Origin of the sequence: Microcoleus sp. CAWBG27 (genome assembly GCF_020883145.1) — a bacterium.
Taxonomy (GTDB): Bacteria; Cyanobacteriota; Cyanobacteriia; order Cyanobacteriales; family Microcoleaceae; genus Microcoleus.
Map to the genome: position 1 here is coordinate 1 of NZ_JAHREU010000025.1, position 56,734 is coordinate 56,734.

General features: G+C 44.4%; 55 protein-coding genes (1 of these 55 cut by a window edge). 30 read left to right on the forward strand and 25 right to left on the reverse strand.

Annotated elements, in window-relative coordinates:
• Nucleotides 1-363 precede the first annotated feature (363 nt).
• A complete protein-coding gene (locus tag QZ938_RS15615) occupies nucleotides 364-975 on the reverse strand; it encodes a thylakoid membrane photosystem I accumulation factor (protein ID WP_293352262.1) in 612 nt (203 codons plus the stop codon).
• A 316-nt stretch (nucleotides 976-1,291) separates the two neighbouring features.
• Between QZ938_RS15615 and QZ938_RS15620 the strand changes: the two genes are divergently transcribed.
• From QZ938_RS15620 to QZ938_RS15650, 7 genes are all read left to right on the forward strand, one after another.
• Nucleotides 1,292-2,200: an undecaprenyl-diphosphate phosphatase gene (locus QZ938_RS15620; protein WP_293146111.1), complete on the forward strand. Its 909-nt coding sequence runs from the start codon at nucleotides 1,292-1,294 to the stop codon at nucleotides 2,198-2,200.
• A 73-nt stretch (nucleotides 2,201-2,273) separates the two neighbouring features.
• Nucleotides 2,274-3,041 (forward strand): methyltransferase domain-containing protein, encoded by a 768-nt coding sequence (locus QZ938_RS15625; protein WP_293146109.1) that lies wholly within the window; start codon nucleotides 2,274-2,276, stop codon nucleotides 3,039-3,041.
• A 444-nt stretch (nucleotides 3,042-3,485) separates the two neighbouring features.
• A complete protein-coding gene (locus QZ938_RS15630; protein ID WP_293352264.1) occupies nucleotides 3,486-5,051 on the forward strand; it encodes an APC family permease in 1,566 nt (521 codons plus the stop codon).
• Nucleotides 5,052-5,327: 276 nt separating this feature from the next.
• The gene (locus QZ938_RS15635; RefSeq protein ID WP_293146105.1) at nucleotides 5,328-5,726 is read left to right on the forward strand and encodes a P-II family nitrogen regulator; all 399 of its coding nucleotides are present in this window, start codon (nucleotides 5,328-5,330) and stop codon (nucleotides 5,724-5,726) included.
• Nucleotides 5,726-6,049, forward strand: coding sequence for a YnfA family protein (locus QZ938_RS15640; protein WP_293146103.1), 324 nt, complete (start codon nucleotides 5,726-5,728; stop codon nucleotides 6,047-6,049). Before QZ938_RS15635 ends, QZ938_RS15640 begins: the two co-directional genes overlap by 1 nt.
• A 206-nt stretch (nucleotides 6,050-6,255) precedes the next feature.
• Nucleotides 6,256-6,774 (forward strand): hypothetical protein, encoded by a 519-nt coding sequence (locus tag QZ938_RS15645; protein WP_293146101.1) that lies wholly within the window; start codon nucleotides 6,256-6,258, stop codon nucleotides 6,772-6,774.
• Nucleotides 6,775-6,806: 32 nt separating this feature from the next.
• A complete protein-coding gene (locus QZ938_RS15650) occupies nucleotides 6,807-7,364 on the forward strand; it encodes an adenylate kinase (protein ID WP_293146100.1) in 558 nt (185 codons plus the stop codon).
• Between the two features lie 248 nt (nucleotides 7,365-7,612).
• Here the strand turns inward: QZ938_RS15650 and QZ938_RS15655 are convergent, their stop codons facing one another.
• Both QZ938_RS15655 and QZ938_RS15660 read right to left on the reverse strand, forming a co-directional pair.
• The gene (locus tag QZ938_RS15655; RefSeq protein WP_293352266.1) at nucleotides 7,613-7,888 is read right to left on the reverse strand and encodes a helix-turn-helix domain-containing protein; all 276 of its coding nucleotides are present in this window, start codon (nucleotides 7,886-7,888) and stop codon (nucleotides 7,613-7,615) included.
• Nucleotides 7,889-7,989: 101 nt separating this feature from the next.
• Entirely contained in the window at nucleotides 7,990-8,241 is a 252-nt protein-coding gene (locus QZ938_RS15660; protein ID WP_293176704.1) for a helix-turn-helix transcriptional regulator, read from the reverse strand.
• 148 nt (nucleotides 8,242-8,389) lie between these two features.
• Between QZ938_RS15660 and QZ938_RS15665 the strand changes: the two genes are divergently transcribed.
• From QZ938_RS15665 to QZ938_RS15675, 3 genes are all read left to right on the forward strand, one after another.
• Nucleotides 8,390-8,587, forward strand: a complete 198-nt coding sequence (locus tag QZ938_RS15665; RefSeq protein WP_293352268.1) for a hypothetical protein — start codon at nucleotides 8,390-8,392, stop codon at nucleotides 8,585-8,587.
• 103 nt (nucleotides 8,588-8,690) lie between these two features.
• Nucleotides 8,691-9,023, forward strand: coding sequence for a hypothetical protein (locus tag QZ938_RS15670; RefSeq protein WP_293352270.1), 333 nt, complete (start codon nucleotides 8,691-8,693; stop codon nucleotides 9,021-9,023).
• Between the two features lie 73 nt (nucleotides 9,024-9,096).
• Entirely contained in the window at nucleotides 9,097-9,291 is a 195-nt protein-coding gene (locus tag QZ938_RS15675; protein ID WP_293352272.1) for a hypothetical protein, read from the forward strand.
• A 52-nt stretch (nucleotides 9,292-9,343) separates the two neighbouring features.
• On the opposite strand, the gene QZ938_RS15680 is transcribed toward QZ938_RS15675, so the two are convergent.
• Together QZ938_RS15680 and QZ938_RS15685 are read right to left on the reverse strand one after the other, a co-directional pair.
• Nucleotides 9,344-9,991: a Uma2 family endonuclease gene (locus QZ938_RS15680; protein ID WP_293352274.1), complete on the reverse strand. Its 648-nt coding sequence runs from the start codon at nucleotides 9,989-9,991 to the stop codon at nucleotides 9,344-9,346.
• A 61-nt stretch (nucleotides 9,992-10,052) separates the two neighbouring features.
• Nucleotides 10,053-10,628, reverse strand: a complete 576-nt coding sequence (locus QZ938_RS15685; protein ID WP_293352276.1) for a Uma2 family endonuclease — start codon at nucleotides 10,626-10,628, stop codon at nucleotides 10,053-10,055.
• Between the two features lie 187 nt (nucleotides 10,629-10,815).
• On the opposite strand from QZ938_RS15685, the gene QZ938_RS15690 reads away from it, so the two are divergent.
• Both QZ938_RS15690 and QZ938_RS15695 read left to right on the forward strand, forming a co-directional pair.
• Nucleotides 10,816-11,046: a hypothetical protein gene (locus QZ938_RS15690; protein ID WP_293352278.1), complete on the forward strand. Its 231-nt coding sequence runs from the start codon at nucleotides 10,816-10,818 to the stop codon at nucleotides 11,044-11,046.
• Nucleotides 11,039-11,425, forward strand: a complete 387-nt coding sequence (locus QZ938_RS15695; protein WP_293352280.1) for a type II toxin-antitoxin system VapC family toxin — start codon at nucleotides 11,039-11,041, stop codon at nucleotides 11,423-11,425. Before QZ938_RS15690 ends, QZ938_RS15695 begins: the two co-directional genes overlap by 8 nt.
• 63 nt (nucleotides 11,426-11,488) lie before the next feature.
• Here QZ938_RS15695 and QZ938_RS15700 read toward each other — a convergent pair whose 3' ends face one another.
• Nucleotides 11,489-11,695, reverse strand: coding sequence for a type II toxin-antitoxin system HicB family antitoxin (locus tag QZ938_RS15700; RefSeq protein ID WP_293352282.1), 207 nt, complete (start codon nucleotides 11,693-11,695; stop codon nucleotides 11,489-11,491).
• An 18-nt stretch (nucleotides 11,696-11,713) separates the two neighbouring features.
• Nucleotides 11,714-11,917: a type II toxin-antitoxin system HicB family antitoxin gene (locus QZ938_RS15705; RefSeq protein ID WP_293352284.1), complete on the reverse strand. Its 204-nt coding sequence runs from the start codon at nucleotides 11,915-11,917 to the stop codon at nucleotides 11,714-11,716.
• A 186-nt stretch (nucleotides 11,918-12,103) separates the two neighbouring features.
• Here QZ938_RS15705 and QZ938_RS15710 point away from each other — a divergent pair, with 186 nt between their 5' ends.
• Together QZ938_RS15710 and QZ938_RS15715 are read left to right on the forward strand one after the other, a co-directional pair.
• The gene (locus QZ938_RS15710) at nucleotides 12,104-12,853 is read left to right on the forward strand and encodes a hypothetical protein (RefSeq protein ID WP_293352286.1); all 750 of its coding nucleotides are present in this window, start codon (nucleotides 12,104-12,106) and stop codon (nucleotides 12,851-12,853) included.
• A gap of 7 nt (nucleotides 12,854-12,860) precedes the next feature.
• Nucleotides 12,861-13,307 carry a hypothetical protein gene (locus tag QZ938_RS15715; protein ID WP_293352288.1) on the forward strand — a complete coding sequence of 149 codons (447 nt, stop codon included), beginning with the start codon at nucleotides 12,861-12,863 and terminating at the stop codon, nucleotides 13,305-13,307.
• A gap of 2 nt (nucleotides 13,308-13,309) precedes the next feature.
• Here QZ938_RS15715 and QZ938_RS15720 read toward each other — a convergent pair whose 3' ends face one another.
• From QZ938_RS15720 to QZ938_RS15730, 3 genes are all read right to left on the reverse strand, one after another.
• Entirely contained in the window at nucleotides 13,310-14,224 is a 915-nt protein-coding gene (locus QZ938_RS15720; protein ID WP_293352290.1) for a methyltransferase domain-containing protein, read from the reverse strand.
• On the reverse strand, nucleotides 14,214-14,489 hold the full coding sequence (locus QZ938_RS15725; protein WP_293342217.1) for a type II toxin-antitoxin system HicA family toxin: 276 nt from the start codon (nucleotides 14,487-14,489) through the stop codon (nucleotides 14,214-14,216). Before QZ938_RS15725 ends, QZ938_RS15720 begins: the two co-directional genes overlap by 11 nt.
• Nucleotides 14,490-14,700: 211 nt before the next feature.
• Nucleotides 14,701-18,696 carry a magnesium chelatase subunit H gene (locus QZ938_RS15730; protein WP_293352292.1) on the reverse strand — a complete coding sequence of 1,332 codons (3,996 nt, stop codon included), beginning with the start codon at nucleotides 18,694-18,696 and terminating at the stop codon, nucleotides 14,701-14,703.
• A 536-nt stretch (nucleotides 18,697-19,232) separates the two neighbouring features.
• Here QZ938_RS15730 and QZ938_RS15735 point away from each other — a divergent pair.
• The 4 genes from QZ938_RS15735 to QZ938_RS15750 all read left to right on the forward strand — a co-directional run bounded on the left by QZ938_RS15735 (nucleotide 19,233) and on the right by QZ938_RS15750 (nucleotide 23,972).
• Nucleotides 19,233-20,222, forward strand: coding sequence for a calcium-binding protein (locus tag QZ938_RS15735; RefSeq protein WP_293146074.1), 990 nt, complete (start codon nucleotides 19,233-19,235; stop codon nucleotides 20,220-20,222).
• 169 nt (nucleotides 20,223-20,391) lie between these two features.
• Nucleotides 20,392-21,441 carry a calcium-binding protein gene (locus tag QZ938_RS15740; protein ID WP_293146071.1) on the forward strand — a complete coding sequence of 350 codons (1,050 nt, stop codon included), beginning with the start codon at nucleotides 20,392-20,394 and terminating at the stop codon, nucleotides 21,439-21,441.
• 121 nt (nucleotides 21,442-21,562) lie between these two features.
• On the forward strand, nucleotides 21,563-22,618 hold the full coding sequence (locus QZ938_RS15745) for a calcium-binding protein (RefSeq protein WP_293146068.1): 1,056 nt from the start codon (nucleotides 21,563-21,565) through the stop codon (nucleotides 22,616-22,618).
• Nucleotides 22,619-22,823: 205 nt separating this feature from the next.
• Entirely contained in the window at nucleotides 22,824-23,972 is a 1,149-nt protein-coding gene (locus QZ938_RS15750; RefSeq protein ID WP_293352294.1) for a calcium-binding protein, read from the forward strand.
• Nucleotides 23,973-24,318: 346 nt separating this feature from the next.
• On the opposite strand, the gene QZ938_RS15755 is transcribed toward QZ938_RS15750, so the two are convergent.
• Nucleotides 24,319-24,795, reverse strand: a complete 477-nt coding sequence (locus QZ938_RS15755) for an ankyrin repeat domain-containing protein (protein WP_293146062.1) — start codon at nucleotides 24,793-24,795, stop codon at nucleotides 24,319-24,321.
• A gap of 37 nt (nucleotides 24,796-24,832) precedes the next feature.
• Here QZ938_RS15755 and QZ938_RS15760 point away from each other — a divergent pair, with 37 nt between their 5' ends.
• Nucleotides 24,833-26,098, forward strand: coding sequence for a lipid-A-disaccharide synthase (locus QZ938_RS15760; protein WP_293352296.1), 1,266 nt, complete (start codon nucleotides 24,833-24,835; stop codon nucleotides 26,096-26,098).
• 124 nt (nucleotides 26,099-26,222) lie between these two features.
• On the opposite strand, the gene QZ938_RS15765 is transcribed toward QZ938_RS15760, so the two are convergent.
• Nucleotides 26,223-26,519, reverse strand: coding sequence for a hypothetical protein (locus QZ938_RS15765; RefSeq protein WP_293338590.1), 297 nt, complete (start codon nucleotides 26,517-26,519; stop codon nucleotides 26,223-26,225).
• A 503-nt stretch (nucleotides 26,520-27,022) separates the two neighbouring features.
• Here QZ938_RS15765 and QZ938_RS15770 point away from each other — a divergent pair.
• The 3 genes from QZ938_RS15770 to QZ938_RS15780 are packed head-to-tail and all read left to right on the forward strand — an operon-like array spanning nucleotide 27,023 to nucleotide 31,720.
• Complete coding sequence (locus QZ938_RS15770; protein ID WP_293352298.1) at nucleotides 27,023-28,396, forward strand: AAA family ATPase; 1,374 nt, start codon at nucleotides 27,023-27,025, stop codon at nucleotides 28,394-28,396.
• Between the two features lies 1 nt (nucleotide 28,397).
• The gene (locus QZ938_RS15775; RefSeq protein ID WP_293352300.1) at nucleotides 28,398-30,617 is read left to right on the forward strand and encodes a WD40 repeat domain-containing protein; all 2,220 of its coding nucleotides are present in this window, start codon (nucleotides 28,398-28,400) and stop codon (nucleotides 30,615-30,617) included.
• Complete coding sequence (locus tag QZ938_RS15780; protein ID WP_293352302.1) at nucleotides 30,614-31,720, forward strand: ATP-binding protein; 1,107 nt, start codon at nucleotides 30,614-30,616, stop codon at nucleotides 31,718-31,720. The genes QZ938_RS15775 and QZ938_RS15780 overlap by 4 nt, the downstream gene beginning before the upstream one ends.
• A 379-nt stretch (nucleotides 31,721-32,099) precedes the next feature.
• Here the strand turns inward: QZ938_RS15780 and QZ938_RS15785 are convergent, their stop codons facing one another.
• Together QZ938_RS15785 and QZ938_RS15790 are read right to left on the reverse strand one after the other, a co-directional pair.
• Nucleotides 32,100-32,270 (reverse strand): YqaE/Pmp3 family membrane protein, encoded by a 171-nt coding sequence (locus QZ938_RS15785; protein WP_293146041.1) that lies wholly within the window; start codon nucleotides 32,268-32,270, stop codon nucleotides 32,100-32,102.
• A 39-nt stretch (nucleotides 32,271-32,309) separates the two neighbouring features.
• The gene (locus tag QZ938_RS15790; RefSeq protein ID WP_293338582.1) at nucleotides 32,310-33,254 is read right to left on the reverse strand and encodes a fused MFS/spermidine synthase; all 945 of its coding nucleotides are present in this window, start codon (nucleotides 33,252-33,254) and stop codon (nucleotides 32,310-32,312) included.
• 708 nt (nucleotides 33,255-33,962) lie between these two features.
• Here QZ938_RS15790 and QZ938_RS15795 point away from each other — a divergent pair.
• The 6 genes from QZ938_RS15795 to QZ938_RS15820 all read left to right on the forward strand — a co-directional run bounded on the left by QZ938_RS15795 (nucleotide 33,963) and on the right by QZ938_RS15820 (nucleotide 42,437).
• Entirely contained in the window at nucleotides 33,963-34,985 is a 1,023-nt protein-coding gene (locus QZ938_RS15795) for an ABC transporter substrate-binding protein (RefSeq protein ID WP_293352304.1), read from the forward strand.
• Between the two features lie 120 nt (nucleotides 34,986-35,105).
• On the forward strand, nucleotides 35,106-37,211 hold the full coding sequence (locus QZ938_RS15800; protein WP_293352306.1) for an ATP-binding protein: 2,106 nt from the start codon (nucleotides 35,106-35,108) through the stop codon (nucleotides 37,209-37,211).
• Nucleotides 37,212-37,772: 561 nt separating this feature from the next.
• Nucleotides 37,773-38,912 carry a transposase gene (locus tag QZ938_RS15805; RefSeq protein WP_293338576.1) on the forward strand — a complete coding sequence of 380 codons (1,140 nt, stop codon included), beginning with the start codon at nucleotides 37,773-37,775 and terminating at the stop codon, nucleotides 38,910-38,912.
• A 152-nt stretch (nucleotides 38,913-39,064) separates the two neighbouring features.
• A complete protein-coding gene (priA, locus tag QZ938_RS15810) occupies nucleotides 39,065-41,626 on the forward strand; it encodes a primosomal protein N' (protein ID WP_293352308.1) in 2,562 nt (853 codons plus the stop codon).
• Nucleotides 41,627-41,746: 120 nt separating this feature from the next.
• Nucleotides 41,747-42,055 carry a type II toxin-antitoxin system HigB family toxin gene (locus tag QZ938_RS15815; RefSeq protein ID WP_293352310.1) on the forward strand — a complete coding sequence of 103 codons (309 nt, stop codon included), beginning with the start codon at nucleotides 41,747-41,749 and terminating at the stop codon, nucleotides 42,053-42,055.
• The gene (locus QZ938_RS15820) at nucleotides 42,030-42,437 is read left to right on the forward strand and encodes a transcriptional regulator (RefSeq protein ID WP_293352312.1); all 408 of its coding nucleotides are present in this window, start codon (nucleotides 42,030-42,032) and stop codon (nucleotides 42,435-42,437) included. The genes QZ938_RS15815 and QZ938_RS15820 overlap by 26 nt, the downstream gene beginning before the upstream one ends.
• A 2-nt stretch (nucleotides 42,438-42,439) precedes the next feature.
• Here the strand turns inward: QZ938_RS15820 and QZ938_RS15825 are convergent, their stop codons facing one another.
• From QZ938_RS15825 to gltD, 3 genes are all read right to left on the reverse strand, one after another.
• Nucleotides 42,440-44,218, reverse strand: coding sequence for a tetratricopeptide repeat protein (locus QZ938_RS15825; protein ID WP_293352314.1), 1,779 nt, complete (start codon nucleotides 44,216-44,218; stop codon nucleotides 42,440-42,442).
• Complete coding sequence (locus QZ938_RS15830) at nucleotides 44,202-45,560, reverse strand: P-loop NTPase fold protein (protein WP_293352316.1); 1,359 nt, start codon at nucleotides 45,558-45,560, stop codon at nucleotides 44,202-44,204. Before QZ938_RS15830 ends, QZ938_RS15825 begins: the two co-directional genes overlap by 17 nt.
• Nucleotides 45,561-45,837: 277 nt before the next feature.
• Entirely contained in the window at nucleotides 45,838-47,322 is a 1,485-nt protein-coding gene (gene gltD, locus QZ938_RS15835) for a glutamate synthase small subunit (protein WP_293352318.1), read from the reverse strand.
• A gap of 74 nt (nucleotides 47,323-47,396) precedes the next feature.
• On the opposite strand from gltD, the gene QZ938_RS15840 reads away from it, so the two are divergent.
• On the forward strand, nucleotides 47,397-47,627 hold the full coding sequence (locus tag QZ938_RS15840) for a hypothetical protein (RefSeq protein WP_293146011.1): 231 nt from the start codon (nucleotides 47,397-47,399) through the stop codon (nucleotides 47,625-47,627).
• A 259-nt stretch (nucleotides 47,628-47,886) separates the two neighbouring features.
• On the opposite strand, the gene QZ938_RS15845 is transcribed toward QZ938_RS15840, so the two are convergent.
• From QZ938_RS15845 to QZ938_RS15855, 3 genes are all read right to left on the reverse strand, one after another.
• Nucleotides 47,887-48,348, reverse strand: a complete 462-nt coding sequence (locus QZ938_RS15845; protein WP_293146008.1) for a DUF202 domain-containing protein — start codon at nucleotides 48,346-48,348, stop codon at nucleotides 47,887-47,889.
• 119 nt (nucleotides 48,349-48,467) lie between these two features.
• Nucleotides 48,468-48,890, reverse strand: coding sequence for a DUF202 domain-containing protein (locus QZ938_RS15850; protein WP_293352320.1), 423 nt, complete (start codon nucleotides 48,888-48,890; stop codon nucleotides 48,468-48,470).
• Between the two features lie 488 nt (nucleotides 48,891-49,378).
• Complete coding sequence (locus tag QZ938_RS15855) at nucleotides 49,379-50,584, reverse strand: EAL domain-containing response regulator (RefSeq protein ID WP_293352322.1); 1,206 nt, start codon at nucleotides 50,582-50,584, stop codon at nucleotides 49,379-49,381.
• 424 nt (nucleotides 50,585-51,008) lie between these two features.
• Between QZ938_RS15855 and QZ938_RS15860 the strand changes: the two genes are divergently transcribed.
• Nucleotides 51,009-51,530: a heme-binding protein gene (locus QZ938_RS15860; protein ID WP_293145999.1), complete on the forward strand. Its 522-nt coding sequence runs from the start codon at nucleotides 51,009-51,011 to the stop codon at nucleotides 51,528-51,530.
• A gap of 111 nt (nucleotides 51,531-51,641) precedes the next feature.
• On the opposite strand, the gene QZ938_RS15865 is transcribed toward QZ938_RS15860, so the two are convergent.
• The 5 genes from QZ938_RS15865 to QZ938_RS15885 all read right to left on the reverse strand — a co-directional run.
• A complete protein-coding gene (locus tag QZ938_RS15865) occupies nucleotides 51,642-52,058 on the reverse strand; it encodes a secondary thiamine-phosphate synthase enzyme YjbQ (RefSeq protein ID WP_293352324.1) in 417 nt (138 codons plus the stop codon).
• A 262-nt stretch (nucleotides 52,059-52,320) separates the two neighbouring features.
• Nucleotides 52,321-53,430, reverse strand: coding sequence for a glycosyl transferase (locus QZ938_RS15870; RefSeq protein ID WP_293146121.1), 1,110 nt, complete (start codon nucleotides 53,428-53,430; stop codon nucleotides 52,321-52,323).
• Nucleotides 53,431-53,610: 180 nt separating this feature from the next.
• Nucleotides 53,611-54,708, reverse strand: coding sequence for a chemotaxis response regulator protein-glutamate methylesterase (locus QZ938_RS15875; protein ID WP_293352326.1), 1,098 nt, complete (start codon nucleotides 54,706-54,708; stop codon nucleotides 53,611-53,613).
• 6 nt (nucleotides 54,709-54,714) lie between these two features.
• On the reverse strand, nucleotides 54,715-55,728 hold the full coding sequence (locus tag QZ938_RS15880) for a hypothetical protein (protein ID WP_293352328.1): 1,014 nt from the start codon (nucleotides 55,726-55,728) through the stop codon (nucleotides 54,715-54,717).
• Nucleotides 55,729-55,885: 157 nt separating this feature from the next.
• Nucleotides 55,886-56,734, reverse strand: the 3' end of a protein-coding gene (locus tag QZ938_RS15885) for a HAMP domain-containing protein (RefSeq protein WP_293352330.1). The gene runs 1,449 nt beyond the window's last position; the window shows 849 of its 2,298 coding nt (coding positions 1,450-2,298); its start codon lies beyond the right edge, outside the window; the stop codon is at nucleotides 55,886-55,888.

Sequence of the window (56,734 nt, forward strand, 5' to 3'; positions counted from 1 at the left end):
TGCTTCAATTAAATTCATGGTTAATTCATTTCAGAAGGGATAGTCTACCCGGACAGGGCAGACTTGATTACCTGTTCTATCATACATTCCCCCCTGACAATTAATCCACCCTGCCTAACCCCCCTTCCCAAGGGGGGGACAGGAATCTTCTCACAGTGGGTCTTCTTAAGTAAGGGGGGATTTAGGCTGGCGATTAATCAATGTATTTAAAATCGTATTGAGGGGACAGGAATCTTCTCAAAGTCCCCCTTCTTAAGGGGGATTTAGGGGGATCTAGGCTCCGCTAGAAACGAGAGATACAAAGATTTTGAATCTTAACTTGACATTCCTTGGACTCTGGAATTGTCCTTTTATGGCAACATTTTACTTCGACAATTCGATGTTGAGTTCGTTGACAACGCGCCGTTTCAAGGGAAGAGATTTTTCTCTAGGCAGCAAGTCGAATACTTTCCGAAAGGCATCATCTACCTTCTCAAAAGGTATTTGTCCTTTTTCGTTAAAAACTACTTTTCCCGATTGGTCGAGGATGACAGTTTGAGGTACGAAACCTTCGTAATAATGACCGGGTTCGGTTATTTTTGGTGAAGGTTCCGAAGGTAAAGAGTCAATGCTGACGGGGATAAAATCGGCTTCGCGACCGTAAAATTCCTGGAGGTTTGAGACAACGATCGCGTATTGCTTCGAGTCGCTGCTGTCGTCAGTGTAAAAAACTAACAAAGCGGGTTTTTTGCGGTTGAAAGAATCAGTCAGTTTGACTTTAGGAGGAACTAGGGAACCGTTACCTGCGTACAGGGCAAAGATAGTGCCGTCGAAGCGATCGTCCGTGAGAGTTGCGTAGGCTGGCGGCTGACCGATGAGCAGTATCAAGCTAAGTGCGATCGCCACAGTAAAAATACTGACCGACAAGATTCGCCGCAGCGAGCTGATGCCAGAAGCAGCAGTAACAATTAATTTTTTGGATTCGGAAAATATCATAGGTTGTTGGCACTTTCTGTAAGCTGGCTTCACTAGATGCAAAAACTTTTCTAATTGTATCAGCAACTGTATGCAAATGTTGCTGATTAGGTTAAGGTGGTTTTTGATTGAGGAGCTTAATTCTCTTTTAGTTGCAATCTACAGTAGGATGCAACTGACAGAATGCACCTGTCCCAATCAGCCTCTCAGCGACAACAACCTGTACCCGATCCACCAGAAAATTTATGTGCTGTGGAATTGTAACAGGAACTCGTTCCTGAAAATGGTGGAAGATCTTAGATTAAACAAAGAACTGACAACAGAGAACTGACAACTTATGATAGCTTTACTTGACGTACTCCTGGCCCAGACGCCCGCCGTTCCTAGCAACGTGCAGCATCAGATTAATATCTTGCAGGCGATCGTTTTAGGTATGGTGCAAGGATTAACAGAATTTTTGCCCATCAGCAGCAGCGCTCATTTGAAGGTAGTCCCAGTAGCCCTGGGATGGGGCGATCCTGGTGTTGCTTATGTTGGTGTAATTCAGTTGGGCAGCATTGTGGCAGTGCTGTGGTATTTTTGGAAAGACTTGACAAATATAGCTTTTGGTGCGTTTAAAGCTATTACCAGCTCAGACTACGAATCGCAAGAGTTTCGGATGGCCCTGGGAATTGGTTTGGGAACTATACCGATTATCTTTTTTGGACTGCTGATCAAGATATTTGTTAAAGATTTTGATAAATCACCGCTGCGGAGTTTGGGGGCGATCGCAATTGCGTCTATTGTCATGTCACTATTGTTAGCGATCGCCGAAAAAACTGGCAAGCGCGAACGGGATTACGAAAAATTAGATATCAAAGATGGTATTTTAATGGGATTAGCTCAAGCAATGGCAATAATTCCTGGTGTTTCGCGATCGGGTTCCACCCTAACAGCAGGATTGTTCCTCGGATTGCAAAGAGCCGCCGCAGCCCGGTTTTCTTTCCTGTTAGGAATTCCGGCAATTACTCTGGTTGGTTTAGTGGAATTGAAAAGTGCTTTGGGTGAAGGTGCCGGCGATGCTGGAGTTGTAGCTTTGATAGTCGGAACAATTTCAGCTTTTATTTTTTCCTATATTTCGATCGCCTGGCTGATGAAGTTCCTGCAAACTCAGAATACGTGGGTGTTTGTCTGGTACAGGCTGGCCTTTGGCGTAGCGATTTTAACTGCTCTGGCAGGTGGCGTATTGCAAAATCCACAAGGATAAAATAAATTTTGTAGGAGTGGCAAAAGTCGCTCCTACTCTACCTGCTAGCCGCCAAAAATCACACCATTTAATTATGACTGCATATCACGAATCCATCATCGATCAGTTCACCCGTCAAGCTGTGCCATTTTCTAACTTGTACGGCCACACAAATCAAGAATCTCTCGATTTATTGATGAAGATGGCAAGCGTATCTGAGAATGATACAGTTCTAGATGTGGCTTGCGGCCCCGGTATTGTGGCGTGTGCTTTTGCGGCAGTTTCCCATCGCGTTACTGGCATCGATTTAACACCGGCAATGCTAGAACAAGCCCAGATTTTGGCCGATCAAAAAAACTTGACTAATCTCTCGTGGGTGCAAGGCGATATCGAAACGCTACCGTTTCCCGATGAGAGTTTTTCGATTGTGCTGAGTCGTTACGCTTTCCATCACTTCTTGCAGCCGGATGTTGTGCTGTCGGAGATGGTTCGGGTGTGTCGCGCGGGCGATCGCATTTTGATTGCTGATGTGGCAATGCCGCCGGAAAAAGTCGATGCTTACAACTATATTGAGAAGCTGCGCGATCCATCTCATACTCGCGCCTTGACTCTGGAAGAATTGCCCAAATTAGTCGCGGATGCGAATCTGCAAAATGTCAAATTAGCATTTTATAAAGTAGAATTGGAACTAGAACAGCAGTTAGCTGCTTCTTTCCCCAACCCCGGCGATGACGATAAGCTGCGACAACTTTTTAGAGAAGATATTGGTGTTGACAGTCTGGGGATTGGCGTACATTTGAGAGGCGATGCAATTCATTATGCGGTTCCCATCGCTGCGATCGTTGGCGAGAAAGCAAAGTAATATAGCAATCCTAAATGATTCAAATAAATTTGTAGGGGTAGTGCCAGGAGTGCCTACCCCATTGATTTTCTAGATACAAGGTGCGTCGCCAGTAATAACTCTCGCTGCTTTCTTTTGATTTTCTCTTCCACGTACCCTACAACTAAATTATCAGCTAGTAGCTAATCTAGTAGCTAATTGCGATCGCCCCCAACTCCCAAAACCGCTGTAAGTGCGATCGCATCTGAAAAACTCATATTTCGTCTAATCCATACATCACAAAGCTTATAGACGAACTAACGCAAGTTAGAGCTAGCTTTTGTATTCTCTGATACAGACTTATCAAGTATTAATCATTACACAAGAGACTGTATGTAAATTATGACCAAAAGCAATTTGGTCACCAGCCGCTGGGTGCATCTACACCAATCGGTTTAAAGTCTAAAATCTAAAATCTAAAATTCGATGACCAACTCTAATGGACAACTCAAGCCTACTCTAGGATTGGTAGGCATCACCATTAACGCGATGGCGCTGATCGCACCGGGCGCTTTTCTGTGGACGACATACCAACTGCAAGCCCCGCCGGATTCCGCTAAAAATATGTGGGCGGCGATCGCCCTTGCTACCTGTATTGCCCTACTAACGGCCAGTTGTTATGCAACGCTTTCTAAAGCTTATCCCGAAGCAGGTGCGGGCAGTTCTTACTACTACGCCGAAGCAGCAATCTTAGCCAAAGAAGAACACAAACACTTTCGTTTGGCGCGTTTAGCCAAGTTTGTCACCGGGTGGGCCGCACATTTGTACTACTGGGTTTACCCCGGAATTATGATTAGCTTTATGGGAACGCTTGTCGTTTACATCGGGCAGTTATTTAACCCTGATTTTGCAACGGATTGGTTCACCAAAGCCTTAATTTGTTTTATCTTTACTGGGCTGGTGGGCGGCATTGCTCTCATGGGCGTTACTGGTTCTACACTGATTAATATCATCATCAACATTGTGCAAATTAGCTCTCTCACCTTCCTGGGATTGTTGATGATTGTTTACCGATTGGGTCATCCGAATGTCAATTACGAACACGCAAATGCCTTGAGCGTTGTGATGCCGCACGATTTATCCGGATTGATTTATCAGGCGACGATCGCAATCCTTTTACTTGTTGGATTTGAATCAGCAACAGCGATGGCGGGTGAGGCAATTAATCCTCAGCGCGATATTCCTCGCGGTGTAATTCTATCTTTATTTATCCAGGCTTGTATCTGCTATTTCTTTGAGTATTTCGCGGCTAATTTTTTCATCGGCGACCAATACACTGCAACCGTTGATGGTAAAACTGTAACGGGTTTTGCCGCAGCATTATCGTCGGGTGCGCCGATCGGCGATATCGCCAAAATTTTAGGAGATTCACTGCTGTTTGGCAACGGATTTTTGCTGCAAATTACGATCGCCAGCACAGTCGTCATGGCATTGATCGGGACAGCGCTATCGTCGCTATCAACGGGTGTTCGGATCAGTTACGCCATGGGGAGCGATCGCGAATTGCCGGCCGTATTCGGCTTTTTACACGGGCGCTACAACACGCCTCACATCGGTATTTACTTTCTAACTGGGCTCTCGGCTTTGATTGGTTCCTATGCAGTCCAGAGTGTCGATAACGTGACGATTGTCACCTTAGTTTCCAACATCGGCACGTTTATGCTGTACGGAATTACCTGCGGAGTGACGCTGATTGCAACTCTCGACCATTTGCTAGATGAAGAAACAAATCCAATCAAAACAATTGTGATTCCCTTATTGGGTTTGGTTGCCAATTTACTGATGGTTTGTGGCATTTTCTACTACGGTTTGACTGGATCTGGTAGCGCTCAAACAAATTCTTTGACTGCGATCGGTATTTCTTTGGCCTTCTTTGTCGGAGGATTTGCTTACCTAATTGGAGACAGCTTAATTAAAGGTAAACCACTGTTTTTGCCATCGGATATCAATCATCCACTGCGCGATAACGTCCCTTCCTCTAAATCTCGATAGGCAACTAAATCCTCCTCAGAAACTCGATAGGGAGAAGGGGAGAGGGGGAGAAAGAATTTCTTTTATTCATAATAGTTTTCTACCTGAAGCGCTGCGCTGAGAGGAGTCGAAGCATCGAAGGGCTTTCTTCGTTCTTCCTTATTGCTTCTTCCCTCTTCCCTCTTCGTTCTTCCTTATTGCTTCTTCCTTGTTCCCTCTTCCTTTTTCCCTCTTCCCTCTTCCCTCTTCCCTCTTCCTTCTTCCTTCTTCCTTCTTCCCTCTACTTACTTAAAATCTATGCAATTAGTTCTTGCGATTATCCAGCCTGCTAAATTGGATGCCGTCAAAGAAGCCTTAGTCAAACTCGGCATTCAGGGAATGACTGTCACCGGTGCGAAAGGATTTGGGCGACAAAAAGGAAGACCCCTAGCTTTTTTGGGGTTGCTAGATATGGAAGGCAAACCTTTTACAGTTGACTTTCTGCCCAAAGTCAGAATTGAAATTGTTGTAAATGACGATCAAGTCGATGCAGTTGTTGATACGATTGTGGCAGCAGCAAAAACAGGAACAGTTGGAGATGGTAAATTGTTTGTCATTCCGGTAACTCGAACAGTTCGCATTCGTACTGGCGAAGAAAACGAAGATGCTTTGACAATCGAAGAACCTGCAACCTTGAGCGATTCCCGTAAAAAATAATGATTCAATCTTTGTTGCTGTTTGTAGTAGCTGGAATTTGTGAAATTGGCGGCGGCTATTTATTTTGGCTGTGGTTGCGCGAAGGTAAAAGCCCTTGGTTAGCCGTAATTGGGATGGTTATTTTGGGCGTTTACGGGGTGGTACCAACGCTGCAACCGGCTACTTTTGGACGGGCGTATGCGGCTTATGGCGGTGTTTTCATTGTGTTGTCGATTCTGTGGGGCTGGATTGTCGATCGCATTGCTCCTGATAAGTACGATTTACTGGGAGGGTGGATTGCTTTGCTGGGCGTTTTGGTAATCATGTACGCACCTCGGCGTTAGGAAATTATTCGGCGGTTGAAACCGCTTATTGTCATACAAAGTCTGGCTCCGCAGACTAAAGAAGAGTCCGCTGGTAACTTCAACCTGCGGACGCTTTTTTGTCAATTTTTGCTGACAATCAGACTTTTTGATGCTTGCTTTTTGAAATAAATAGGTAAAATAGTAGTGAAAAATACAGAAAATAATTAAGTTATCAAAACTAAGTGATGTTTAATACAATATTGACCCAACAGCGACAAGTCCTCGGAACCTTTTCTAGCCGTGAAGACGCAGGAAAAGCCCTCGATTATCTGGTGTTTTCAGGCTTTCCACTAGCCCAGATGTTCTTGCTGGGGCAAGGCTTCCAAGAAGGGCAAAATTCTTTAAATCTTCCCTGTGAGTCGTTAGGGGCGATCGCAGGCACTGCAACAGGGCTAAAAAAAGGAATGTTCTTGGGCAATTTGCTGGGAGGTGCCACCGGGCTGGTATTGGGAATGGGAATCCTGGCGCTTCCCGGTGTCGGTCAAATATTGGTGTCTGGGGCGATCGGCTTTACGCTGTTGAGTGGTGGAATTTGCACGGCTGCGGGCGGATTGGCGGGGGCTTTGATTGGATTGGGATTGACTTCAGAGCAAGCGAAAGCTTATCAGCGGCAGATTTCTCAGGGCAGTGTGTTACTAATTGTAGAAGGCAGCGGGCATGAGGTCGATCGCGCTAAATACTTGTTCGCAAAGTCGATCGGCTAAACTTAAAGTTGAATTCTGGCGAACGAGCAGCTATGCAAAAAGTAGCAGTATTTGGCAACGCGGGAGGCGGTAAATCCACTCTCAGCAAGAGATTATCGGACATCACTGGATTGCCGCTTCACATCTTAGACAAGATTCAATATCGATCGGGCGGCGCTGAGGTTCCAAAGGAAGATTTTAAGCGCGCCCATCAAGAAATTTTGCAGACTGACAGATGGGTTATTGACGGTTTTGGTTGCATGGAAACCCTCTGGCTGCGACTTGATGAGGCGGATACCCTGGTTTTTATCGATCTACCGCTATACGTGCATTTCTGGTGGGTAACTAAACGACTGATGTCGGGTTACTTTAAACCGCCCGCAGGCTGGCCAGAAAACACCCCAATATTAAAGAGTTCGCTTACCAGTTACCGCGTGCTTTGGTTGTGTGACAAATTTTTGAACCCAAAATATCGCGAATATATCGATCGGGCGCGAAGTACCAAAAGTGTTTATCACATCACATCGACTGAGCAGATTTCCCAATTTTATACATCAATTGAAAATGAGTTTAACTTTGAAGATGGTGCAGCAGCCTCACAAGCGGATTAAAATTATATCATCGTCGATCGAACCTTGGGAATTATTCGCGAACTTCCTCGATAGTTTGTGCTTTGAAAGTCACTAATACCAATTTTATAGGTCGTTGCTTCCGAATCTGATTTCCCCCAACCCTCCTTAACAAGCAGGGCAGTTTGATTGTCGTCAGACAAATTAGGTACGTAGTTGCGCTTCAGCGCTCTTAGCGTATCTACTTAGAGGAGAGCATAAAGGGCGATCGCCCAGAAAGCAATGGTTTTCTAATCTTCATTTTCCTTCACAGCGATCGGTCCAAAATCATCGGGAATTTCCAGGGCTGATTCAATTTGTAGCAATCGCATGATAGTTTTCCACTGCCGAGGCGTTGGTTTTGCTTCTGTTTCGCCGGAAATCCACCGCTGGTAAGTTCGCAAGGGGATACCGCACTGCACCGCAAATTCCGCCTGAGAAAGCTGCGTCCGCTCAATTCTCAGCGTCTCTATTGGTGAATCACTATCTTGAGGCCTTCTGTCTTTTTTGAGAAATTGGCGCGTCATATTGACATATTATAAATCAATCATCGATATAGCACGATCGAAGGCATGACTATCCTTCTCATGCCTTCGATCGCGCGGCAAATCGAGGGGAAATTGAATACTCACTCAGGCGGGCCAAAGCGATCGGGCAAGTCATCAAGAGTTAACCCGCGCGATCGCAAAAAATTTGCCAAAGCTTTCATCTGGGCAATTGTGAATGTCGGCACGTTATCTCCGGCTTCCCAGCGACTCACAGTCCGTACCGATGTCCCAATTTGCCGAGCAAATTCTTCTTGGGACATTCCTAACTCATCTCTCAGTTTTTTAAGCAGTGATTCGCCAGCTTCTTCTTGAGGTTGTCTTCGCTTAATCATTACAAAATGTGACATCGTGTCTAGACTGCTTGACAAGACAATCTTGTCCAGACACTATGTCTATATAGACAGCAAAAGGGCAGAGTACGGGAAATCAGCCCTGCCTTTCTAGTGTCTCATTTTGCTCGCAATCTATGACAGAACAACGATGAACTACAAACAACAACTTTACCCGTGGGTGATTTACCGTCACCTGCCCAACCTGCAACGCCTGACTGTGGCGCGTTTTCGCCGCCGAAACGACGCCGAGGAACACTTGCGGATTATTAAAAGATTGCTACCGCAAGTGGAGTTTGCGATCGCCTTTGAGGTGAATTCGCAGCAGCTAACAAATTGTGCAAGATAGTAATAAGAGCGATCGCACTTTGGGAAGATAAGGGCGATCGCTTTTCCAGAATTGTAAATTGAGATATAATAGACAACAAGCAAAAACTCTTACAACCAAGTCTATGTTTACTTATAGCAAGGTACTGAATCAAGTTAAAAGCCTCACGCTTGCAGACCAACTGCGGTTATTAGAAGACTTGAAAAAAATGATTCAGTTACGGGAAGAAGTTGCAGAAGATGATGAAGTAATTTCAGCAGAAGAAATAGCAGAGAGTGAAGCTGCTTGGCAAGATTACCAGGCCGGTCGCGATCGGGGGATATCCTCCAAAGAACTCAAATTAAAGCTATTTGGAGAAAAAATTGCAGCAAGTAATGTCTTTGCGGATATTAGCGATCCGGTGGAATGGCAGCGAGAGTTGCGTCAAGATCGTCCACTTCCTGGTAGGGATGAATAATAGGGAGGAAAATCCAATATAATAAGTAACAAGCAAAAAAAACAACAAAACTCAGTGTAAGTTAAGATAGCCTATGTTGACTGTTGAACAGATAGAAAATGCGATTCTCCAACTTCCGCCCAACAAGATTGGAGAGTTGTTAGAGTGGTTTCTAAATTTGGATTTCCAACGATGGGATGTTCAATTAGAGAAAGATATTGCCGAGGGTAAACTGGATGCTTTAGCAGCAGAGGCGAGATTGGATTTTGAGAGTGGTAATTATCGGTAAATTAGAGAATAAATTCGAGCTGATTTCATAAAAGCGGGTAAAAAACCCGGAATTAATTTAAGTGCGATCGCACCCATTCCCGAAACTCTCTAATTCTCGCATTCTCTCCCTTTTCCGAGTCTAGGTGCATAAACTGTGCGATTTCTTTGACAGGAAAGGAGGCAAATGCCAAACTGGTTTCCGACTCGACATAACCCGTATCATTTAAAATGTTAATTATTAGTTTTCCCTTCTTCCAAATCCAAACCTCCGGCACTTTAAGTTCCGCATAAACCGCCATTTTATTGATAGATGAGCTAGTCAAATCCATTTCCACAGCTAAGTCTGGTGGAGGATCTGTTTTGAGATCGATTGTTAATTTACCCCGCATTAATGCTTCATTTTGGATATAAAAACATTCATCAGCTTCTTTTCCAGCTTTTTTGGGTTTTGAACGCCAAGTAGATGATTTTAATCCGATAATTTCAATCCCAATTTCCTCAGAAAGTGCTACAATTAGTCGGCCGAGAGTCCAGCTATACCTCTCATGTTCTGGTAAAGGTACCATGAGTTCTAAAGTTCCCTGATAGTAAGTCATGCGTGGCGTTGAACGTTCCGCAAATATTTCTAACAACTGTTCGTAGATTTCCCAACTGATATCCTGTAAAACCAGGTGAGAACCTGCAAGCTCTTCTTTACTGTAGGTCAGGGTTTGAACCATTGTAAATACTCCACGAGAACTTTAACTCTATTTTACTGTATCGGATAAGTTCGATCGCACTTTACCAAATCGATTCCAGATTCAAAACAAATCCTGGGAGAATATCTTCACCAGATACAGTGAGTGGAGATTCTAACACTTCAACTTCTTGATTCGGACGGTAAATTTCTACTTGCCGAGATTTGCGATTGATTAACCAACCTAAAACAGTACCATTATCTCGATACTCTTTCATTTTATCCTGAGTTTCCTTCAAACTATCGCTGGGAGACATTAACTCGACGACAAAATCAGGACAAATTGGCGGAAATTTCTTTTGTTGTTCGGGAGTTAGTGCATCCCAGCATTCTAATTTTACCCAAGAAGCGTCAGGCGCTCTATTTGCATTATTAGGAAGTTTGAATCCTGTTGAGGAATCAAAAACTTTACCCAGTTTATTCTGCTGATTCCAAATCCAAATCTGTGCTGTTAATCCTGCATTGCTGCTTCCAGTTTCTCCTCCTGCTGGTGACATGATGATTAATTCTCCTTTCGCCGTGCGTTCCAATCTAATATTTTCATTCTCCTGACAGAGTTGAAAAAACTGATCGTCTGTGAGGTTAATAATGGGATTGAGGTTAAGGGTGAGGGCAGTCATAGTGGTATTTTCTCATGGCTAAACGACCTTTATTAAGGATTGTAGCAGATTGAGTAGTTGTTAAGGGCGATCGCATTTACCAGAATTGTAAATTGAGATATAATAGAGAGCAAGAAAAAACTCTTACAACCAAGTCTCTAATTGCTATATAATAGTAACACGAGTCAAAAATCTGAACATAAAGCCTATGTCTACTTACAGCACTGTACTGACTGAGGTTCTCAGACTTGAACCAAATGAGCAACAGCAACTTTTAGAAGTATTGTCCGCATTGATGCGCGATCGCATAACAACCCAGACTCAGGGTAGCAATCCAAAATTGCCTCTAAAAAACTTAAAGCGATGGCGCGGTTTTTTACCTAAGCGCGTGGATGCTTTGGAATTCCAGTTGCAACTTAGAGCAGAATGGGATGATTAATAAATATCTTCTCGATACCAACATTCTGATTTACTACTTCTATGACGAGCCGGAAGTTCAGGTTATATTTGATGAAATTGAAGCTGGAGATGCAGAGGCATTTTACTCTCCGATTAGTTGGGTGGAGTTACTTTGTTACCCGGCATTGACAGAAGAACAAGCGAATGAGATGCGAGAATTTTTGAGGCTTCTTAAGTGCGTATTATTAACAGAATCAGTGTTAGATAGTGCCGCCAAAATTCGCCGAGATTATCGCTTAAAACTAGGTGATGGTGTAATTGCAGCCTGTGCTTTAGTTGAGGGATGTGTTTTGGTGACTCGTAATGCTAAGGATTTTAAGCGCGTGGATGGGTTAACTATATTGAATCCATTTGATTAGGTAAAAGAAAGGGCGATCGTACTTTAGGGAAGATAAGGGCGATCGCCTGTGATGCTATTTCAACTACGCAAACATCGATCGACCTTTCGGTTCTGGAATAGCGCGACCCAGTGCGTTAGCCGTTTCTATCCACTCCTGCATAATAATCTCTAAATTTTGCAGTGCTTCTCGATAATTTTCGCCATCCGCAGCACATCCCGGCAATTCAGGGACTTCGGCAATAAATGCCTGGTCTTCCTCACTCCAGTGAATAATTACTTCGTACTTCATTAAGGAATTTTAACTCACTTAAAAAGGTCGATCGGGTTCCTGTCCTAATTCTTTGCAAAACTCTAGATAATCATCGATCGACTTTTGGAATTCTTCGCTAGCTTCTTCAATAGTTTGTGCTTTAAAAGTCACTACGTCATTAATATCAAGCACTCGCCCGAAAAGAATTTCCGCTTCTGAATCTACTTCAATGTTAGCACTGTAACCCTTGTAAGTCATCATGGTTGTAAAAATATATTTTTATGTAAATAATTGTGTGAAGTTGGATTTTGTGTTGAGGTATGATATCAAAAAATGATATAGTTGTCAACTGCAAGAGATATCTTAATTTACCTAGTGTGAGGTCATCTCTCTAAGAACGCTATAAGATATAATGGAATTGCTGAAACTAAAATTTAAAGAGCCTTTGTGAGAAAATACCTCAAATCAGTAGCTATTGTTGGTGCAATCATCAGCACATGGAGCTTGGGCATTATTGGTAATACTTTAGCTCAGGAAAATACCTTCGATTTAGTCTTGAGAATTTTAAAAGGGGAAAACTGCCAAGGTTCTACGGAGATTAAATATCGCTCACAAAGTCTAATTTCACCCGACGGCAAAACTTCTGTTTATTATGACGTAGTTCTCAGAAGGTTAGGGCAGCCAGACAGTCGCTTAAGAGGTCCTGCAAGAACTAGACAATGTATGCCATTTAAAGGCAAAACTGCATCTGCAAGAATGATTATTCAGAAGGATTCTGGTCAAATTATTAAAGATTTGCCAATAGTCCCAGAACACCTTGTTTTGCTCACTCCAGTCTCTTTCTCTACTGAATCAAGATATTTGATTGAAGAATCACAAGTTTCTAATGGCTTTTCTTCCTATACCAGCTATAGGATTATTGATTCTAAAAACAACTTTAAACCGTTATCCTTGTCCCCTTGTCAGAAATCACAATTTGGTGGCGAGTATAAAGGCTTTATTTCAACCAATGAGATTGTTTTTGAATGTAATCATGATCAAAGAGGAGAAAGAATTTATGAAATTTTAAATTTGCAACAAAGATTTATTCGTTTAGAGTCAATACAATTTGAAAATCCAAATAGCCCGCCTACTTCAACTTATGGTTCTATCTCACGCCCATTTAGTGTTGTGAAAGTACAGCAATTTCCCAAGTAATTACTCAATGAAAACAATCTTTACTACACCTATTTTATTGGCTTCTTTATTACTAGGTTTCGCTACTACAGCAATTGCTAGTGAAGGAGACTCTTGTTACTCAGAGTTAGCTGGATTAGCTGGACACATCAGTGATGATATTTGTGTCCCTCCTTATATTTTTGCAGGGAGTGCTTGGGGGAGAGTCAAGGGAATGAGGTATATATGGAACTACCTGCAAATTGCAGTTAATGCTGGTCGTCGTGGAGACTATGACACTGCATTGCTAAACTTTGAAAGAGCTATGCAAGCCTTAAGAAGTAATCCAGTAGATCCCAGAGAAGCTAAGTCCATCAAAAGAGAACTAGATAGGGGATATAAAGCAGCGTGGAATGCAAAAGAAGCCATGAAAAGGGGAGATATTAACGCTGCTTATCGGACGTGGGTGACTATTAGTGGATGGAAGAAGAAGTAAAATTAGTTGTTATTGGATAACTGAGAAGATTTTATAGCAACTATTCTGATATGTTGGTGGTTCACAAACCATCTGCTACCATCAAATAGTTGAGAACGAACTTGATTTTCAACCGCTTTAAAAATTTTTTGCCGGTTCTCATCATCCATATCACGAAAGCGTTTAATGTTCAGTACCAGATTTCCTGTCCAGCTACGGATATCTACTACGTATAACTTTTTTGGAAAAATCCTATTAACAATTACTGTAAATCCTTGACTTGTCAGCAAATTGCAATATTCTTCTTGAGTCGGTAAGTACCAAGGAAAATCCTTATTAATATCAAAAGAAGAATTTTGAGGACTCATAACTTCTTGAAGAGCTAATATAATTTCTTTAGCAGTACCGTGTCCATAAAATTCTGCAACAAACCGTCCGCCAGGTTTAAGTGCATTCCAAACAGAAGATATCACTTGTTCTGGAGGTTTTATAAGATGAATTACATGATGTGAGAACACAGCATCGAATTCTTCATTAAAACCTAAATCGGTGGCGTTTCTTATTTCAAATTGGAAATTATTACAAGAATCTTTACGAGAATCACAGATATCAATACCAACTACTCTAGCAACTCTTTTATCAGCAATCTCTTTCGTTAATTCCCCCTCTCCACAGCCCAGATCAAGAATATGTTCATTCTTTTGGGGATTCAAAAGTTCCACTAAACTCATATCTTTAATCCGTAATCTACCTTTAGGTTGAGGGACAGATCTCCCTATTTCCTGAGCAGTCTCAATCCACTGCTGCATAATAATCTCTACATTTTGCACGGCTTCCTGATAAGTTTCCCCATCAGCAGCACATCCTGGTAATTCAGGTACTTCGGCAATAAATGCCTGGTCTTCGTCACTCCAGTAAATGATTACTTCATACTTCATGATCATCTTGGTTAACCAATTTATATTTCAAAATTACTGCACGAACTTGCTTTACTTGATAAGCTTTAGCTTTTGATTGATCTGCTTTCTGCGGTTGGAGGTTGAGAATTTCTGCGACTCCCTCCTTCGTAAAAATATGGTGACTTCCCTTAATTCTTACCTCAAATCCTAATATCTGGAGTATTTGACATAAATCGCTAAAGGAAAAATTAGCATCGGATGCACCAAGCATCAGCTTAGCTAGAAGTTTGTTTATTTGAGTCATTAATTATTTTCATTATTGTCTGGGCGTTAATACTCTCATAAAATAGTGCAAGGGTATCAATTACCCCTACACTATTATAATTGAACTTACGCATCGAGGTTCAGAAACCGGGTTTTTTACGAAAATACTTGGTACTAACCCGCAGACTCGGTAAAAAACCCGGTTTCTTTGGTCATAGCGCACAACTTACGCCTGCACTAATTCAGGAACCTTACTCTACCCCCTCAATCCGGTCTTCCACCTCCTGATACAACTCACGCAACCTGTCCAAATTACTCTCCGAAGTCTCCCAATAACCCCGGCCGTTCACCTCAAGCAAAGTGCTCACAATCTTGCGGAAAGAATGAGGATTTAAGTTAAGCAAACGCTTCTGCATCTCCTCATCTTGGATAAACGTACCGTTCACATCCTCATACACCCAATTATCCACAGCGCCCGCAGTCGCACTCCATCCAGTCGTGTTCACCAGACGCTTAGAAATCTCCCGCACGCCTTCATAACCGTGCGATAACATCCCTTCGTACCACTTCGGATTCAGCAGCTTAGTCCGCGAATCTAAACGCACGGTTTCTGATAGCGTCCGTACCTGGGCGTTGGCTGTGGTGGTATCAGCAACGAAGGATGTTGGTTTCTTGCCATCTGCGCGCAAACTGCCGATCAATTTGGTCGGATCGGAGTCGAAATAGTGGGATACGTCGGTTAGCGAAATCTCCGCAGAATCTAAGTTTTGGAAGGTGACTTCAGCAGTTTTTAAGGATGATTCAAAAATCTGCCTGTCTTGTTCCATTGTTCCTGGGTTGTCGGAAGAAAAGGCGAAGGATTTGCGGGTTAAGTACATTTCCTGTAACTCGGCTTCGCTTTCCCAGGTGCTGTTTTCGATCGCCAAGTTGACGTTAGATGAGTAGGAACCGGAAGCGTTGGAAAATACGCGGGTTGCTGCTTGGCGCAGGTTGATGCCCATTTCTTCGGCTTGCTTCAAGGCGTGTTTGCGGACGAAGTTCATTTCTAAAGGTTCGTCGGCTTCGGCTGCCATTTTCACGGCTTTATCTAACAGGTTCATTTGGTTGATGAACAAGTCGCGGAAGACGCCGGAACAGTTAATTACTACGTCGATTCGAGGGCGTCCCAACTCTTCTAAGGACAGCAATTCGAGTTTGTTGACTCGGCCCAAAGCGTCGGGTACGGGCTTGACTCCTACCATCCACATTACTTGGGCGAGGGATTCGCCGTAAGTCTTGATGTTGTCGGTTCCCCACAGCACAACGGCGATGGTTTCTGGGTAATTTCCGCCGTTATCGAGGCGCTGTCTTTCTAATAGCCGATCGACAACAACCTTAGCAGACTTCACCGCACCCGTCGTCGGGATTGACTGCGGATCCAAAGCGTGCATATTCTTGCCAGTCGGCAAAACATCCGGGTTGCGAATCGGATCGCCACCGGGCCCAGGCACAATAAACTCGCCTTCTAGCGCGCGCAACAGTGCGCCTAATTCGTTGTCGGCACAAACTTGCTGCAAGCAGAATTCTAGATACTCAAACAGCGGTTTAATCGGTTCTGGATCGACTTTTTTGTAACCGGCGGCGTGCAAGGAATCAATCCAAGGTGTTTTCTTGCCCATGTTGAAGAAATTTAACTTGGAAACTAGGGAAACTCTGCCCTCCGCATCGGTTTGTTCCTTCACCAAAGCGCTGACAGCATCGCGACAGGCTAAGGTGATATTTTGCAGCAATTCGACATCAGTTAAAATGCCTCGATCGCTATTGGTGTAAATTTCCTCGATATCGCGTCCCAGACTGTTAGCGATAATTCGCGGTAAGCTGATCAGGTTGTCTTCTTCCCGGTCTAAATTGGCAATGTTAACCAAAGTTGCGATCGCCTCTTCCGCAGTCGGCGGCTTCCCGATCACGTGCAAACCGCAAGGTAACAACCGCGATTCAATCTCCATCAACTTGCGGTAAACCAAGCCAACTAAATTGTCTCTTTCCTCCGCAGTCATGCCCGCAGCAACCCCTCTTTCCTGTTCGGGAGGTAGGGCGATATCCTTGTCTAAATTGACCAAACGGCATTTTTCGACGATCGCATCCACGATCGGCACACCCCGGCCCGTATCCTTCAAAGTTTGATAGGAAGCAATCAACTCGCTGAGTTCCTGCAAACCTTTATACAAACCAGCATTTTCAGCCGGAGGAGTCAGATAGCTGATGGTTTCAGCATAACTGCGACGCTTAGCAATTGTTGCTTCGCTGGGATTGTTGGCGGCGTAATAATAAAGGTTAGGAATTTTGCCGATCAAACTGTCGGGATAACAATCGATAGACATTCCCATCTGCTTACCAGGCATGAATTCTAGGGAACCGTGAGTGCCAAAGTGCAGCACCGCATCCGCACCCCAAATGCGCTCTAAATAAGTGTAGTAAGCAGCAAAACCGTGGTGGGGACTAGCAGAACGAGAGAATAACAACCGCATCGGATCGCCTTCATATCCAAAGGTAGGTTGCACTCCGATAAATACGTTGCCGAAATGTTTCCCGAAAATCAGCAAGTTTTGTCCGTCGCTGTTCAAATGTCCCGGAGGCGGGCCCCAGTTTTCTTGCAAACGTTCCGAATAAGGAGTGAATTCTTCGTATTCAGCTACGGACATCCGGTAAGCAATATTCAATTCCGGACTTTGGTATTGCGCTGTTGCGTCGTGGATGACTTCTTGCATCAGCTTTTCGGCGGAATCCGGCAGTTCTGGCAAGTCGTAACCGTTACCTTTTAGGGCTTTCAATACTTCGTAAATTGAGCCGAAAACGTCGAGGTAAGCGGCTGTGCCGACGTTGCCTTTGTCGGGTGGAAAACTGAAGACTGTGATCGCAACTTTCTTGTCTAATTTCGGTTTGCGCCGCAGCATTGCCCACTTCATGGAACGCTGGGCGATCGCCTCGATTCTATCTTGCAGCGCGATCGCCTTTCCAGTTGCGCCATCTCTACCCGACAAGATAATCGGTTCGATCGCACCATCCAACTCAGGAATCGCAACTTGCAAAGCAACCTGAATCGGATGCAAGCCCAAATCGCTATTTTCCCACTCTTCCGTCGTTTGGAAAACCAGCGGCAAAGCCACCATATAAGGGCAGTTGAGCTTTTTCAAAGTCTCGATCGCCTTTGGGTGATCCTGTTTCGCCGGGCCGCCCACCAACGCAAAACCAGTCAGAGAAACCACCGCATCTACGATCGGCAGCGGTGCCACACCTTTGGGCCCAACTTCCAAGAAAAAGCTTTCAACCGGTTTCGAGAAGTCCAAACCGCCTGCAAAAATCGGTAACACCCGCGCCCCCATTGCCTCCAATTCCTGCACAATTGCTACGTAGTGCGCGTCATCTCCAGTAACTAAGTGAGTGCGCTGCAACACTAAACCGATGCAAAGTGCGAGGGGATCTTTGAGGTCTGCGGAAATATCTTTGCGGGCATTATACCAGGCGAGATATCCTTTGACATCCTCAAACATTCCTGGTGCTAAAGGATGCCAAATCCCCATATCCGGGTAAACAACTGGCTCTTGAAAACTTAACTGTTCCTGGCCTTTGAATACATATTTATGTGACAGCATCAGCAAGAAGTTTTCCAAGTTTTCTTGGGAACCGCCCAGCCAATACTGGAAACTTAGCATGAAGTTGCGGGCATCTTGAGCTTTGTCGATCGGCAAATATTTCAGGACTTTCGGCAAAGTTTGCAGCAGTTTCAGCATTCCGTCTTGGAAGGAACTCCCGGACTTTTCCTTCCGTTTTTTCATGAATTCGCCGATCGCGCTTTTGCTTTGTCCCAACTGCGCCATCGAGAAACTGCCCATTTTATTGAGTCGCATCACCCCCGGCATCGACGGGAAAACTACCGCGACATCCAAGCTGTCGCGCAGCGGTTCCACAGCCGCTACCACTTTTTCGGCCAAATCTTCGATAAAAATTAGAGAAGCAATAAATACATTGGCATCAGCTACATCCCGCTTAAAGGCCTCGTAATTTTCCGGGCTGCGAAGTTCTTCGATCAGATAGCCGCTGATTTCTATTGCCAGATTCGGATTTTTGTTATTTATCGCTCGAACCGCTGCGGAGAGGGCGCTTTGATACTGCGGTTCTAGTACGACATAGACCACCTTCATGAGCGATCGCCCCTGCAAGTTTTCCGGCACGACGTGGCGAATGGTGGGCTTGACGTGAGTGAACATCCGGTTAGGCTCCTTATAAGATGCTGTTTTCGGCAATCGGGAATTTTTTTGTCCCCTAAGCATTTTTACCAGAAAACGCTTGCCATTAGCTGATTTGAGCCTACATATGACACAATTCGACAAATTTATTGCAATTTTTAGTTACATTATTTTACAAATTCGTTGAGCAACTGCTCCAAATTATCTTTACAAATATTTACTTGACATTAGTCTCTTAATATGTTTTATGGCTAAAATAGGAATTAAGAAACAAAAAATCAACAAATCTTTGAGAAAAACGCTCCTGAGAAAAGTTCCTAAGTTTGTAGAAGTAATCCAACAGGCGATCGAGCAATTAATTAATCCCATAAAGTCATAAGTTCCGAATTTATCACCGTTCTTTCGGATGAGTGCGCTATTAGAAAACTTCATATTTTGCCGGGAACTTAAAACGGTTGCAGAAACTCTGTATTGTATAAGTTCGCGATCGGCGATCGAACTCAGGTGAAATTAATTGCTGTTGATTGTCAAGCTCATCAAAACCCTAGGGGGACAATATGGCTAACTACGCAATTTTCGACGAAAAATACTACCTCGCCCAATATCCTTGGGTCAAACCGGCGATTGATGCCGGAGTAATCGCATCCGGCAGAGAACACTTTGAAAAATTTGGTAGAGCTGCTGGCCTAACTAAAGTATCGCGTTATTTTGACGAAGCTACTTACCTTGCAGGCAACCCAGATCTCGCACCCTTTGTCAAAACTGTCAACCCAAACGCACCTTTTGCAACAGGACTCGATCACTTTATTCAGTTCGGTTACGATGAAGGACAGCGCCGCGCTAAAGTATCGCCTGAATACAACGAAGATTTTTATTTAGCAAATAACCCAGAATTGCGATCGTTTATCGGGGCTAATGCACCTTTCAAATCAGGATACCAGCATTTCATTCAATTCGGTGCCAAAGAAGGTCGGTTTGGGACTTCATTTTTTGAACCGGAATACTTAAAGAAAAACCCCGACATTGTGCCGTTTGTCAACTCTGGAAACTTGAAAACTGGTCGGGAACACTACTTTAATTTCGGGAAAAACGAGCCAAGCCGCGATGCAACTTTTGTAGGCAGCCGCAGCAACGATGTTCTCACTGGGATTGGCGTGGGGAATACCGAACTTGTGGGAGTAGAAGTAGGTATCGCTCCCAACGGTAATCGCCAGTATGAAAGCTTTGGAACTAATGAATTCGATGTCCTAATTGGCAGCCCGGGAGTTGATACATTCGTCCTCGGAGTTCCTGCATCAGCCGGGAATCCCTCCGCGGTACCGCTGTATTTGGGTAACGGTCAAGCTACTATTAGGAACTTCAACGCAGTAGACGATTTGATTCAACTGCAAGGAAATTCTTTAAACGACGGTTACAGCCTGACTCCTGTTGGCGGCAATTTGTCAATCCAGCGTTTTGGAGATGTGCTGGGCGTGATTGAAGGAGGAGCAGGTTTGAATTTGGGATTCCAACAATCTAATGGTAACGGTACTTTTGCGATCGGTTAGTCATTAGTCAAGAGTGCGAGCTTAAGAGCTCGCGAACAGCAGTCATTGGTCATTAGTTGATACTGATGATTGATGACTTATTTATTGGTTGTGGGCTAATGTGCCATAAAAAAGTACGATCCTCTTCGAGGGCTTCGCTAACGTACTTGAGATCCTTAAAGGAGCAACGATGAATTACGATATTTTTGACGAAAAATACTACTTATCGCAATATCCGTGGCTGAAACCAGCCATTGATGCGGGAATCATCAAATCTGGCAGAGAACACTTTGAAAAATTCGGTCAAGCCGGTGGCCTTACCAAAATATCGCGGTACTTTGACGAAGATACCTATTTAGCTCAAAATCAAGATATTGCACCCTTTGTTCGCACCGCCAACAACCCAAATCGGCCTTTTGCGACCGGATTAGACCACTTCATTCAGTTTGGTTACGAAGAAGGCCGCACGCGAGTATCACCTGAGTACGACGAAGTTTTTTATTTAAAGCGCCACTCCGATATAATTCCCTTTGTCCAAAACGGAACTTTGAAATCCGGCTTTGAGCACTTCATCAAATTCGGAAACAAAGAAGGTAGGTACGGGACAAGTTTCTTAGAACCACGTTACTTATCAGATAACCCAGATGTGGCCGCAGTTGTCGCGACTGGAACATTGAAAACTGGTCGAGAACATTATCTAAAATTTGGGCAATTTGAGTCAAATCGACTCGGATTTTTTACTGGAACAAATGGTAATGATATCGTCACGGGATTTACAGCGGGGAAAAATCAAATCACTGGGCTGCAAGTAGCTTTCGCCGGCCCAAATCCAACTATGGGCATCAATAAGAATAAGTATGATTCTTTGAAGTTAGATGAGGTACTGAGAGTACCTTTTATGACCACTAATGAATTCGATACATTAATTGGTACTGCGGGTACTGATTACTTCGTCCTCGGAGATGCCGCTCCCAACAACCGACTTAGTTTTATTAGCCGGGTCAGTTTCTATGAGGGTACTGGTGAGGCTAGGATTGTCAACTTTGAAAAAGGCAAAGATGTTCTTCAGTTGGTGGAAAGCTTGGATCAACTTACCATAACTCCATCAGGGGCAGACTTGTTAATTCAAAAATCTGGAGATACACTTGCCAGGATTCAGGGCGGCTCGAATCTAACTTTGCAATCTATTCCAATGATAAATCCGTTTAATCCTCCAGTCGGTATCACTTTACTTGGCTAGAAATCATAGATATTCAGTTATATTTGACTGTTATTACAATCACCCGATCGAGTATTGTGTCAGTTCCCGATTGTTGATAAAGTGGATAAAAAGCTTGTTAAAGTTTCAGCAGGGAGAAAACATGAGTAACTATGACATTTTTGACGAACAATACTACCTGTCGCAATATCCGTGGTTGAAACCAGCTATTGATGCAGGAATCATCAAATCTGGAAGAGAACACTTTGAAAAATTTGGTCAAGCTGGTGGCCTCATCGCAGTATCGCGTTACTTTGACGAACAAACCTATCTAGCTCAAAATCAAGATCTTGTTCCCTCAATCCGCAACTCAAGCAATCCAAACGCGCCTTTTGCTTCTGGTTTAGACCACTTTATCCAGTTTGGTTACGAACAAGGCCGCACGCGAGTATCGCCTGACTATGACGAAGCATTTTATTTAAAACGATACCCCGTACTTGTGCCCTTGGTACAAAACGGAACTTTTAAATCTGGTTTAGAGCACTTCATCAAATTCGGAGCCAAAGAAGGTCTCTATGCGAACACATTTTCTGAATCAGAATACTTGCTGGAACGCCCCGCTGTAGCAACAGCAGTCAAGGCGGGAGTGTTCAAAACAGGCGCAGAACACTACCGAAAATTCGGGCAATTTGAGCCGGCTCTTCCCTTTGTCGATGTGAATTTTTTCGGAACTTCCGGAAATGATACCGTTCAGGGTTTCGGGGTGGAAAATGTTAACATATTTGGAATTCAATATGTTTTAGACGCTAACGGCAATCGGCAGTTTCAAAGTTACGGGAGCGATGAATTTGATACTCTCATTGGCGGTAGCGGTCGCGATAACTTCGTGTTGGCCGTTACCGTCCCAGGTATAGGGGGTAGCAGACCGACGCCTGTCAGCCGGCAGTTCTACCAGGGGCCAGGTTTTGCTAAAATTCAAAACTTTACCCAAGGTCAGGATACGCTCCTGCTGGGCTCTACATCATTCGATAAATACATTGTGTTTCCCATCAACAATAATCGAGATTTAGCAATCCAAACAAACGGCTTGCCATTCTTTACACCAATTGGAGGCGACCAACTTAGTTATGGTGATACTATCGCTGTAATTGAAGGCGGTGGAAATCTCAGTTTGAAGCCATTGTTTATACCAAATAAAATTGGCACTTTTGTCGGCTAGAAATCCAGAAGCGATTAATTAGTAGGTGTTGCGTTTGTTTGCTGCGATCGCTGATGTACAAAAATGGCGATCGCACTTTTTATGGCAATCAAAACCATTAGATGCGATGTAATATAAATTAACCTGACAGCAGAATAAAGGGAGATATTATAATAACAGCATCGTTTAAATTAGACGATTTCAAATTAAATTATTTAAGAAAAACATGGCAAACTACGACATCTTTGACGAAAAATACTACCTCGCCCAATATCCGTGGCTGAAACCAGCGATTGACGCAGGAACCATCAAATCTGGGAGAGAACATTTTGAAAAATTCGGTCAAGCCGCCGGCTTAACCAAAGTATCGCGGTATTTTGACGAGGCTACTTACCTTGCCGGCAACCCAGACATCGCTGCCTTAGTCCGCACTCCCAGCAACCCAAACGCACCTTTTGCGACCGGACTAGACCACTTTATCAAATTTGGTTACGAAGAAGGTCGATCGCGCGTATCGCCTGAATATGATGAAGCATTTTATCTGGCAAATAACCGAAACTTGCAGCCGTTTATTCAGAATGGAACTTTTCAAAGTGGCTACCAGCACTTCATTAAATTCGGTATCAAAGATAGTGCATCTGGAACTTCATTTTTAGAAACGGGATATTTTCAAACTCAGCCCACTGTTCAACAAGGGTTTGCCCAAGTCAAATACGGTCAATCGATTGCCACTTCATTTTTAGAAGTAGGATACTTGCAAAACAACCTCGACGTTTTACCTGTCGTCCAATCGGGAACCTTGAAAAGTGGTCGGGAACATTACTTCAATTTCGGAAAAGATGAGCCGAGTCGGTCTGCAACTTTTGTCGGAACTTCTGGGAATGACATCATCACCAGTTTTGGGGTGGGGAAAGTTGAATTAATTGGAGTTGAAGTAGCCTTGTATCCGAGCAACGGCAGAGTCAACAATGTAGGGGCTGAAAGTACGGGAAGCGATGAATTCGATACTCTCATTGGCGGTAGCGGCAGCGATACATTTATGCTGAGTAATGCTTACTTGAGCTTTCCGCGGTTGTCTTCAGTCACGCAACCGCTCTACATCGGGCCGGGCTTTGCTACAATTCGGAACTTTACTAAAGGTCAGGATAGCATTCAGCTAGTAACTAATTTGTCGTCATCTTTTGCAGATCAATACTTGATATCACCAATCAACAACAATCGAGATTTAGCTATCCAAAGGAAAGCTTCACCCTTCGCTGTTCCCGGAACTGCTCCGCTTGATATGCTCGCGGTTATTGAAGGTGGCGGAGATCTCAGTTTGAATGTATTACCAGCATTACCATCATCTAACGTTTTTACATTGTTAATTGGGTAGAAATCTCGAAGTTATTTGGGATTTGCCCGATCGCTGCTGGGGAGTGCGATAATTAATTGTACCCTCCAGAAACCTGGTTTATTTGTTGATAAACCCGGCTTCTAAGTTTTTAATAGATATTTTGCAAAAGTCAAGTTCAACCCCCTTAATCCCTCCTTATTAAGGGAGGAAACAAGAATAAATTTGCCGCTTCTGCTTACTAAGAGGAGTATGGTGGTTTTATTGTCAGGATAGGAAATATAAAATTACCAAAAGCCAAGGTACGTAGTTGCGATCTTTGCGCTCTTTCCTAATCTTATAAAGAGCGCTTAAGCGCAACTACGTACCTAATCTGACGACAATAGTTCTAATTGCGATCGCGCGCCAGCTTCAAAACCTCAACGACATCTTGGTGATTTTCCGAGGATGCCCAAATGAACGCAGTCCAAGTATTATTATCCTTGGCTTTGAGATCGGAACCTCGATCGAGCAAAACCTGCACAACATCAGCGCGCCCGCTACCCGCCGCACTCATCAAAGCCGTCAAACCATCAATAGTTTTAGCATTCACATCCGCCCCCGCATCCAGCAAAAGCTGTACAATCTCGGTATCTCCGGCAGCAGCAGCACTCATTAACGGCGTCCAACCGTCATTATCCTGACTCTTAGCATCCGCACCTGCTGCGAGCAGTTTTTTGACAATATCAGCATTGCCAGCCTCAGCCGCAGCCGTCAAAGCCGTCCCGCCTTCCTCATCTTTGGCGTTGATATCTGCACGTTGTTCGATCGCACATTCTACAGCCGCCACATCACCCGTCTTGACGGCATCCATTAAATCTGTCATAGAATTCTCCCTTGTATCCTTTTAAATCTTAAGTGCTATGACAGTCGATATTTTAATCCTCTCCAACGGGCCCGGAGAATTAGCAACTTGGGTGCGTCCCGCCGTGCAAGCATTGCGCCAGCAATTGGCAAACAAAGGCACAGAAGCGCGCATCTCGGTGGTGCTGTCCCCCTGTCCGCACGCCACGGGGAAAGAAGCAGAAATCGCATTGAGCTATCCAGAAGTGGACAGAGTGCAAGCACCGGAGCATTTTTTTCGATTTTTATTATCGGGCAAAACTGCCGAAAATTGGGATTGGTACAAAACGGGAGTTGTTTTGTTTTTAGGCGGCGACCAATTTTTTACGGTTGTTATTGGCAAAAGGCTAAAATATCGCACGGTTATTTATGCGGAATGGGACGCGCGGTGGTATCGCTGGATTGATAGGTTTGCAGCGATGAAACCGGAAGTTTTGGCTAAAGTTCCGCAAAAATATGCTGATAAATTTGCAGTTGTGGGAGATTTGATCGCGGAAGTAGGCGATCGCAAATTGGAGACAAAAGACGGCGTACAACCCCGACGGGAAATAGAGTTAATTGGATTGTTACCGGGTTCTAAGGCGGCAAAATTAGCTTTAGGTGTACCGTTGTGTTTGGCGATCGCGCAATCGATCCATCGAGTCCGCCCTGAAACGCGCTTTGTAATTCCGGTTGCTCCGAGCTTAGATGTGCAAACTCTAGCACGTTTTGCGGACGCTGAACAAAATCCCTGCTTGCATTTATTTGCCAACGCTAGCGCCGAACTTCATTTAACAGAATCGCCGTTTTTGCAGACAGCAACTGGCTTGAAAATAGAACTTTGGACGCAAACTCCTGCCTACGATTTGCTATCACAATGCAGCCTGTGTTTGACTACTGTGGGGGCGAATACTGCGGAATTGGGTTCGTTAGCTGTACCGATGATTGTGTTGATTCCGACGCAGCAGTTGGATGCGATGAAAGCTTGGGATGGTTTGCCGGGATTGTTGGCAAATTTGCCGTTAGTCGGTTCTGTTTTTGCGACGGCGATTAATTGGCTAATCTTGCAATTGGGGAAGGGAAAGCTTTATGCTTGGCCGAATATCTGGGCGCGGGAGGAGATTGTACCCGAGTTAATCGGGCGGCTGGAAGCGGATGTTGTGGCGGATCTGGCGATCGACTATTTGAGCCATCCTGAAAAATTAGCACAAATGGGCGATCGGCTCCGCAGTGTGCGCGGCGAGTCTGGGGCGGCGCGGAAAATCGCTGATTTGGTTTGTGCAGAAGTCGATTTGTGCGATCGTTAATAATCGGTCATTGCTGTCGTCACACCAATTAGTTAGGTATGTAGTTGCGCTTCAGCGCTCTTGCGTAATATTATAAAGAGCGCTGAAGCGCAACAACGTACCTAATTTGGTTGACACGAATGCTTTAGTCCTTATCTAAATCGTCCATCATCTCCCGCAATTCTTCCTGCTTTTGCTTAGCAAACTGAATGCTGCCCAAACTTGCCAACAATCCGCCGGAAGCAGTAACGGCAGCTTCCGAGATTTTATTGCAATACAGCAGTCCTACACCTCCGAAAGTAATCATAGCCGAGGCGGCGGTGACTGCAAGGGCAAGATTGTAGCTTTGGCGAACTTGCCGCAGCGATTCTCGAATCATTTCTCTTTTAAGTTCGCTATAATCTTCATCAGGGTGCGAGTTGCCGAATAAGTTAAAATTCATAGCTGTTTCCTCTCCAAGTAGGTTGCTCTTGTTACAGATATCCTACTTAAGGAAAAAGGGAGGCTCAAGGGCAGATAAGGTTAGTTTTAATTTGTGTTCTGCCCTAAAATTTAGGGCAGATAGGGCAGGAGATTCAAACCTATCTGCCCTAGTCAGAAAGAAGTAATTAAATTAGGATTTACGCATGGGAATCAGAAACCGGGTTTTTAGGAAAAAATTTCGTTATCACCCGTATATTCGGGGAAAAACCCGGTTTGTTCGATCGGAGTGCGTAAGTTTGGACTGTCGGATTTTCCCGAAGTCCGCCAGGGAATTAATTCCCTGGCTAATAGCAAAAGTCGGTTGAAACCGACTGAAATATCAATAAATCTTTAGTCGTCTGAAGACGACTTTCGCTATGAGACGGGGGTTTTAACCCCTGGCGGACTGTCGGGCTATCGAATTATCGGACTGTCGGCTCGTCTGATTATCAAACTAACTAACAAGCATACCTAAAACCTACTATGCGCGAAAATACAGTTCAATCGAGTGCAACTGGAAAAATTAGGCTCAAAGAATCATATAAGCAAGCTAAATTGAGTATCGAAGAACTAGCAACAAAAGCTAAAGTTTCCACTGACACAATTCAGCGATTACTCGGTACAAGAAAATGTCTTAATGGCGTAGAAAGATGGTCAGTTACGAACATAGCTAAAGTTTTAGGAATAGAACCAACAGATATTGTCGATCCCAAAGATTGGTCTCCCCAAAATTCACTGCCACCAGAGTTTGAATCACTTATAGCAGAAAAAATTAAAACCTTTTGCGGTCGCCAATTTGTTTTTGAGGCTTTTCAGCAATTTATCACCACAAACCCTTGCGGTTATTTTACAATTATCGGGGATGCGGGAATGGGCAAAAGTGCGATCGCAGCCAAATACGTCTCCGAACATAAATCTCCCTGCTATTTCAATATTCTCGTCGAACGCCGCAACAGACCAGAATTGTTTTTGAAGAGCATTCGCCGGCAATTAATTGACCGCTATCAATTGCCAAATTCAGCAGATGCCGATTTGCCAACTTTACTGGCAAATGTGGCGGATAAACTAAATGCTGGTGAACGTTTGGTAATTGCCATTGATGCACTGGATGAAGTCGAACAAGAAGCGGGAGAAAATCTTTTACATTTACCGACAACTCTGCCAAATAACGTATATTTCTTGCTGACGAGGCGACCATATAATCTCGGTAAAAAGCGGCTGTCCGTATCTCCGGGAGTTCTGGTACAAGAGTTAGACTTAAGAGACGAAAAGTATATTAATGATAATCAGCATGATATCAAAGGATATATTCAATTTGTTCTAAATAACGATCCTGATTATAAAGATGGACTGAAAAACTGGATTCAAACCCGCAGCATTCCCGATACAACTTTTGTCGAGCAATTAGCCAGCAAAAGCGAAAACAATTTTATGTATTTGCGGTATGTTTTGCCAGCAATTGCTAAGGGCGATTACAACGATTTGAGTTTAAAGCAATTACCAGACGGGCTGCAAGAATATTATCAAAACCATTGGGTGAGAATGGGGATGGAAGCTAAGCCAGGGGAATTGCTGGAGATTGTCTTGTATATTTTACTAGAGATTGGCACGCCGATTCCCTGCGAGATGATAGCTGGAATTGCCGAGGTCGATGAATGCGATGTGGCACAGGTCTTAGAAGATAAGTGGGTTGAGTATTGGAAACAGCAGAATGTAGATGGAGAAATCTGCTACAGCATCTATCATGCTAGTTTCCTTGACTTTCTGAAAGCTAAAAGGAAGATGGATTCAAAACGGAAGCTATTTCAAAACGTGAATCAGCGGATTTTTGAATACTTTGAAAGGGAGATGGCGTGACATGGAGGAATCTGCCGATAAATTACTCTCGAAAACTCCAGCATTTCAAACTGCTTATCTGGGCTACTCACTGCAAAATTTGGTGAAGCTAGGAAAGTTAGAAAAATATTATCAAAGGATGACTGATTTTAACTTTATGATGGCAAAAATTCAGCATCCTGAGTTTGGTGTGCAGGCGCTGATTGATGATTTCAATTTGGTTGACGATTCAGAAGCATTAAGTAACCCAGAATATAATCCAGAAAAAGCGAAATGCCTGGACTTGATTCAAAGGCTACTGTGGATGTCAGCCGATATTTTGAAGCGAGATAAGACGCAACTGGCAGGGCAATTTTTAGGGCGCTTGCTGCACTTTAATATTCCGGCAATTCAGGCAATGCTGGAGGTAGCAAAGCAGCGGAAAGCAGCACCTTGGTTGCGTCCTTTGACACCATGTTTAACTCCTCCTCGTAGGGGATTGCTACGCACTCTCAAAGGTCACAGCGACTCGGTAAATGCAGTAGCCGTCACTACTGATGGCAAGCGAGCGATTTCTGGTTCATCTGACGAAACCATCAAAGTCTGGGATTTAACAACTGGAGATGAACTGTTTACCCTAGAAGGTCACAGCGACTCGGTAAATGCAGTAGCCGTCACTACTGATGGCAAGCTGGCGATTTCTGGTTCATCTGACAAAACTCTCAAAGTCTGGGATTTAAACACTGGAGATGAACTGTTTACCCTAGAAGGTCACAGCCACTGGGTAAACTCAGTAGCAGTCACTGCTGATGGGAAGTGGGTAATTTCTGGTTCGTACAAGACCCTCAAAGTCTGGGATTTAACAACTGGAGATGAACTGTTTAGTCTAGAAGGTCACAGCCACTGGGTAAACTCAGTAGCAGTCACTGCTGATGGGAAGTGGGTAATTTCTGGTTCATCTGACCAAATTCTCAAAGTCTGGGATTTAAACACTGGAAAGGAACAGTTTATTCTTCAAGGTCACAGCGACTTGGTATATACATTAGCCATCACTGCTGATGGGAAGCGAGCGATTTCTGGTTCAAATGACAACACCCTCAAAGTCTGGGATTTAAGCACTGGAAAGCAGCAATTTACTCTTGAAGGTCACAGCAATTGGGTAACAGCAGTAGCTGTCACTGCTGATGGGAAGCGAGCGATTTCTGGTTCAAATGATAACACCCTCAAAGTCTGGGATTTAAGCACTGGAAAGCAACAATTTACTCTTAAAGGTCACGGCGACTCGGTAAATGCAGTAGTTGTCACTGCTGATGGCAAGCGAGCGATTTCTGGTTCATTGGACAGCACCATTAAAGTCTGGGATTTAAGCACTGGAAAGCAACAATTTACTCCTAAAGGTCACAGCGACTCGGTCAATGCAGTAGCTGTCACTGCTAATGGTAAGTGGGCGATTTCTTGTTCATGGGACAAAACTATAAAAGTGTGGGATTTAACAACTAGAAAAGAACTGTTTACGCTTAAAGATCACAGCAATTTGATAACAGCCGTCGCCGTCAGCCACGACGGCAACAGGGTTATTTTCGCTTCAGATGACACTCTCAAAGTTTGGGATTTAACAACTCGAAAGGAACTGTTTACTCTTGAAGGTCACTTGAGGTCAGTAAATGCAGTAGCCGTAACTGCTGATGGCAAGCGAGCGATTTCTGGTTCATCTGACAAAACCATCAAAGTCTGGGATTTAATAACTCGAAAGGAACTGTTTACTCTTAAAGGTCACAGCAATTGGGTAACAGCGGTAGCAGTCACTGCTGATGGCAAACGGGCGATTTCTGGTTCCTGGGACAACACCATCAAACTTTGGGATTTAACAACTCGAAAGGAACTGTTTACTCTTAAAGGTCACAGCAATTGGGTAACAGCAGTCGCCGTCACTGCTGATGGCAAGCGGGCGATTTCTGGTTCCTGGGACAACACCATCAAACTTTGGGATTTAACAACTCGAAAGGAACTATTTACTCTACCATCTCATGGCGACTTGGTAACGGCAGTAGCCGTCACTCACGACGGCAAACGGGTTATTTTTGGCTCAGATGACACCCTCCAAGTCTGGGATTTAACAACTGGAAAATTCATTGCTAGTTTCACGGGTGAAAACCCGATCGCCTGTTGCGCTGTTGCACCTGATGGAGTCACAATTGTGGTAGGCGACGAATCCGGCCGCGTCTATTTCCTGCGACTAGAAGGGATGGAGGCACTAACATGAATTCCTCACCTCTGGCAACTCCCATCTCTACCGCTGCTTACCCACCAGAATTTCAGCAACTCCTGCGAGAAAAAACCGAGAATTTTACAGGCCGCCAGTTTGTATTTTCTGCCATTTCCAACTTTCTAAACTCGCACAGTCGCGGTTATTTCACAATAGTCGGCACTCCCGGCTGCGGCAAAAGTTCCATCCTCGCCCAATATGTCACCGCCCATCCTCGCAGTATCTATTACAACGCTGCAATTGAAGGCAAAAATCGATCGCACGATTTTCTCGCTTCTGTCTGCACTCAACTGATTGACAAATACCTACTTGCCAATGCAGAAGCATCGGAAATTGTCAAGCTAAAATCTCAAATTCAAAATCTCGAATCCGATGATGGGAATTGGTTTCTGTCTTTGTTGCTTCAGAAAATTAGCGATAAATTGGATGCTAGCCAAAAGTTGGTAATAGTGATCGATACTCTAGACGCGATCGCCCTTACCAGTCAACCTCCCTGCACAAATCTGTTCTATCTGCCGAGATATTTGTGCGATCGCACTTATTTTATCCTCGCCCGCCGCCCGTTTCTCAAAGAAAAATCCGGTTTGTTAATTGAAGCGCCCTCTCAACTCCTAGATTTAAGGGATTATCCCGAACAAAATCGCGAGGATGTGCTTAACTACATTCAGCAATACCTCTCAACTGCACCGGAATTGGCCCAACAACTCGCAACTGTCAGCGAAAACAATTTCCTGTATCTAAGTCAGATGTTACCCGCCATTGTCGGGGATTCACAGCCCGATGCTAATCCGGGAGAAATGTCCTCACTTTTATCTGAACTTCCTGTCGGTTTAGCAACCTATTATCAACACCACTACCAGCAGATGAGAGGTGATGGTTTCTCGCCAGTTGAGTTGGCTGTAGTGTCTGTTTTGGCAAAATCGCGATCGGGTTTGTCTGTAAGTGCGATCGGCGAAATAATTGATGAGGATGAATACGACGTTGAGAAAGCCTTAGATAATTGGTGTGAGTTCTTAAATACCCAGCAAATCGCTGGAGAAATTTGCTATAGCTTCTATCATAGCAGCTTCTGCGATTGGCTCAGCAAACAGTCAAGTTGAGCGTGGGAACGATGCGGAAAATTGCTGAATTGGTTTGTGAAGAAGTCGATTTGTAACCATAAATAAAACCTCGTAGGGGTGGGTTCACCAGTAATAATTGCCAAAAACCGACAATCTCAAAAACCCACCCCGACTCAACGAATAGCCTGTATCAACCTTTATTTATACCAATTTTAAAAAAGAATTCAACAATACTCTTGTCCCCCCCCCTTAGCAAGGGGGGGTTAGGGGGGGTCAAAGATTGTTGGACGATTTTAGAGAAATGGTATTATAAACTACTGGAATCATGCAGATTGAGATTTACCGTTGGGTGGGGGCGGGTTTATTTAGATTGTGAATTACAGTCACAGATTGTTGGTGAACCCGCCCTTACAATACCTTAACCCCGATCGTTCTTGGCAATTACCCAAATAGCGTGAACAACCCCGGGAATAAATCCCAAAAATGTCAGAACCAGGTTGATCCAAAAATCTCCCCCAATCCCGACAGTCAAAAATACGCCCAGCGGGGGAAGAAAAATTGCAGCGACTATGCGGATTAAACTGCCCATGTGAGTTACTCCAAACGACTTTTTTCTTTCAATTTAACTTCACTGACCGACAGAGCCTTTCCCGAAAAATTTGGGCGGTGCTGCGATCGTGTAAACTTCGGTTTCCTCGGCGATTACTTTTCGTAAGTGGCCGGGAACTTGCATCAGTCCCAACAGTGTAATCCCGTCTAACATCCGGAACCCGCCAATTGTTTTTTCGGCGAGTAATTTGTCGGTAACTTCGGGTTCTGGCCGCGTGTTTATTTCCTGGCTGGAAGCTACCGCAAAACCCCAAGGAGCTCCGTAGGTAGAAATAAAGCTGGTGCAGGATTGAACGTTGGGGAAAACTGATTTCAGGGTGTTGACAATGCGGGCGTGCATTTTCATTTCTGCTGGAGAAACTGGGCCCGCTTGCACTACGAAATATCCGTTAGGTGACAGTATCTTGCGGACTTTCTCAAAATACTCCTTGGTAAACAACTGGAAAGATGGGCCTTCTTCAATGGGATCGGATAAGTCAGAAATTACAATATCCCAATCGCTGTCTGTGTTGTCTAAATAGTCCAAAGCGTCGCCGATTACTACTTCGGAACGGGGGTCATCAAAGGCGTTTTGGTGCATTTCTGGCAGGTGTTCGCGGCAAGCTTCTACTACTTCGCCGTCAATATCGACCATCACGACTTTTTCAACACTTTTCCAGCGCAGCACTTCTCTAATTGTAGCTCCTTCGCCACCGCCGAGAACCAGCACTTTTTTGGGCGAACCGTGAGCAATCATGGCTGGGTGTACGAGGGGTTCGTGGTACAGAAACTCGTCGCCCGTACAAGATTGCCATTTGCCGTCCAAAACTAAGCCTTTGCCGTAGGTGCCGGTTTGAACTACGTACATTTCCTGATAGGCTGTTTTTTTGTAAGCGAGCACGCCTATGACGCCGTGAACGTAAATATCCCAAGGGGTAATGTACTCGCTCATCCAAAAGTCTGCACGGACTTCGCTACCTGACATTCAATACTCTCCCAATGTGAACTGCTGTGTCGATTTTCTCGCAAGTATTAATTCCTACCACAAAATGGCGCTAGTGTGTAAGTGCGATCGACACATGGGAGTTATAGCCTTTCCATCTCCCATATTAGGTACTCATGGGCATTGGGCAAACAGGGCATTGGGCAAACAGGGCATTGGGCAAACAGGGCATTGGGCAAACAGGGCATTGGGATACCTCAACTTGCATATCCACAATCTCACCGCGACGCACCTGACAAACTCTCTGCGGTGTAAATAATCATCAGTTTCAGTCTTTCCCAACACTTCTTCGATCGCAAAACTCGATCGCAATGCTATTCATATCATTTATAACAAATCGTGCTACAAAACAATTGTTGGGTTTGCTCTACCCGATGGGTAAGGTGTGTCGCTATCAGATTTGCAATTGAATGCCAGTAATTTATCGCAAGCGACACATCCTACACTTTTATCGCAAAACTTTATAAAACTGGTGTTAATACTTGTACCCCACCCAGGTTGGCTGCAAAGTTGTTGGTCACAGGTTATTTGTTGCAGGGCAATTATTCACTTTCCAAGTCGCTGCTAGAAGTTGGCGATCGGCCTTTATATTGAATATATTGGTCAATATTGGCGATCGCACTACCTTACATTAAGCGATCGCCAATAAGTATCATTTAGTAATGAATAAGCAGGAGCTTACCTAAGTATATGCTGAAAAATCTTCTGATGTTTGACCTCAAGTTTTGGAAAAAAGTGAGCCGGAAACTCAAAAAAAGCTTTACGCTTGGCATTGCGACAGTCACCCTGTGTACAGTGATATTAGCTAGTTGCACCAAAGCAGAACCCCCTTTGCGAGTCGGTGCGAATGTTTGGCCTGGCTATGAAACTCTGTACTTGGCTCGCAGTTTAGGGTACTATGATAATACTCCTATTCGATTAGTAGATTACCCTTCAGGTACAGAAGAGGTACGAGCCTATCGAAATGGAGAAATTGAAGCAGCGGGCATATCCATCGACCAAGCTTTGGTTTTGGCAGCAACCAATCCCGACGTAAAAATTGTAGTTGTAATGGATTTTTCTAATGGTGGAGATGTGATTCTCGGCAAACCCGAAATTCCAAGTTTGCAAGGCTTAAAAAGCCGACCAGTAGGCGTCGAATCTACTGCACTAGGAGCATTCATAATTACCCGTGCCTTAGAACAAAAAGGTATGTCACCTAAAGATATCAAAATTGTCTCTTTAGGAGTATCCGAACATGAACGAGCCTTTAAAGATGGAAAGGTAGATGCTGTTGTTACCTTTGGTTCTGCTCGGACAAAGCTGCTAGCAGTAGGCGCCAAACAACTGTTTGATAGTTCGCAAATCCCCGGTGAAATTGTCGATGTTCTGATAGTACGCGACGATGTAATTAACAAGCAGCCCAAGGCTTTGCAGGCTTTAGTTGACGGTCGGTTTCGTGCCCTAGATTACTTGACAAAAAATCCCAAGGATGCTGCTATTCGCATCGCTCCCCGCACAGGAGTGACTCCAGAACAATTCTTAGAATCTTTAAAAGGGCTGAGCAGTCCAAACCTCGAAGAAAACCAAAAGTTACTAGGGAAAACAGATCCGTCATTGCTGAATGGCGTCAAGCGATTGTCTCAAGTGATGCTAGAAAATAAATTGCTGCCAAAAGCTGTAAATCCTGCTCTTTTGTTGGACGATAAATTGGTTAAAAAAGTCAAATATTGATCGATCATAATTATAGTTAGTCGCAAACAAATGTGAGTTTTAAGTAACTATTGGCTTGGATGTTTTTGGTTAAAATTAGCAACAATAATCTAGGGGTTAAAATTTATATCATTTCTAACTATGAAACGATTTCCTTTTTCTCTGCGTTTATCAATTCCGTTGATCCTGTTGATTTTCGGTAGTTTGCTGGGTTTATTTTCTTTTCAACGAGAGGTAGCTCAGTCGTATCGGCGGCAAGAAGAAGAAGGAATTAACGGTTTAAAGTTTTCTGCAAATCAACTCTCAGGAATGCTGGAATATTTGTACCGCAGAGGAGATGTTGAGCAAGTGGAAATCGCAATTAGCAAGTTGGGGAGCGAGCGAAATATCCGCTTAGCGTTGCTTTGTGATGAAAATAACCGAGTAATTTTGGCAACCCGTTACGAATTGCGGAATCACCCGATCGGCGAAATCTCGTTACCTAACTATTTGCCAGAAGAATTTTTTAAAGTTCGGGAAAAGATGTCAGGAGAAGTCAAGCTTGCTCCAAATAAAGAGAGTATCTGGGCAATTTATCCGGTTTTGTTGGGTGCCCAGCCGGGAGAAGTTCGCCCTTCGAGAGTCGGCATTCTTTTGGTAGAGTATGATATTTTGTTATTCAAGCAGCAAGCTTATGCAGATGCTTTGCGGCGATCGGCTGAAACGAGTATTGGGTTAGCTGTATTTTGCATAATTGTCTGGTTGTTTTTCGATCGAACCTTGACAGGGCGGGCTGCGAGGCTGGTAGCAGCGAGCAATAGCCTCAGCCAAGGAAAATTGGACGAGCGCGCACAACTGGGAGGATCTGATGAACTTGCTCAGATTGCGGCCGCTTTTAACCAAATGGGCGATCGCATTCAGTCTGATACGGAGGTGCTGCAAGACAGCGAGAAACGTTTCAGAAGCTTGGTTTCCAATCTCCCTGGTGCGGTTTATCGGTGGGTATTCGATGCCGACTGGACGATCGAGTTTATCAGTGATGCGATCGCAGATATTTCGGGCTACTCCGCCACCGATTTTATTGACAATCGAGTGCGAAGTTTTAACAGTATCATCCATGCTGAAGATGCAGCAATGGTACAGAAGATTATCGATAAAAGAATCTTAACCAAACGGGATTATATCATCGAGTACCGCATTATTAGAGCGGATAAGACTGTGAGATGGGTGTCAGACAAAGGTCAAGGCATATTTAATGAAAACGGCGATCTTCTCTGGCTTGACGGAGTAATCTTTGACATCACCAAGCGCAAGCACGCTGAGGCAGAAATGCGTCAAATTTTAGAACTTAAGGATAAACTTGCGGCCACTGCTACTGCTCAATCTAAACAACTCAAACAAACTCTGCAAGATTTACAGAAAACCCAGGCTCAACTAATTCAAACAGAAAAAATGTCTTCCCTCGGTCAAATGATCGCTGGTGTAGCCCACGAGATTAATAACCCTGTTAATTTCATTCACGCCAATCTTTCTCACGTTAGTACCTACAGTCACAACCTATTAAGTTTAATCAATTTGTACCAGCAGGAATATCCGAATCCTAAGGCGGAAATTGCAGATTTGATTGAAGATAGCGATCTGGATTTTATCGGCGAGGATCTGCCGAAAATCTTGTCTTCAATGAAAGTGGGTACTAATCGCATTCGTGAAATTGTACTAAGTTTGCGAAACTTCTCTCGCTTGGATGAATCTGACCTCAAACCAGTTAATATTCATGAAGGACTTGATAGCACGCTTTTGATTTTACAGAGTGCTGTCAAAGCTAAACCGAATTATCAGGAAATTGAAATTCTCAAAAAATATGGAGATTTGCCACTCGTTGAATGTTATGCTGGACAGATAAATCAAGTATTTATGAATATTTTAACTAATTCCATATATGCGTTGCAAAATCCAGAAAATCACGATTCAAAAAAACATCAATCTCACTTTAAAAGTCAGATTATAATTAGTACATACATTTACAAAAGCGATTGGATTAAAATTAGTATTAAGGATAATGGGCCGGGAATAGATGACGCAGTTAAAACCAAAATTTTTGACCCTTTCTTTACGACAAAACCAGTGGGTACAGGTACAGGTTTGGGGCTATCAATTAGCTATCAAATTGTGGTGGACAAACACGGTGGGAGGTTGGAGTGCATATCGACAGTGGGAGAAGGGACTGAATTTGCGATCGAGATTCCGATCGCCAAATCCCGCAGTTAATATCAGCTATTTTTACTTGACTAATTTACAAATATCGGCTATTGACTCCTTGGTGTTGAATACTCGCTGGTTTTTAACACTCGCGAGCTCTTAAGCTCGCACTTGGTATAATTCGGTAATTACCGGATTTGAGATGAAAACCCCTAGCGGGTTTCAGGCGATTATTGAGACGGCGAAAGGCATTGCACTGTCTTAATCTGTATTTCCTGCGATCGAAAACTGTGATATCGATCGAGCTAAACTGAGGGCTGACATCTGTTTCAATAAATCTGTCTATTTCTACCTAAATCTACTCACTTACCCACAATTTGAAAACTGGTGACAATAGATGTATAATTCAATTGCGCTTGATTCAGGCGAGTTGCTTCCGGTAATAGATGCTACCAGCTTTTGAACCGCAAGCTTTTCGGTGATTGCCCAAGGGGTAAGAATAGTTGACAAAAATATACCTAAATCTTACTAAATTTGCCCATTAAGTGTGCACTTGATGGTTAAATGAGCAAGTGAACCCCTTCGGAAGCAGCCGAACTTAAAGAAATCGTTCACAAATTTTAATCAGCTATGTACGCCATCAAGCGAGAACTAAAACTTAATCATAAAGAACGTACCTTGATGGCAAGACATTCTGGTTATGCTAGATTTTGCTATAACTACGCCCTATCTCTTTACCAAGGAGTTAAAGAGTTCCAAGGCCCTAGTAGTAAAAAAGTAGCGGCAATTGAACGAGTTTTTACCAACCATGTCAAGAAATTACCCGAATATCAGTGGACTACCACTCTGTCTTCCAGAGTTTATAAAACGACATTCCGGCATTTCGGTGAAGCACTATCCCGATGTTTTAAAGGATTAGGAAAATTCCCCAGGTTCAAAAGGAAAAAAGATGGCGACTCTTTTACGGTGGATACTGCTGACTGGAGTCATACAATTTTGCTCAAACCGCAAAAGTCAATTAAAATTCCCACCTTAGGAACTTTTAGACTGAAAGAAGCTATCCCGTTTCCTTGTATGGCGCAGACATTTACCGTCTCCCGAACCGCCGATAAATGGTATGTTTCCTTCGCTATCAAAGCCCAAAAGATTCCACCTTTGTTTCACCCAGTTGTTGAAACGGTAGGTATTGACTTGGGTGTGTCAACTTTTGCTACTCTTTCCGATGGCAATTATTACGAATCTCCCCGTCCGCTCACCAAAGCGAAAACCAAGCTGAGTAAAACACAGTGGAGAAATCGCAACAAGCAATTGGGCCAGAGAAAGTTGGGTCTAAAAGCATCCAATAACGCCCAGAAACATTATCGTAGAATCGCCAAAATTCATGGGAAGACTGCTAATCAACGTCGAGACTTCTTGCAGAAAACCACGACAGAAATTAGCAAAAAATATGCCCACATTCGCATCGAAGATTTGAACGTAAGTGGGATGATAGCCAACCATAAATTAGCGGCTGCTATCTCAGATTGCGGTTTCTTTGAATTTCGGCGCGAGCTGGAATATAAGTCGGCCATGTACGGTACGATAGTTGAATTGGTTGACCGTTGGTATCCGTCATCAAAAACTTGTTCAAATTGTGGTAATATTCAGTCAATGCCGCTGAAAGAACGAGTTTTTTATTGTCAAAATTGTAGTGCAATTATTAATCGTGACTTAAATGCCGCGATTAACTTGGCTCATTATTCATTCTCTGGTAAGGCCAGTTCGGTCTGAAGTTAAGCCTGTGGACAAGAAGGAGCCGACTCCCTTGGTAGAAGCAGGAAGTGAACATCAAATCCGCTATGAGTAGATTTGAGTAGGTTTCATAGAACGGATAATAAAAACTCCCTTTGACTGCCGCTCCTCCTAGTATGATGTGCAACCCTATGTCTACTGTCACTTTTGGTTTATCAACCCCCTCCGCGGCAGAGGCCGGGGCATCCTACGGTAGCAGCAAAACGCCGCAACGCCCCACTTCGCCGGCAGAGTGGATCGAGGTTTTGGTGGACTCTCCTTTCAGGGGCGCGGGGGACTCGCCGGGGGAGGAAAACAAGTTATTTACCTATCGCTTACCTGCGGAATTGAACGTGCAGCCGGGGGATATTTTGAGCGTACCATTTGGCAGCCAACAGGTAGGGGCGATCGCGATTCGGTTCGTTTCTCAACTGCCGGCAGACTTAGATCCGGCGCGGGTGAAAGATGTCGAAGATGTTGTGAGTACGGGCTTTTTTCCGCCTACTTATTGGGAATTGCTCGAACGAGTATCTGCTTATTATTGTACAACATTAATTCAAGTAATTAGAGCTTCGCTGCCACCCGGTTTATTAAGCCGTTCCGTGCGCCGGATTCGGTTAATTAAAGATGCTGTTTCTCCCAATGCCGAAACATTTTTGAATCCCGCCGCAAGTCAAATCTTGCAATTGCTGCAAGCTCAAAAAAAGGGCGATTACACTTGGCAATACCTTCAGCGCCAAGTCAAGGGAAGTTATCGGGGATTGAAAGATTTATTGCAACGCGGTTGGGTAGAAAGTTATTTAGAACCGCCCAATCCTCCGAAACCACAACTCAAGCCGGCGGTGACTTTAATTCCCAGCGCCTTTGTCACCGATTTAACTAAGCGCCAACAAGAAGTCTTGGAAGTTTTGCGGCGCGGCGGCGGTGAAATGTGGATGAATGATTTGCTGAGAATTTGCAGCGCGGGTGCTTCGGTTGTCAAAAAATTGGAACAGAAAGGTAGCGTTGTGATCGATCAAAGGGAAGTTCTCAGGGGCGATCGCGGAATTGCTCAATTACCCGATGCACCGAAAAATTTAACTCGTTTTCAAGCTGAAGCTTTAGGGTTTATTAACAGTTTTTCGGGATTCCGTCAAGTGCTGTTGCACGGCGTTACAGGTTCTGGTAAGACTGAAGTGTATTTGCAGGCGATCGCCCCAATCTTAGCCAGTGGCAAATCTGCCCTCGTCCTCGTCCCGGAAATCGGCCTGACACCGCAACTGACAGACAGATTCCGCGCCCGGTTCGGCGAGCAAATTTGCGTGTACCACAGCGCCCTATCCGACGGCGAACGTTACGATACATGGCGCCAGATGCTGACTGGAACCCCGCAAATTGTCATCGGCACGCGATCGGCCATTTTTGCACCATTACCGCACCTCGGCTTAATTATCCTCGACGAAGAACACGACAGCAGCTTCAAACAAGACCAACCAGCGCCCTGTTACCACGCCCGCACCGTTGCCAAATGGCGCGCCGAATTAGAAAATTGTCCGTTAATTTTAGGTTCCGCAACGCCAGCTTTAGAGACGTTGGTGGGGACGCGCCTGGATTATGACTCGTTACCAACTATCCATTATTTATCATTACCAACGCGCATTTATTCCCGCCCGATGCCGCCCGTAGAAGTAGTCGATATGCGCCAAGAATTGCGGCAAGGGAATCGGTCTATTTTCAGCACTTCTTTGCAAAATGCCCTGGAACAATTGCAAGCAAGACAACAGCAAGGCATCCTATTTATTCACCGCCGAGGACACAGCACGTTTGTCTCTTGTCGGAGTTGCGGCTACGTGATGGAATGCCCAAATTGCGATGTTTCTCTATCTTATCACCACATCGGCGAAGGCACAGCCGAAATCCTGCGCTGTCACTACTGCAATCACACGGAAAGACACCCTCAAAATTGCCCAGAATGCAGTTCTCCTTATTTCAAAAATTTCGGTAGCGGCACTCAGCGAGTGGAACAGGAATTAACGAGATTGTTTCCAGAATTGCGGGCGATTCGGTTTGATAGCGATACGACTAGAAATAAGGGCGATCACCGCCGATTGTTAACTCAATTTGCGAATGGGGAAGCTGACATTTTGTTGGGTACGCAAATGCTGACTAAAGGGTTAGATTTAGCTGGAGTGACATTGGTGGGAGTTGTGTCTGCTGATGGGTTGCTTAACTTATCCGATTATCGGGCCAGCGAACGGGCTTTTCAAACTTTAACTCAAGTTGCGGGCCGTGCGGGTAGAGGTGACGATCCGGGGCGGGTAATTATTCAAACTTATACTCCCGAACATCGAGTCGTTCAAGCAGTTAGGCGGCACGAATATGCGGGTTTTGTGGAGACGGAATTAGCAGAAAGGGCGGCGCTAAATTATCCACCTTCGGGGCGGTTGATATTGTTGCGGTTGAGTAGTGTGGATGCGGCGGAGGTTGCGGTGACTGCGGTACAATTGGCGTCTGCTTGTCAGGATTACATTCAGCGATTGTCTGTACCGGGATGTGAGATGTTGGGGCCTGCACCGGCGGCGATTATGCGGGTAGCGAACCGCTATCGGTGGCAGATTTTGCTGAAGTTACCTTTGGATGAGTCGCTGGATTTGTCGGATTTGGTCGGGTTGCGCGATCGCACGCCGCGTTCTGTTAGTCTGACTATTGATGTCGATCCGTTGAATTTTGGTTGACGATCCGTGTAATCGTAGGGTGCGTCAGCTTCGACAATAGTATCAACAATCAAAAATCTCCAAGCTGACGCACCTTAAAAGCTATGATACTTATCAAACAAGGAATAAAATAATTATCTAATGCGTGTCATCAGCCGAAAACCACTGAGAGAATTTTGGGAAAAACACCCCAATGCTGAACCAAGTCTATTAATATGGTATCAGCGTACTTCTCAGGCTGAGTGGCAAAACTTTGTTGAGGTACGCCAAGTCTTTCCCTCCGCTGACTTAGTAGGTAATTTTACAGTCTTTAATATTGGTGGCAATAATTATCGACTAATCTGTTTTATAGATTATGAATACCAAAAAGTATTCATACGCAGTGTGTTAATTCATTCAGAATACGATAAGGAGAATTGGAAAAATGACGATTGGTTTGAAAACTCCTAGTAGCGATTACATTGAGTTGATCGTAGCTTTTCCCCCGCGCCCGATTAGTTGTGAAGCTGACTTAATTGCCACCCAAAATCGGATTAATTCTATTTTGGATCGCCGAAAACTGACGCAAGATGACCGAGATTACTTAAATGTGCTGGGTATTCTTGTCTATGATTATGAACAAAAATATGAGCCAATGCCTGTGCTGAAAGGGATTAAATTGCTCAAGGCTTTGATGGTTGAAGCTGAGCTTTCAGAAAAAGACTTGGTTGATATTTTTTCTACTGAGTCTCTGGCGGCTGAGGTTTTGAATGGTAACAGGGAACTGACGGTGAGTCAAATTCAGAAATTAGCTGAGTTTTTTCACCTATCCCCGGGGGAATTTCTTGAGTAAAATTAATCGGATTCCCACTCTCGATCGATTCTTTCTAAGTCTTTCGCCGCTCCCAAGTGTTGAAAGATTTGATGGGCTGTGTTGTAATGTTGTTGGGCAAGTTCTGGGTTGTTGCGCTGGCGGTAAAGTCGTGCTAAATCGTAGTTAGCTTCACCAATATGCCAAGTCATTCCTAGTTCTTGCATTTTCGCTAAAGCTTCTTGTAACAGCGGTTCTGCTGCATCTAAGTTACCTCTACTGAGTTCATTTTCTCCAAGACCACCGATCGAAGTTGCCATCCCTTCGCGATCGCCCAATTCTGTCCTTAATTCCAAAGATTGTCGATACAATCTCTCAGCTTCATCCCAATTGCCACGTTTTAGCTCGATATCTCCCAACACTCCCCAACAAGATGCCATCCCAGAGCGATCGCCCAATTCTGTCTCAACTTCCAAACATTGTCGATACAATCTCTCAGCTTCATCCCAATTGCCGCGATTTCGCTCGATATCTCCCAATACTCCCCAACTTGTTGCCATTCCAGAGCGATCGTCCAATTCTGTGCTTAATTCCAAAGATTGTCGGTACAATCTCTCTGCTTCATCCCAATTGCCGCGATTTCGCTCGATATCTCCCAATACTCCCCAACTTGTTGCCATTCCAGAGCGATCTTCATATTCGCTGAAAATTTCCAAAGCTTGTTGATAATAACGCTCAGCTTCAGTCAGATTCCACATTTCCTGTGCCACCCATCCTAACTTCTGGTAGGTGCTAGCCTGAGAATAGATATCTTCGATTGCTTGTTCAATTCCTAAACATCCTCGATAAAAAACAGTAGCCTGCTGCCAATCTCCCAAATCCTGACACACATTCCCCAAATAATACAAAGCATTAGCTTCACCGCGACGATTTCCCAGTTTTTGGGCGATTTCCAGCGATGCTTGATAGGCACTCATTGCCGCCGAAAATTGTCGCTCTTGCCGATAAGACGCACCCAATTCATTGTAAACTTCAGCTTGCAGCGACAAATTTTCACTTTCCTTTGTCAACTCCAAGGCTGGTTCTAAATACTCCCTTGCTTTAACCGGCTTTCCTTGACTGAGATAAGCAACTCCTAATTGATGTAAAATATTGCTGCAAGCACTAGGATTTTTTTCCGTTCCAGAATGACTCGGACTGTAGTCCATCAACAAAGATTCTAAAAGTTCAATTCGCTCTTGCTTTTCTGGTGTCTTTAAAGTCCTAAAACTCCTGTCCGAATCGAGAGTCCTAGCAACGGCATCATCTCTAGTAAATTGAGTGGTTTTAAACAGAAATACGCCCGATCTCCATGCCCAAAAATCCGCTGCAAACTTCGCCAAACGAGTAATCGCATAGTCGGGCAAAACAAACAGCATCGGATGGGGAACGCTTTTTTTATAAGCATCTCGCACCCAATTAAGGTCTTGTAATACCGGAGGATATTCGCCAAATTTGCCGATCGACTTTTCCAATCCCCGCACAATTAAAACTAACTTTTTATTGGGTTCTCGCTTAATGGTAGGTAAAATTTTGATAATTTCATCTCGGAGAAAACGCAAATTTTCATCAAAATTCAAAACTTCAAATTGAGTTTCTTGAGAAATCGGATTATTTTTTAAACCCTCAATTAACAAATCAGTTTCAGCATTAAAATTAACTTCTACAAACCCAATTGTAAACTTATCCGAAAAATCAACAAACGTCAACAGTTGAGTAAATACCTGCGGATTTCGCGATATAAATTGCCTAATTTCTAAATCTCTATTATTCTGGGTTGACATTAGATTCTCTCGCATCTCGAAGAGCTTTTTGGAATTCTTCACTTTGCTTGACTACCGGATTCGGATAGTTCCATCGATTTTTGCCGTTGTATTCCAAAACCGAAGTATTGAATAACATTAATTGACCGACATCATCTTTAGTAATATTTTTCGTCAAACAAACTTCAGCTAAAACTGGGTAGTGACTTTGCGGAATAAACCGCTCAAAATTAAATTGCTCTTGTTTAATTGCATAAATAACATCTTCAGCATTTATTTTATCGTGCTCGTTAGTGCTGGCAGTTAAACAAGCCGTCTGCATCATCTGCATGAGTTGGCGAACGTGACCCCCGCTGGCTTTTGCCAATTCCATCAATTGTTCGCGAGACTCAAAGATTTTGTCAACTTCAACCCGGCGCTCGATTAAACTAGCAATAGTATCTAAGCCTGTTTGGTTGTAATTTAAGTCACAATCATCTCGATTAAACTCATAGATATTGACCATCGGGACAATGTGAGGATTGCCAAAATTGTTATTGAGGTTTTTAGTTGAAGAAAGAACTGAAAGGGGTACTGTATAAACGATAGTACAATCTAGTTGTTGAAGTTGAGCCGCATAATCAAAAAATAAATGATTCGCGACCTCTGGAGGAACGCGGTCTAAATTGTCAAATATAATCAGAAATCCTTTGTATTGGGGAAACTTTTTTCGCAGTTTTTTGGTAGCATCATTTAACAGTAAGTTGATATCTGCTTTTAATCGAGAAATATCTTTTTCTAAGGTTTGGCGAATTGTTTTCTTCTGCTTGTCAGAGCCTTTGATTTGTGCCAGTAACTTAACCAACAACTTTGCTAAAAATGGAGCTTCAGGCCCCAAAGTTGCTTCTCCTTCGACACTTACGGAACTTTCAACACTTCGTTCTGTTTCTTGGGTGACATCCTTAAACCAAGCCTCAAAATTCTCCACCAGCCGAGGATCTAATTTCAGCCCCAGCCGACGCATTTCAAACTCAACTTGCTTAATGGTAATCAAATAAAAATCTGTATAACCGACATCATTAATATCTGTCTCTTCGTTGACCTCCAGATAAATGACGCGATAATATTTTTCCCACTCCTTTTGAATTAGCTTCAATTCGGTACTTTTGCCGCAGCCACGATGTCCTGTAAACAGGATTGTGGTATACTTTTCGGCTTCTTGAAAATCTAAACGGGTATTCACACTTGCGATCGCTGTTGTTTTGCGAACGCCTGATAAGTTAACATAATAGCGATCGAGGTCATCGCCTTCTAAGGGTTCGACATTACAAATTTGATAAGCAGCTTTGAGTGTAGTGGCGCGGTTGACAGGATGAGCAGTCATAGGTTTTTAATGTCGTAGATTTGTTGCGGGCAACCTGAACAATTTATCAAATTTATGTTGTCTATGTAATTGTATTTTAGCAAAAAATGTAGGGGCGGGTTCACCAAAATATCTGACACCAAGCAACAAATCATCTAAACCCGCCCCACCCCACCCAAATATTAATGTTGGGGGCGGGTTTACCAGATTTTGGGTTTTTTGCTCAAAATCTTGGTGAACCCGCCCCTACCGACCCAGAAATTAGCGGAAATTGAATAAGTTCGATCGCCCTTACCAACTAAGGCAAATCGGTTTCACCCATCAAATAAAGGTCGCACTCCCGGGCCACGCCGCGCCCTTCGTTAATCGCCCAAACCACCAAACTTTGACCCCGGCGACAGTCCCCCGCCGCGAAAACTCCCGGAATGCTAGTTGTATACTTTTCGTGCTCCGCCTTCACATTGCTGCGCGCGTCCCGTTCCAATCCCATCGCATCCAGCAGCGGCTGTTCCGGGCCCAGGAAGCCCATTGCTAGCAACACAAGCTGGGCCGGCAACACTTTTTCTGTACCCGGGATGTGTTTGGGAATGAACTGCCCTTTTTCGTTTTTCGCCCACTCTACCTCAACGGTGTGCACAGCTTTGACATTGCCGTTTTCGTCGCCCTCGAACTTCGTCGCCGTGGTGAGATAGCCGCGGGGGTCGTCGCCGAATTTGGCCGCGGCTTCTTCTTGGCCGTAGTCCAAGCGGTAGACTTTCGGCCATTCCGGCCAAGGATTGTTGGCGGCGCGTTCCGAGGGCGGTTTGGGCAGGATTTCAAGCTGTACGAGGCTGTTGCAGCCGTGGCGGATGGAGGTGCCCACGCAGTCGGTGCCGGTGTCGCCACCGCCGATAATCACGACATCTTTGCCGGCGGCTGATATGAAGTTATCGTTGGTGGTTTTGTCTAAAACTGCTTTGGTGTTGGCGGTGAGGAAGTCCATTGCGAAGTGGATGCCTTTTAATTCCCGCCCTTCAATTCCCAAGTCGCGGGGTTTGGTGGCGCCGGTACAGAGGACAACGGAGTCGTATTCTTTTAGCAGTTGTTCTGCTGGTAAGTCTTTGCCGACTTCGGTGTTGCAGATGAAGGTTACGCCTTCGTCTTCGAGGACTTTCAGGCGGCGCATCACGACTTGTTCTTTGTCTAGCTTCATGTTGGGGATGCCATACATTAGCAGGCCGCCTGGTCGATCGGCTCTTTCGTATACAGTTACCAAATGACCGGCTTTGTTCAATTGCGCCGCAGCCGACAAACCAGCGGGCCCGGAACCGATAACAGCGATTTTTTTGCCGGTGCGTTTAGCTGGTGGTTCGGCGGTAATCCAGCCTTCATCCCAGCCTTTATCGATAATCGACGCTTCGATATTTTTAATCGTGACAGGCGGGTTGTTGATGCCGAGCACGCAAGCGCCTTCGCAGGGTGCGGGACAGACTCTGCCGGTGAATTCGGGGAAGTTGTTGGTTTTGTGGAGTCTGTCTAGGGCTTCTTTCCACAGTCCCCGATATACTAAGTCGTTCCATTCGGGAATCAGGTTGTTAATCGGGCAGCCGCTTGCCATGCCGCTGATGATGGTGCCCGTGTGGCAAAATGGGATACCGCAGTCCATGCAGCGCGCGCCTTGGCTGCGGAGTTTGTCTTCCTCCATCGGGAGGTGGAACTCGTCCCAGTTGTGGACTCTCTCGGCTGGTGAGAGCTCGGAGGGCAATTCGCGCAAGAATTCGATAAAGCCTGTTGGTTTTCCCATAGTGGTGTTTTTGTTAGAATTTACTATTCTGATAATTTGTCAAAGCTGAGGCCTGTAGGCTGTTGAAATAACTATTGTCATATAAATTGCGGGCGATCGCACTTCAGATAGATCGATTCGTAGCTGAAATCTTCTATGTCGCCCTGGCCGCACATCATCTGGCCCAAAAACGCTGTTTGTTCTTTAGCCGGCTTGCCCTAGACGAGAGTTTGACTCTGAGGCGGTTTCAACCGTCGAGTCCGATTTTTTGGAGATATGGCACCATTCTCAACAACAGCCGTTTTGCCTGTTCCACAAAGAATTAATTTGATTGTGGGCTGTCCCGCCCGCTATTCAATAGCTTATTGAGAATAGTGCCATATCTCAAATATTGCTGATACTCCCACATCTGGCAACTTTTCAGCGCAGTCCTCAGGAAGAAGGACTAAAGTCCTGACTACGAACCTTTTTGATATGGTTTGTAGTGAGGACTTTAGTCCGCATAAATCAGAGGACTAAAGTCCTCACTACGAACCTTTTTTGTGACGGGTGATTTACTAGAAATGGTATCAATGCTTTGTGCAATCAATTGGGGATAACAAAACTGCGCGAACTTACGGCGGCTGCAAAAATAAAAAAAATTACTCCCATCCCCAACAACCCAACAGCTAAACTGAAGAGAAATATCAACCCATCTGACGGTTCGTAGGTATTCTCGTCAATTTGGTGACCGACGATAAAGTATTTTCTAGTTGAGATTAACACGGTTGCTAAACCCACCAGAGAGAAGACTAAACCCAACTTCCAACCCGTGCCGTGACGGTGCTGTATGGGGATTTGCACGACGCGAAACCGCACGATCAGGACGCCAAAACCCATGAGGGCGATCGCACTTCGCATCCACGAGAGAAAGGTGCGTTCGTTTGCAGAGCGATCGATCGCCTTTGACAGATTTTCCTGCTTGAGTTTTTCCTCGTCTACTGTCATCGGTTTGAAGGAAATATCTGGGGCGATCGCACTTTTAGATATAGCGGATCTAGCTCTCATATGAGGTACGTTGTTGGGCTTTAGCCCTCTTAGTCTAAGCGGTTATACGATCTGCCAGTTATACCTCATCTTTTTGAGAAAGGCTATATATTTTTGGATGTATTTAGGAAACACTCGGATTATTCGGGACTCATGAAAGTAGCTGCGGTACCGGGAACTGAGAAGATAAAATAAATTACTCCAGCACCCAAAAGTACGATCGCCAAACTAAACAGCAGCACCCACCTGTCCGTAGGCTCGTAAGTATCGTAATCGATATCGTGGCGGACAGCAAAGTAGTGCTGAGTGGAAATTAACACTGTCAGTAAACCCACCACAGAAAACAGCAAACCCAACTTCCAGCCGTTACCGGGAGTTGGCAAAAGAGGCGGGTGGAAGGCGCGCAGGCGGACGATGACGACGCCAAAACCCATCAGGGCGATCGCTGTTCGCATCCACGCTAAATAAGTGCGCTCGTTTGCTAAATGATCGCGCACCCGCGAGGGATTGTGTCGCTTGGTTTTTTGCGTATCTGCTTTTGGCGATTTAAATCGTGACAGCATAGATCGAACTCTTAATTTTGGCTGGAAACCTGGAGCAATATTTGTTTTTTTTAGCTTCTTTTCCGGTTGTATCGGAATGATTTAACCACAGAGAACACAGAGGGCACAGAGAGGGAAGATAGAGATTAATACAGGACGATGGAATCGGATTCTATCTCAGGAGGAACTTGTAGGCGCTAAAGCAGAGATTTTATGTTAGCATTTTAAGTCTATTTATGTCAGGTGCAGCCATAAATTTTTATTAAAATTATCATAAATATTTATTACCCAAACCTCGTATATTACCTGTCTTGATAGAAAGGAAATTACAAAGATTTTATTGATATTTATCGAGACAGAAAGAGCGGCAGTAGCCGATAAGTAAGCTGTACTGCATTTAAATTGTATAGCGGTTCTCAAAAAAGTGAGGTATGCCCTATGCCCTATGCCCTATGCCCTATGCCCATGAGTACCTCATCTTTTTGGGAAAGGCATAGATGCAGTAAAACTTATTTCCCCTCGACTAGCAACTCCTCAAAATCTGCGGCCGGCACGGGAGGGCTGAACAAATATCCTTGCATAGCATCGCACTCGTAGCGCCAGAGAAAATCTCTTTCTGCTTCCGTCTCAACTCCTTCGGCAATTACTTCAAGACAGAGACTGTGCGCCATTTCAATAATCGCTTTCACAATCGCTGCATTTGTGCAACCATCGGTAATGTTGCTGATAAAACAGCGGTCAATTTTTAAAACATCGAAGGGGTATTGTGTCAGATAGCTTAAGGAAGAATAGCCTGTGCCGAAATCGTCAATAGATATAGAAACTCCTAAATCTTTTAATTGTTGCAAAGTGGCGATCGCACTTTCGGCATCCTGCACCATCATACTTTCGGTGAGTTCTAATTCCAAACTGCTCGGTGCTAAACCAATTTCTGCTAAAATTTCGGCAACTCTGCTGCTGAGTTCCGGTTGGTTAAATTGGCGCGGGGATAGATTTACCGCTACTTGCTGCAACGAAAAACCAGCATTTTGCCAAAGTTGCATTTGCCTGCAAGCTGTTTGCAAAACCCACTCGCCTAATTGTACAATGAAACCAGTTGCTTCAGCATCTGGGATAAATTCGGCGGGCGAAATCAGCCCTTTTTCTGGATGCAGCCAGCGCACTAAAGCTTCGGCGCTCATAATTTGACCAGTCTGAACATCGATTTGCGGCTGATAGTAAACTTGGAATTCTTCTCTTTCCAGGGCGCCGCACAGATTTGTTTTTATCTGCTCTAATTGATCTGCGGCTTCTTGCAGCAATTCGTTGCTTTGCGATCGCAAATTACTCTGCTGTTTGGCCAAAGCTGCTTGTTTTTTCAAGCGGCTCGATACGGCGCCCACAAGTTCAGCTTTCGTAAAAGGCTTAGTCAGGTAATCATCAGCTCCCAATTCCATGCCTTGGCGCATTTCAGAACGCTCGGCTTTACCAGTCAGAAACACAAAAGGTACTGTAGCAGTAACAGGATGCGATCGCAATGCCGCCAGCACCCCGTAGCCGTCAAGTTGCGGCATCATTACATCGCAAAGAATCACGTCAGGAAGATTTGACACCGCCGCATTTAAGCCTAGGGCTCCATTTTCTGCACCCGTCACGTCGAAACCTTCAGCTTTGAGGAGTTTGAGAATATTCTCGCGAATTACTCTATCGTCCTCAATCACTAGAATCTTGTTCATATGTCATTCCCTGAAAGCGATATAATTGACCCTGTATTTGAACCCGATCGGTGTGAGAATAGCTGAGAACGCACAGCTCGATCGACTTCACAGCGGAATATTTTCCGACAAAAATAGCAGACGCCCCTGAAAAACGTTAATTTTCCAAGGACAACTAGATTAATGTTTCTCTGCTTACTTAGCGCCGTCCGTATTATTACGAGGTTAGTTAATAAATCTCTAAACTTAATTGTAGGCGATCGACAGTTAGCAGCACCCTGAATAACTGCTAAACTGATTGTGCCACTAGAGCGATCGTCTGCAAACAATCTCAACCTATTTATAACAGTTGCCAAAAACAATGCAACTGCCCGCAAGTTTAAAACCCTTGCTGAGTAAGTCTTTCCTCATTGTTTAGTGTAAAACCTCAAAACAAACATCAAAAATGGTATTACCAAGTGGATTTCCCGAGCCCGCAAATATTGGCGTCATAGAAGTTAAGCAATATCCTCAGTACCGCGCTGTCACCTACACCCACGCGGGCGATTTGCGACAAGCAACTGGAATTGCTTTCAATCCCTTATTTCAACACATCAGCAACAACCAAATTGCGATGACAACGCCAGTAGAAGCGCGCTACACTGCAACTTCCGAGCAAATCGATGCAATTCCTGTTGCACAAGTTTCATTCTTGTATCCCGCACCAAATATCGCCCCCAGCAGCGTTAACTCTGCTGTGGAAGTCACCGATACTTCACCGATGACTGTTGTCAGTATCGGCGTGGGCGGCGCCTACACTTGGGAAAGCTACGAAAATAACCTCTCCCAACTCAAAGACTGGCTTCAACAACATCCCGAATACGAAATAGTCGGGCCGCCGCGCCGCTTTTTTTACAATTCGCCCATGACAGCGGAATCACTGAAAATCAGTGAAGTGCAAATTCCGATTGAACTTTCTAATAAATAAAGTCAGGAGTCATTAGTCATTAGTCATTAATCATTAGTTATTAGTTATTTGTAAGGGGCTACCAATTACCGATGCCCCATGCCCCATGCCCCATGCCCCATGCCCATCCAATCAAACACCGCTGACATGAACAACTAATTCGCGAATATTGCCCCGCTGGCGGTGTTCCCAGAGGTAAATTCCCTGCCAAGTTCCTAACAATAATCTACCGCGTGCGATCGGGATTTGTTCGGAAGTATGAGTCAGTGCAGTGCGAATGTGCGCCGGCATATCGTCTGGGCCTTCCGCATCGTGAATGTAGGTTGCGCCCTCCGGTACCAGTTTAGCTAAAAAATTAGCCAAATCCGTCAGTACATCCGGGTCAGCATTTTCTTGAATTACCAAGCTAGCAGAAGTGTGGCGCAAAAATAAGCTACAAAGTCCCGTTTTAATACCTGAATTTGCTACGACATCTTCTATCTTAAGACTGATATTGTACAGAGACTTGCCTGTAGTTTTAATTTTGAGTATTTCCTGGTGATGAAGCATATCATATCCGGTAAAACAACGATTATAAGGTTCGATCGTTCGGACTTCAGTCCTCAAAAAAGAGAGGACTCAAGTCCGAACGATCGAACCATCTAATATTTTAAACATTCAATGAGACTGTTTGCAAAACTCTTCAGTCGGCGGATGCCGACATTGTTTGTATAGGCGCGATTTCAATCGCCGTCATTCGATTTGAGATTTGGGATGTGGGATTTTAGATTTTGGATGAGATTGTTTGCAAAACTATTCAATCACCGTCATCCTAATCGCTCTCTTTAAAATAATCTACCACAGCTTGGGCGATCGCCTCCGTACCGTGCTTATCCAACTTATCCGACAAACGGGGCGGGTGCAGCGGCTTGTGCAAAAACCCCCAATCCCCCTCAAAAAACTCCGCCGCCGTCACAATTTGATGCGCCGCATACTTTTCTAGCCACTCCAACAACACAGCAGCTTCGGCAAAACCATCTCTCATGATAGAAACAACAGGTATTTCCATCCGCAAAGCTTCGGAAAAAGTGCTGTATCCCGGTTTAGAAACCATGCGGCCGCAGACAGGCATCATATCGACCGGGCGCGGTAAAATTGGGAAAGATTGTGCAAACTGCTGATGTTTGACTCTAATCAAATTCGGCAAATCGGGAGCTCCCGCATCAAAGGTAATAAATTGCCAATCGCTAAATTGCTGTAAATTGTGATAAGGAATTGCCTCTAAACCCAGTCCGCCAAAAGTCAGCAACACAGTTTTTTCCGTCGGTGATTCAATTCCAAATACTTCCCGAATTTGATCGTTACTGTAGCGAGGATTGCCGCCAGTCAAGCCGACATCTTCAATATTAGGAAAAGCGGGCATCGGTTCGTGCAAAGGAAGACGAAAAAGCCGATCGCACTTTCCGAAGCATTCACCAATCCAATCCGCCATTTCGTCAAACTCTCCGCCCCAATCTCGATAGATAAAATCCCACCCAAAATTGCTCATCATCCAGCAAGGAACCCCAGCCGCTGCGGCCATTCGCGTTGCTAAAGGAGGAATATCTGCCAGCACCAAACCCACGCGATTTTGCTTCAGAAAATTCACTTCGCCTGCAATTAGCGAATTTTGCTTTTCCCGAATTTCCCGCAATTTTTCTAGAGTCGCCTCTTTATCCATATGCAAGCTATCAGCCTGCACAACTCCGACATCAAAAGCGCGGGGACGGAGGATAAAATCACCAGGAAAATAAGATTCTAGCAGCCAGCGAGGTGCAGTTGTGGTGATAATTAGTAAAATATCTGGATTTAATTCTTGGATTTTTGCAGCTACGGAGGAAACTCGGACAGCGTGGCCGAATCCATGATTGGTGATGGCAATATATAATGTTGGTCGAGACATTGGTAATAGGGAATTGGGAATTGCGAATTGGGCATCGGGCATTGGGAATTGGGCCTAAAAGCATCGGGCATCGGGAAGAAGGCCTGCGTAGGGCATTGGTTGCGGGTTATTTGTTATCAGTTATTGCTAGACAAATGACAAATGACTAATAACAAATAACAAATAACAAATAACAAATAACTACTGACTCATTACTCGATCGATAATTTCGCGTGCCATGTCTTGTAAGGATACCACTCGATCGGCAAAACCAGAATTAACCACACTTCCCGGCATCCCCCAGACAACGCTGCTAGCCTCATCTTGAACGATAATCCTACCCCCAGCTTCCCGGATATTCTGACAGCCCAGCAGCCCATCGTGCCCCATTCCAGTCAGCACCACACCTAAAACACCAGCACCGTAAATCTTAGCAGTCGATCGAAACAGCACATCAACCGCAGGGCGACAAGAATTTTCCCGCGCCTCTTGATGCGTGCGAATACGCACCCCAAAACCCTGTTTTTCCAAAACCAGATGGTAATCACCGGGCGCTATCCAAGCAACTCCTGGCTCAACAATACCTCCCGTCACAGCCTCCTCCACTCTAATTTTGCACTTTTCTGTCAGTCGATCGGCTAAACGCTTCGTAAAAACCGGCGGCATATGCTGCACAATCACAATTGGTACAGGAAAATTAGCCGGCAAATCCTGCAAAATCGTTTCCAAAGCATTTGGCCCGCCCGTCGAAACCCCAATCGCTACAATTTCGATTTTAGATTTAAAATTTACCGCTGAATTCGACGAAATCAAACCCGATTTAACTGGCAATGGTGTGGGATTATTGTGAGTCTTAGGTACTTGAATATTCCCCACTTTTGGCATCTTGCAACCATTGCAAAAAACCTTAATTTTCGGAATCAATTGCTCGCGGATGTGTTCTAGCGCCGCTTCCTTGCTCTTCATATTATGAGGCTTAGTCACGTAATCAGTAGCACCCAGCGCCAGAGCATTTAAAGTAGCAACAGCGCCCAACTCTGTGAGCGCGCTAAACATAATTACAGGAATATTTTTGTCAAGTTTTCGGATTGCCGCCAGCGTCTCCAAACCATCCATTTCCGGCATTTCCACATCCAGCACAATCAAATCTGGATTCACCTGAGAAATCTTGGCTAACGCAATTCTACCGTTAGGGGCAGTCCCCACAACTTCCAGCGCTGCATCGCCGTCGAGTACGTTACTTAGCAATCGGCGCACCACTACAGAATCATCAACAATTAAAACCTTGATCTGGGACATTTTCTATTAAACTCGAAATAACAGATCGAGCAGTAAGCGAGCTTGAAAAAACAGAATTAAATCGCCTTCTACGCCAAGATCGATAATTTTAAAATGAGACATAAACAGTAGAATTGTTGAGCGCATATTAAAATTCATAGCGCTAAATATTTCCTCTGCTGAACCTTCTATATAGTGGGGAACTACATAACCGAGATTGTATTTTAAGGTATTACTAAAAGTGCCGACAATACCGCTAATAGCTAAATTGCCAATTTCCCCCAAAATGTCAGCCTTATCTTGCTTGAATTCCTCGCTGGTTACATCGCCGCCGCCGTTGAGAGCTAAAACAAGAGCATCAGCAGCCTCGCAGGAAAACAACATCTGAGCCGAACCTGATAAATTGCCGTTAAAATCAAGCTGCGCTACAGCTATTAGGTTTTTTCCCAAGGTTTGAATCAGGTTTTTTTGCAAAAATATCGGGGACAGCGCTTGAGATGAAGGCATTTCACATTCTACCTCACACGCAATCATTTCGCTCATCTGAGAAACTGCTGTGCCGATGGCTTTGTTGACAACATCCTGTAATTTTGTGTGTTTTCCGGTTTCGAGCTTGGCTAGGTTGAAATTCCGCAGTTGACTGTGAGAATTAATTGGATCGGCGTTATTTGGATAAGCCGCAGTTGCGACGGTGTGCCGCAATTCTAATTCATTGTTAGTTTTTTTGAGAGTTGCGAATATTCCTGCCAGCGACAAATACTGAATCATATTCCTTGCTAAGTCGTCGCTGAGAATTATCGTGGGTATTTCTAATAATTGCAAGAATTGGATAATTGCTAAATAATTGTGTTCTATGGCTGCAAAATTTAGGATGACAGCTTTGGGATGGTGGCACTCAGCAATATCTAAACAATTGTATAAATCTGTAGTTGTGGCAAATACATATTCGTCTGCTTTTAACGTTTCGCGCAATGTCTGATTTTCTGAATCCGAAAAGCCTCCAATCAGAATTAATGAAATTGGTTTTGAGTAGGTTTTCATTTTAGGGAATTGAGAATTGGGAATTGGGAATTGGGAATTGGGAATTGGGAATTGGGAATTGGGAATTAATTATTTAGGGAGCGCATTGCCCACCTTAACTCACCCATTACTCATTACTCATTACCCATTATCAATTCCCCATTATCTATTATCCAAATCAATACTTAAACTGATTGACAAGTCCTTGCAATTGAGCGGCCGTTTTCGATAATTCGATCGCAGAATTTTGAGTATTGCTAGCACTGGTGGCGGTACTTCCCGCTGCATCGGCGACGCTGGTAATATTGCGGGCAATTTCCGAGGAACCGATCGCAACTTGGTTGACATTGCGCGCAATTTCGGTAGTTGTAGCCGTTTGTTCCTCCACTGCACTGGCGATCGTCGTTTGGAAATCGCTGATTTGGTTGATAATAGAAGTAATTTGGGCGATCGCCTGCACGGAACTTTTAGTATCAGCTTGAATAGCCTCCACCTTCTTGCTGATATCCTCAGTCGCCGCCGCCGTTTGTTTCGCCAACTCCTTCACCTCATTCGCCACCACCGCAAAACCCTTGCCCGCTTCTCCAGCCCGAGCCGCCTCGATTGTAGCATTCAGAGCCAGCAAATTAGTCTGTTGGGCGATCGAAGTAATCACCTTGACAACATTACCAATCTCTGCACTACTTACGCCGAGTTTAGTAATAGTTTGATTCGTAGTTTCCGCCATCCTCACCGCCGAATTAGCAACCGTCGCAGCTTCCGAAGCATTCTTAGCAATTTCCTTAATACTCACATTCATCTCCTCGATGCCGGTAGCCACCGATTGAGTATTGCTATTAACTAAATCCGCCGCCGCAGATACCGTCCCTGCTTGAGCCGAAGTTTCTTCAGCCGCCGCCCCCATATTTTGGCTTTCGCTAATCAATTCCTCCGAAGCACTGCTAACTGCGATCGCAACTTGAGAAATATGTTGTACCTGACTCGTCAAATTAGCCGCCATCAGATTAACATTATCCGTCAAATCTTT

What these genes read in the sequence shown, in the direction of transcription:
- QZ938_RS15700 (WP_293352282.1), bottom strand. Translation starts at nt 11,695, where the DNA reads ATGAAGTACGAAGTAATTATTCACTGGAGTGAGGAAGACCAGGCATTT.
- QZ938_RS15775 (WP_293352300.1), top strand. Translation starts at nt 28,398, where the DNA reads ATGGAGGAATCTGCCGATAAATTACTCTCGAAAACTCCAGCATTTCAA.
- QZ938_RS15860 (WP_293145999.1), top strand. Translation starts at nt 51,009, where the DNA reads ATGGTATTACCAAGTGGATTTCCCGAGCCCGCAAATATTGGCGTCATA.
- QZ938_RS15740 (WP_293146071.1), top strand. Translation starts at nt 20,392, where the DNA reads ATGAATTACGATATTTTTGACGAAAAATACTACTTATCGCAATATCCG.
- QZ938_RS15695 (WP_293352280.1), top strand. Translation starts at nt 11,039, where the DNA reads ATGATTAATAAATATCTTCTCGATACCAACATTCTGATTTACTACTTC.
- QZ938_RS15655 (WP_293352266.1), bottom strand. Translation starts at nt 7,888, where the DNA reads ATGACGCGCCAATTTCTCAAAAAAGACAGAAGGCCTCAAGATAGTGAT.
- QZ938_RS15630 (WP_293352264.1), top strand. Translation starts at nt 3,486, where the DNA reads ATGACCAACTCTAATGGACAACTCAAGCCTACTCTAGGATTGGTAGGC.
- QZ938_RS15720 (WP_293352290.1), bottom strand. Translation starts at nt 14,224, where the DNA reads ATGAAGTATGAAGTAATCATTTACTGGAGTGACGAAGACCAGGCATTT.
- QZ938_RS15730 (WP_293352292.1), bottom strand. Translation starts at nt 18,696, where the DNA reads ATGTTCACTCACGTCAAGCCCACCATTCGCCACGTCGTGCCGGAAAAC.
- QZ938_RS15830 (WP_293352316.1), bottom strand. Translation starts at nt 45,560, where the DNA reads ATGACTGCTCATCCTGTCAACCGCGCCACTACACTCAAAGCTGCTTAT.
- QZ938_RS15690 (WP_293352278.1), top strand. Translation starts at nt 10,816, where the DNA reads ATGTCTACTTACAGCACTGTACTGACTGAGGTTCTCAGACTTGAACCA.
- QZ938_RS15820 (WP_293352312.1), top strand. Translation starts at nt 42,030, where the DNA reads ATGACGATTGGTTTGAAAACTCCTAGTAGCGATTACATTGAGTTGATC.
- QZ938_RS15760 (WP_293352296.1), top strand. Translation starts at nt 24,833, where the DNA reads ATGACAGTCGATATTTTAATCCTCTCCAACGGGCCCGGAGAATTAGCA.
- QZ938_RS15795 (WP_293352304.1), top strand. Translation starts at nt 33,963, where the DNA reads ATGCTGAAAAATCTTCTGATGTTTGACCTCAAGTTTTGGAAAAAAGTG.
- QZ938_RS15750 (WP_293352294.1), top strand. Translation starts at nt 22,824, where the DNA reads ATGGCAAACTACGACATCTTTGACGAAAAATACTACCTCGCCCAATAT.
- QZ938_RS15790 (WP_293338582.1), bottom strand. Translation starts at nt 33,254, where the DNA reads ATGTCAGGTAGCGAAGTCCGTGCAGACTTTTGGATGAGCGAGTACATT.
- QZ938_RS15665 (WP_293352268.1), top strand. Translation starts at nt 8,390, where the DNA reads ATGAACTACAAACAACAACTTTACCCGTGGGTGATTTACCGTCACCTG.
- QZ938_RS15800 (WP_293352306.1), top strand. Translation starts at nt 35,106, where the DNA reads ATGAAACGATTTCCTTTTTCTCTGCGTTTATCAATTCCGTTGATCCTG.
- QZ938_RS15675 (WP_293352272.1), top strand. Translation starts at nt 9,097, where the DNA reads ATGTTGACTGTTGAACAGATAGAAAATGCGATTCTCCAACTTCCGCCC.
- QZ938_RS15825 (WP_293352314.1), bottom strand. Translation starts at nt 44,218, where the DNA reads ATGTCAACCCAGAATAATAGAGATTTAGAAATTAGGCAATTTATATCG.
- QZ938_RS15670 (WP_293352270.1), top strand. Translation starts at nt 8,691, where the DNA reads ATGTTTACTTATAGCAAGGTACTGAATCAAGTTAAAAGCCTCACGCTT.
- QZ938_RS15745 (WP_293146068.1), top strand. Translation starts at nt 21,563, where the DNA reads ATGAGTAACTATGACATTTTTGACGAACAATACTACCTGTCGCAATAT.
- QZ938_RS15755 (WP_293146062.1), bottom strand. Translation starts at nt 24,795, where the DNA reads ATGACAGATTTAATGGATGCCGTCAAGACGGGTGATGTGGCGGCTGTA.
- QZ938_RS15725 (WP_293342217.1), bottom strand. Translation starts at nt 14,489, where the DNA reads ATGACTCAAATAAACAAACTTCTAGCTAAGCTGATGCTTGGTGCATCC.
- QZ938_RS15880 (WP_293352328.1), bottom strand. Translation starts at nt 55,728, where the DNA reads ATGAAAACCTACTCAAAACCAATTTCATTAATTCTGATTGGAGGCTTT.
- QZ938_RS15615 (WP_293352262.1), bottom strand. Translation starts at nt 975, where the DNA reads ATGATATTTTCCGAATCCAAAAAATTAATTGTTACTGCTGCTTCTGGC.
- QZ938_RS15625 (WP_293146109.1), top strand. Translation starts at nt 2,274, where the DNA reads ATGACTGCATATCACGAATCCATCATCGATCAGTTCACCCGTCAAGCT.
- QZ938_RS15685 (WP_293352276.1), bottom strand. Translation starts at nt 10,628, where the DNA reads ATGACTGCCCTCACCCTTAACCTCAATCCCATTATTAACCTCACAGAC.
- QZ938_RS15640 (WP_293146103.1), top strand. Translation starts at nt 5,726, where the DNA reads ATGATTCAATCTTTGTTGCTGTTTGTAGTAGCTGGAATTTGTGAAATT.
- QZ938_RS15680 (WP_293352274.1), bottom strand. Translation starts at nt 9,991, where the DNA reads ATGGTTCAAACCCTGACCTACAGTAAAGAAGAGCTTGCAGGTTCTCAC.
- QZ938_RS15650 (WP_293146100.1), top strand. Translation starts at nt 6,807, where the DNA reads ATGCAAAAAGTAGCAGTATTTGGCAACGCGGGAGGCGGTAAATCCACT.
- QZ938_RS15620 (WP_293146111.1), top strand. Translation starts at nt 1,292, where the DNA reads ATGATAGCTTTACTTGACGTACTCCTGGCCCAGACGCCCGCCGTTCCT.
- QZ938_RS15705 (WP_293352284.1), bottom strand. Translation starts at nt 11,917, where the DNA reads ATGATGACTTACAAGGGTTACAGTGCTAACATTGAAGTAGATTCAGAA.
- QZ938_RS15805 (WP_293338576.1), top strand. Translation starts at nt 37,773, where the DNA reads ATGTACGCCATCAAGCGAGAACTAAAACTTAATCATAAAGAACGTACC.
- QZ938_RS15660 (WP_293176704.1), bottom strand. Translation starts at nt 8,241, where the DNA reads ATGATTAAGCGAAGACAACCTCAAGAAGAAGCTGGCGAATCACTGCTT.
- QZ938_RS15715 (WP_293352288.1), top strand. Translation starts at nt 12,861, where the DNA reads ATGAAAACAATCTTTACTACACCTATTTTATTGGCTTCTTTATTACTA.
- QZ938_RS15635 (WP_293146105.1), top strand. Translation starts at nt 5,328, where the DNA reads ATGCAATTAGTTCTTGCGATTATCCAGCCTGCTAAATTGGATGCCGTC.
- QZ938_RS15855 (WP_293352322.1), bottom strand. Translation starts at nt 50,584, where the DNA reads ATGAACAAGATTCTAGTGATTGAGGACGATAGAGTAATTCGCGAGAAT.
- QZ938_RS15780 (WP_293352302.1), top strand. Translation starts at nt 30,614, where the DNA reads ATGAATTCCTCACCTCTGGCAACTCCCATCTCTACCGCTGCTTACCCA.
- QZ938_RS15870 (WP_293146121.1), bottom strand. Translation starts at nt 53,430, where the DNA reads ATGTCTCGACCAACATTATATATTGCCATCACCAATCATGGATTCGGC.
- QZ938_RS15785 (WP_293146041.1), bottom strand. Translation starts at nt 32,270, where the DNA reads ATGGGCAGTTTAATCCGCATAGTCGCTGCAATTTTTCTTCCCCCGCTG.
- QZ938_RS15645 (WP_293146101.1), top strand. Translation starts at nt 6,256, where the DNA reads ATGTTTAATACAATATTGACCCAACAGCGACAAGTCCTCGGAACCTTT.
- QZ938_RS15815 (WP_293352310.1), top strand. Translation starts at nt 41,747, where the DNA reads ATGCGTGTCATCAGCCGAAAACCACTGAGAGAATTTTGGGAAAAACAC.
- QZ938_RS15765 (WP_293338590.1), bottom strand. Translation starts at nt 26,519, where the DNA reads ATGAATTTTAACTTATTCGGCAACTCGCACCCTGATGAAGATTATAGC.
- QZ938_RS15735 (WP_293146074.1), top strand. Translation starts at nt 19,233, where the DNA reads ATGGCTAACTACGCAATTTTCGACGAAAAATACTACCTCGCCCAATAT.
- gltD (WP_293352318.1), bottom strand. Translation starts at nt 47,322, where the DNA reads ATGGGAAAACCAACAGGCTTTATCGAATTCTTGCGCGAATTGCCCTCC.
- QZ938_RS15850 (WP_293352320.1), bottom strand. Translation starts at nt 48,890, where the DNA reads ATGCTGTCACGATTTAAATCGCCAAAAGCAGATACGCAAAAAACCAAG.
- QZ938_RS15865 (WP_293352324.1), bottom strand. Translation starts at nt 52,058, where the DNA reads ATGCTTCATCACCAGGAAATACTCAAAATTAAAACTACAGGCAAGTCT.
- QZ938_RS15770 (WP_293352298.1), top strand. Translation starts at nt 27,023, where the DNA reads ATGCGCGAAAATACAGTTCAATCGAGTGCAACTGGAAAAATTAGGCTC.
- priA (WP_293352308.1), top strand. Translation starts at nt 39,065, where the DNA reads ATGTCTACTGTCACTTTTGGTTTATCAACCCCCTCCGCGGCAGAGGCC.
- QZ938_RS15875 (WP_293352326.1), bottom strand. Translation starts at nt 54,708, where the DNA reads ATGTCCCAGATCAAGGTTTTAATTGTTGATGATTCTGTAGTGGTGCGC.
- QZ938_RS15845 (WP_293146008.1), bottom strand. Translation starts at nt 48,348, where the DNA reads ATGAGAGCTAGATCCGCTATATCTAAAAGTGCGATCGCCCCAGATATT.